Source organism: Ramlibacter sp., assembly GCF_036383835.1.
Classification (GTDB): Bacteria; Pseudomonadota; Gammaproteobacteria; order Burkholderiales; family Burkholderiaceae_C; genus Ramlibacter.
The window spans coordinates 57,672-100,000 of sequence record NZ_DASVNN010000069.1 but is presented as its reverse complement, the minus strand read 5'-3'; the positions used below and the strand labels follow the sequence as shown (position 1 = coordinate 100,000).

Here is a 42,329-nt window from a genome sequence, read left to right as displayed (position 1 = left end):
CGTAGGTCGGCGGTGAGCGCGAAGCCGAACCCCGACGATCGGCGCCAAACTACCCCGTTCGGCTGAACGCGGGCACGGCCGCCGGCCGTTGTACCGGCACCATGCCGAACTACATCCGCACGCACACTGCCGGCGCGACGTACTTTTTCACCGTCACGCTTCGGGATCGCGGCGCGCGGTACCTGGTAGACCACGTGGCGGATCTCCGGGCTTGCATGGCCGACGTGAAGAAACGGCATCCGTTCGAGATCGACGCAATGGTGGTGCTTCCGGAGCACATCCATGCGCTGTGGACGCTTCCGACTGAAGACGGCGACTTTTCCAGACGCTGGATGTTGCTCAAGCAAGCCTTCACGCGGCGGCTGCAGGCTGGCGGCGTCCTGGATCGTGATGCGGCCGAAGAGCGTCGCAAAGGCCAACGCTCCCTCTGGCAAGACCGCTTCTGGGAACACCAGATCCGCGACGACGACGATTTCGCCCGCCACGTCGACTACATCCACTTCAACCCGGTGAAGCATGGCTGGGTGATGCGCGCGCGGGACTGGCCGTACTCGAGCCTGCACCGGTACGTGCGTGAGAAGCGGCTACCGGCGGATTGGGGGATCAGCGCGGCGATCGAAGAACACTTCGGGGAGTGAAGCGTCCTTCGCCGCTATTGCCTCCCTAGCGGCAGCCCGGCTCCGCCTTCTGCTGCTCGGAGAAGCAACGCGGCAGGCGGATTGACAGCGTGCGGAACGACAGCGGCGCCGCGACCGCAGACGGCGTCAGCCGGCCGAAGAACACCAGCCGTTCCGTGTGCAGGAGGCCCGCGGCATTGCGCACGTCGGTGGCAATCAGCGCGTCGACTTGCGCTTCCAGAGTCCCGGCCACGTCCTCCGCCTGGCGCAGCAGGGCGTCCGAAGCCGTCGTGACCGCAGGCGCCGGCGCAGGCGCAGGCACCGGCCGCAGCCACTGCGTGTAGGCCGGCGCTGCCGCGATGTTCACCACTGGCGTGCCGGCATTGATGACCATCGGATCGGCCGCCGAATTCAGCGCGCCGCCCGTGACGTTCAGGGTCAGCGCCGTGGTGGCCAGCACTCCGGGCGAGCCGGCCTGCGCCGTGCCCGAGTTCAGGAACACCAGGTTGCCGTTCTGCGTCGTGGCACTGAGGTTGGCCACCGGCGACAGCGCCGCGGCATCGACCTGCATCGCACCGGCGCCCACCAGCGTGACGTCGGCCGTCGGCGCCGCGGACAGGCCGCTGACCACCAGCTGCGTGGCAGCACTGCGGTCGTCCAGGCTGACGCTGGTCGCGTTGCCGCTGACTTGCACCGCGCCGGTGAAGTCGCCCGCCACGGCCAGCGTGCCCGTGCCGCCGCCGTCCTGCGTGACGGCGAACTGCGTGCCGGAGCCGATCACGTTGCCGACGTCGGTGGCCACCAGGCTGCCGGTGGCCGTGAGCGTCGTGCCGGCCGCCGTCTGCAGCGGACCCGTGTAGCTCTGGCTGCCGGTGGTCGTCACGTTCCCCGCGAGGTTGCCGCCCGCGGCCGCCACGCTGGTGGCGGCGAGGTTGGTGCCGCTGCCCAGGGTCAGCACGCCGACGCCGGCGATGGTGCCCGCGCTGGCGCCGCCAGTGGAAGTGAAGCCCAGGTCGTTGCCGCCCCCGGTCACGTTGCCGACGGTGATGGCCTGGTTGCCCGTGCTGGTCAAGGCGACGTTGCCGCCCAGGACCACATCCTCCATGGACTGGACGCCCGTCGTCCGAACGGAGCCGGACAGCTGGGTCGTCCCGCCGCCGTTCGTGGTCAGCGAGGCGAGCGCCGTGCCGCCACCGACCGCGCCGGCGAAGCTGGTCGTGCCGGAGGCCGTGGCGCTCAGCGCGAAGGCGCCGTTCACCGTGCCGCCGAAGGCGATGGTTCCGGTCCCCGCGTTGAGGGCCGTGTTCGCGGTCAGGACCACCGCGTCGTTGTACGTTTGCGCTCCGGTGGTGGTGACGTTGGTGCCGATGCGGCTGCTGCCGCCGGCGTCCGTGGTCAGCGAGGCCAGCGCAGTGCCGCCTCCCACCGTGCCGAACAGGCGCGTGATGCCGGCGGTGTTGATCGCCAGGTCGGTGTTGCCGTCCACGGTGGTGCTGAAGCCGATGTTGCCGCCGCCGGTGCTGGTGACCGTGATCGCAGGCGCGGCCAGCGTGATCGCATCGGAGTAGTTCTGCCCGCCGGTGGTCGTGACGTCGGCGGCGATGCTCGTGGTACCTCCGCCGTTCACGCTCAGCGAGGCCAGCGCCGTGCCGGAGCCCACCGCGGCATTGAAGCTGGTGGCGCCGGAGGTCGTGGCGGTCATCGCGAAGGCGCCGTCCACCGTGCCGTTGAAGGCGATCGCCCCGGTTCCGGCGCTGAAGTTCGTGTTGGCGCCCAGGACCACCGCCTCGTTGAAGGTCTGCGCGCCGGAGGTGGCGACGGAGCCGCCGTTGACCACCGTGCTGCCGGCCGCGTCCGTGACGAGCGAGCCGATGTTGACGATGCCACCGAAGGTGGTCAGGCCGCTGGCGTTCAGGGTCAGCGCCTGGGAGCCGTCGATCCTGGCGAAAGTCACGTCGGTGCCGGTCAGCGTGGCATCCCTCAACAACACCACGGCGTCGTTGTAGGCCTGCGTTCCGGAGGTCGTGACGTTGGCCTCGATGAAGGTGAAGCCGCCGCCATTCGTGGTCAGCGAGGTCAGCGGCGTGACGGAACCCACCGCGGTGTTGATCCGGGTGATACCCGAGCCCGTGGCCGTCAGCGCGAACGCGCCATCGACCCCTCCGTTGAAGGCCAGCTCCGAGGCGCCGGCGTCGAAGGTGGTGTTGCCGCCCAGGACGACAGCGTCGTAGAAGTTCTGCAGCCCCGTGGTGGTGACCGACCCGCCGTTGACGACCGTGCTGCCGTCCGCATCGGTCGTCAGGGCCGCGACGTTCACCGCTCCGTTGAATGTCGTCGCGGTGCCGCCGGTGGTACTCACGATGAGCGCCTGCGCGCCGGTCACCGTGCTGCCGAAGGTGACACCGGCGCCGGTGATCGTCACGTCGGCTGTGAGTGCCACAGGACCGCCGTAAGCCTGGCTGCCCGAAGTGTGGACGTTGCCGCCCAGGCTCGCGCTGCCGGGACCGGAAATGGAGCCGGCGAAAAGGGTGCCGCCGGTCACGAGGGTTCCGCTGTTGGCGATCGGCGCAGTACCGAACGATTGCAACGCCGTTCCCGTGTTCAGGGTCGCTCCAGCCGCGATGGTCAGGGTCGAGACCGCGTTGAGCCGGTAGTCCGTCGGGCCCAGCACGAGCGTGCCGCCGTCGACGTTCACGGTGCCCGCGAGCGCAGTGCCGTTCAACGTGCTGGTGCCCCCGGCTTGCGTGAGCGTTCCGGTCCCCAGGTTGGCGTCCACGGTGGCGCCGTCCAGGGTGTAGCTGCCGGCCGCGAGCGTGCCGGTGCCGGCCAGCGTGCCGTTCAGTGTCAGGCTGCCGACGGTGTCCGAGTTGGCGCCGAGGTCCAGCGAGGCGCCCGTCGCGACGCTCACCGCCGTGCTGTCGGACAGCGTGGCGCTCGGGTGTCCCAGGGCCAGCGTGCCGGCCGCCACCGTCGTCGCCCCGCCGTAGGTGTTCGCTCCGGACAGCGTCAGGCTGCCCGTCCCCGCCTTGGTCAGGCCGCCACCCCCGCTGATCGTGCCGGAGAAGGTGGTGCTGCTGTTGGTGCCGCCGACGGTCAGCGTGTTCCAGTTCAGGTTGATGCTGCCGGCACCGGCGATGGAGCCCACCGTCCCGCTGCCGTTGACCCACCACTCCGCGCCGGCGCCCACGGTGACCGCGCTCGCGTCCGCGATCTGGTCGCCGCTTGCCTGCAGGGCGCCGCCGAGCACCGTCGTCGGGCCGGAGTAGGTATTGACGGCCGCCAGGGTCAGCACGCCCGCGCCGATCTTGGTGAGGCCGCCCGTGCCGCTGATCACGCCCGTGGGGTTGGAATGCAGGTCGCCGCCGCCGACGGTGAGCGTGTGGGAGCCCAGCGAGATGTTGCCGCCACCATTGACCGATCCGATGGTTTCCGAGCCGGTCAGGGCCAGGTCTCCGCCGTTGAGGTTCACGGTGCCGGTGTCGAGGATGGCCGTCCCGCCCAGGGCCAGCGTTCCGCCGTTGACGCTGGTCGCGCCGCTGTAGTTGTTGTTGCCCGTCAGGGTGGTGGTGCCGGTGCCGGCCTGCGTCAGCCCGCCGGTGCCGGTGATCGTGTTCGCGATCGTGACCGCATCGCTGCGGTTGATGGCCAGGGTGCCGCCGTTGACGGTGACCGTGTTCGTGCCCAGCGTGCCCGTCGTGCCGCCATTGCCGATCTGCAGCGTCCCGCCCGTGATGTTGGTGGTTCCGGTGTAGGTGCTGGTGCCGGCCAGGATCTGCGTTCCGCTGCCCGTCTTGCCGAGCGAGAGCACCCCGCCGCTGGTGTTGTTCGACAGCGTGCCGGTGAACGTGCCCGAGCCGTTGTCCACTCCGACGGTCACGCTGCCACGGCCGGGCCACCCGCCCTGCAGCGAGCCGGCGCCGTTCAGGGCGTTCACGCGGATGGTGCCTTCGACGCCGTCGAAGATGGCACCCGAGGCAATGTTCAGGTTCGCCAGGTTGCCGATCCAGAAGCCCTGGTCGGTGGAACTGCCCGCCACGCGCCCGCTCACCACGTCGACGAGGCCGCCGCTGCCCAACGAAATGTTGACGTTGCCGCCACCTCCGCCGAGGGCCGTGTTGGACCCGGCGTTCCCGGAGAAGCGCAGGGTGCCGGTCCCGGTGTAGGTACCCGGCTTCACGGCCAGAAGGCCACCCGTCTGGTTGTCGAACTGGAGCACCGCGCCGCTGGCGATGGAGACGTTGCCGCTGGGAAGGACGGAGTTGCTCGAGACCAGCCTGCCGCCGCCAACGGTCGTGCCGCCGGTGTACGTGTTGGCGCCGGAAAGCGTGACGGTCCCGGCCGTCGACTTGGTCAGTCCACCGGTGCCGGCCAGGTTGGCGCTGATCGAGCCGCTCTGCACGTCGAAGTTGGAGGCCGTCAGCGAACCGCCGGTGCCTGTGATGGAGCCACCGGTCAGCGAAACCGCGCCGACCGTGTCGCTGGAGACGCCGATGGCGAGCGTGCCGCTGGCCACCGTCAGGTTGGTCGAGTCACCGATGCGGTTCGACGCGCCCAGGGTCACCGTCTTGCCGGACTGAACATTGACATTCAGCGTGGGAGCGCTGACGAAACTGCCCGCGTTGATGCTGGCGTTGCCGCCGAAGAAATTGACGGCATTCGTGGCAACGATGGTGCCGTTGATGACGTTGGTCCCCGCACTGAATCCGCTCGACACGCTGACGACCGAGCCGGACAGCGTCACGCCCGCGCCGACGGTGACTTTCCCGGTGCCTGTCGGACTCAAGGGGAACGGCAGGGAGCTGTAGTTCGCGTCCAGGAAGAGCGCGTTGGCGCCGGTGCCGATGTTCGCGTTGACATTGATGTCATTCCCGGCCATCGCCGTCAGGCCACCGTTGCCCTTGTTGATGGCTTCGTTGAACGTGATGTCGTTGGTGGCCTGCAGCGTCACGGAGCCGGCGACGGCTTCGATCGTTTGCGCATCGATCGTCTGGGTGGTTCCGGCATTCGCCGCGAACGTCGTGTTCGTGGGGAAGGCCGCACCACCGCCGTTCGCAACAATGATGTTGTCGGGGTCGAGCAGCAGCGTGCCAGCCGTGCCCTTCGGCGCAGACAGATTTGCCGTGCCCGCAAAGCCCAGGCTCTTCTTGCCGGAGACTTCCGCGAAGCCACCGTTGCCGCCCACGCTGCCGCCGGTGGCCTTGATGTCGCCGGCGTAGGTCGTGGTGTCATCCGCCCACACGATGACCTTGCCGCCATGGCCGCTCGTGCCGGCGCTCGCATCGACGGACGCGCCCTGCTGGACGACGGTGACGGTGGCGTTCTGCTCCGCGCCCTTGCCCTGGAAGTTCCCGCCAACGAGCACCGTGCCACCACCCGCGTCACCGCTGGCATCGACCTTCGCGCCGGCCATCAGGCCCACGCGATCGCCCAGCACCCTCACCGTGCCGCCGCTTTCACCCGCATTCGCGCCCTTGGCCTCCAGCGTCCCCGACACCTGCACGATGCCGGTACTGCCGCCACTCAGCACGATCGTGCCGTTCTGGTCCGCGATGCTGTTCGCGCGGATGACGCCGCTCTGGTTGATCACCGTCGGCAGCGTGTCCGACAGCGCGCTCGCCAACAGGGCCACCTGGCCACCATCGGCAGTGATCGTTCCGCTGTTGACGATCGCCGCGTTCACCGCCGCCGTATCCACCGAGAACTTCACCAGCCCTGCCCCGGACGGATCCACCGTCACGCGCGAGCCCGCCAGCAGGCCCACGGAACCGCGCTGGGCGTCGATGGTGCCGGCGTTGTTCACGGACGCGCCCGCGAGCACCACGTAGCGGCCGGCGAGGCTGCCCTGGTTCGTCACGCTGGCCGTGCTGCTGCCGCTGAAGGTGTACTTGCCGTTGAGGAAGTCGTTGTTGCTCAGGTCCAGCGTCGTTGCCACGAGGCCGCCCACGTTCACCTGCGCGCCCGGTGCGAACAGCACGCCGGCCGGGTTCACCAGGAACACCTGGCCGTTCGCGGAGAGCGCGCCGTAGATCGACGTCGCCCCGCCGCTGATGCGGTTCAGCGCCACCGAGGACGTCCCCGGCTGCACGAACCGCACCGACTCGCCGGTGCCGATGTTGAAGCTGCGCCAGTCCAGGATCGCCTTGTTCGTCCCCTGGTTCAGCACGAGGCTGTTCGAGGTGGACTTCGGGTCGACCGTGACCTGTCCCGCGGCGACGTTCATCGTCGCCGTGTCCGGCAGCGCGCGCGCCAGCGGCGAGAACACGGTCAACATCGCGACCAGCAGGTCGGAGAACAGGCGCCCGCGGCGCACGCGGTAGGTCGCCTTCAGCTTGCGCGAGATGCGGACGATGACGGTGCGAACCTGCAGACGGTGGGTGGCTTGCGGCTTCATGTTGTGATTCCTTTTTTTCTGGAGCGCGGCCTTACAGCCACTTCTGCACGGACAACCAGATGCGCGGGCGGCGGTCCGGGTCGCTCACCGGCTTGTCGCCCGTGGTGCGCCAGGCGAGCTGCAGGTTCGCGAGCCAGTTGCCCCAGCTGCCGGCCGTCACGCCGAAGCCGGCGGAAGCCAGCGTCTGCGACGAAGCGCCCGGGAACGGCGCGCCGTCCTCGTGGAATTTCACGTGGCCCCAGTCGTAGAACACGCCCGCGGACAGCGGCACGGAGCCGAGCGGCGCGAACTGGTGGCGATACTCCAGTTGCACGAGGCCGCCGGTGTCGCCGACGCCCTCGCCCACCGGATAGCCACGCACACCGGCCGGGCCGCCGAGCGACATCTGCTCGGCCGAGGTGAGGTTGCGCGAAGCCACCTGCCCCTGCACGTTGAACAGCACGCGATCCGATGCGCTGAAGTAAGTGGTGCGCTGGAACTCCAGGTTCAGCTTGCGGAACGAGCCGGCCGTCTTGAGGCCGGACGCGCCCTGGTCCAGCGCCAGGTCTTCCGCGTCCATCTTCAGCCGCCCTTGCGTGAACGAGAGCGCGTAGCTGCTGAAGGAATTGCCGCCGACGCCGTCGACGAAGTTGCCCAGCGTGCTCAGGCGAACGGAATCGACTTGCCGGTCCGTGCGGCTCACGGGCGTGGCGGTGCGATCCGTCAGGTCCTTGCGCTCCAGCGCAATGGAGCCGAACAGGTTGTACGCACGCGAGCGGATGAAGGGTTGCGTCGCGTTGAGCGCGTAGACCTCGGCCTCGCCCGTCGCGCCCAGCGGCGCGAACTGCTTGCCCAGGCGGTACTCGGTGCGCGCCACCTGCGCGCCCAGGCGCGTGGCCCAGGGACCGACGACGCTGGTGTACCCGAGCCGGAACAGGTTGCTGTCCGAGCGATCCGCCAGCTGCGCACGCGCCGACAGCACGTCGCCGTGTCCCGCGAGGTTCAGCGCCTCCGCTTCGACGTAGCCGCGGATCTCGCCCGCGGCGCGCGGTCCGTAGTTGTCGACACCCAGCAATGCGCCGAAGCGAGGGCCGGTCGGCTTCACCACGACCACCACGTCCGCCTCACCGGGGTGCGCGCCAGGCTGCACGTCCGCCACCGCGGCGAACCCAGCCAGGTCACGCAGCAGCAGGATCGGCTTTTCCAGCAGGTACTCGTTGATCAGCGCGCCGGCCGGCAGGCTGTTCTGCACGATGCCGTCGGCCAGCGCCAGCGAGGGCCCCGCGCCTTCGACACGCACGCTGGCCTTGCCCACGCGCGCCTCGAGCACCTGGATCGTCACCGTGCCCCCGCTCGCCGCGAACTGCTGCTGCGGCAGGTAGGCCTCGGTGAGGACGTAGCCACGGTCGCGGTAGTACTGGCGTACGGCCGCTGCCGCCTGCAGCAATCCGCCCATGTCTACGCGGTTGCCAACGAAGGGCGCGAGCACCGCCTGCAACTGCGCCTCGCTGAAGACCGTGTTGCCCTGCACGCGGAAGGCGGCGGGCGTCAGCGAGACGGAGCGGTCGAAGGTCGCGGCCGCCGCCGGATCCGGCACCACGACGGCCGGTGCGCCACCGGCTCGCGGCAGCGCGGGGATCTGGCGGGGTGTTTCGAGCACCGTGCCCGCATCGGGACGGGTGGACTGCGCGAAAACGGGAGACACGATGAAACCCAGGGCGGCCATTGCGGCCGCCCACGTCGTTGTTCTTTGCACTGCCACTCCGTTGTTGTCTTTTAGCCGGCTGTACTTTTACAGTCAGAAACAGTTGTGTCAATCACCTTAGGAGTGGACTGTTACATTCGGCCTACGGATTCAGTACGAATAAGGTTTGCGCGTACCCCGGGGGACCGGAACGCGCGCCCGCCCAGGATCGACCACCGATCGGCCCACGCTTTGCTAGAGTGGCCCTTTGGGCTGGACGAAACACGATGGCCGCTGATCCTTCCGCTCCCCGCCACATCCGGCTGACCTCCCATGCCGGCGGGCAGGGCGCGCTGCCGATCCAGTGGGGCGCGCGGACGCCCGACGCACGCGGGCCGATCGTGGGCACGACCCTCCAGCGCGGCCACCGCAACGTGATCGGCACGCACAGCGGCTCGTATAGCGTCTACCGCGCGCTGGCCGTCGCGGCCGGGGCGCTGGCCCGCGACCACAAGGCGGACCTCACCAACACCGCACCCACCGACGAGATCGGGCCGTATCCGCAGTGGAGCGACCCGGAGAAGATCGTCAGCCTCGATCCGTGGGGCGCCACCGTTGCCTCCGTGTTCGCCGACGAGCTTGCCGAGGGCTACGACATCCGTCCGACCATCGCGGTGACCAAGGCGCACGTGATCCTGCCGGAGGTGATCGAGGGCCTGCAAAAGGGCCGCCTGAAACCGGACGGCCAATTCCTGCTCGAAGGCGGTGCTGCCTGCGTTACCAAGGCCGCGATCGAGCCGGTGTGGTGGCTGCCCGGCGTGGCGAAGCGCTTCGGCTGTTCCGAATCGGACCTGCGCCGCGTGCTGTTCGAGGAAACCGGCGGCATGTACCCCGAACTCGTCACGCGCAGCGACCTCGAAGTGTTCCTGCCCCCGATCGGCGGGCAGACGGTCTACATCTTCGGCAACCCGCGCGACCTCGCCAATCCAGACGTCGAACTCACCGCCCGCGTGCACGACGAGTGCAATGGCTCCGACGTGTTCGGCTCCGACATCTGCACCTGCCGCCCTTACCTCACGCACGCGATCGAGGAATGCATCCAGGGCGCGCAGCGCGGCGGCGTCGGGCTCGTCGCCTATTCGCGCAAGGAAGGCCGCGCGCTCGGCGAGGTGACCAAGTTCCTGGTCTACAACGCGCGCAAGCGCCAGATCGGCGGCGACACCGCCGACCAATATTTCGCCCGCACCGAATGCGTGGCCGGCGTGCAGGACATGCGCTTCCAGGAACTGATGCCCGACGTGCTGCACTGGCTGGGCGTCAGGAAGATCCACCGCCTCGTCTCCATGAGCAACATGAAGTACGACGCCATCACCGGCTCGGGCATCGAGGTCGTCGAGCGTGTCGACATCCCGGCGGGCCTGATTCCCGCGGATGCGCAAGTCGAGATGGAAGCCAAGAAAGCCGCGGGCTACTTCACGCCGGACGCGGTGCCGGACGCCCAGGCACTCAAGCAAACCAAGGGCAGAGGCCTATGACCGAAGCGCACAACGTCCTCGGCAACGTGGAGGCCGAGGAAGCGGCAGCCATCCTGCGTTCCACCCGCGCGGTGCGCGACCGCAGCCGGCAACTGCTGGATCGCGCCCGCGCCGGCGACTCGAAATGGTTCGAAGTCGACGACGGCGCACTCGACACCGCGGCGCGCACCGTCGCCGACGTCACGAAGAAACGCTATCCCAAGGGCCACATCCCGCTGCACAGCCGCTGGCGCCACCTGGAAGCCGGCGGCGTCGACCGCAAGGCCGAACTCGAGCGCCTGCTCGGCAAGGTGCCCAGGGCGGTGCTCGGCGAAGTGCTGTTCGACCTGACCTTCGTGAGCGTGCTGCTCGACGCGGGTGCCGGCCCCGACTGGAGCTACGTCGAACCCGCGACCGGCCAGACCTTCACGCGTTCCGAAGGATTGGGTGTCGCGAGCTTCCACGCCTTCACCGCCGGCCTGTTCTCGAGCAACAAGAACCATCCCTGCCAGGTGGACGCCGACGGCCTGCGGGGCCTCGCCACCGACCACCTTGCCTCGGCCTTCCAGGTGCGCGACAACAATCCGCTGGTGGGCATCGAAGGCCGCGCCATCCTGCTGCGGCGCCTGGGCGAAGCGATGCAGGAGCAGCCCGAGGTGTTCGGCTACGAGGTGCCGAGGCCGTCGGGCATCTATGCGCAGATCATGTCGCCGGCGCCGGACGTGCCGCCCACCGCGGACGTGTCGGCGCACGACATCCTGTCGCAGATCCTGATCTCCTGCTCCGGCATCTGGCCGGCCGGCAACGCCATCGGCGGTATCCCGCTGGGCGACTGCTGGCGCCACGAAGCGGTGCGCGGCGAAGGCCTCACCGACGGCTGGGTGCCCTTCCACAAGCTCTCGCAGTGGCTCACCTATTCGCTGCTGGAGCCCTTCGCCTGGTCGGGCGTGCAGGTGCGCGGGCTCGATGCGCTGACCGCCCTGCCCGAATACCGCAACGGCGGCCTGCTGATCGACAGCGGCGTGCTGCGCCTGCGCGACGAATCGTCCGTGCGCCAGACCTGGAAGCCGGGCGACGAGATCATCGTGGAGTGGCGCGCGATGACGGTCGCGCTGATGGACGAAGTGGCCGAGCGGGTGCGGCACCTGCTGCACCTCGACGCGCAGCGCATGCCGCTCGCCTGCGTGCTGGAAGGCGGCACCTGGGCCGCCGGCCGCGAGCTGGCGCAGCAGCGCCGCAAGGGTCTTCCCCCCCTGCAAGTGGCCAGCGACGGCACCGTCTTCTAGGACAATCCTTTCATGGCAAGCAACAACAACGTCCACGTCATCGACCATCCGCTAGTGCAGCACAAGCTGTCGCTGATGCGGAACAAGGAGGCCAGCACCAACAGCTTCCGCCGCCTGCTCAACGAGCTCGCCATGCTCATGACCTACGAGGTCACGCGCGACGTGCCGATGCACGAGGTCGAGGTGCACACGCCGCTGGAGACCACCAGGACCAAGGTCATCGACGGCAAGAAGCTGGTGTTCGTGTCGATCCTGCGCGCGGGCACCGGCATCCTGGACGGCATGCTGAACGTGGTGCCGGGCGCGCGCGTGGGCCACATCGGCCTGTACCGCGACCCGAAGACGCTGATGGCCGTGGAGTACTACTTCAAGATGCCGCAGAACATGGAGGAGCGCGACATCATCGTCGTCGACCCCATGCTCGCCACCGGCAACTCCGCGATCGCCGCGGTGGAGCGCCTGAAGGAGCTCAGTCCCAAGTCGATCAAGTTCGTGTGCCTGCTCACCTGCCCCGAAGGCGTGGCCGCGATGCAGAAGGCCCACCCGGACGTGCCGATCTACACGGCGGCGATCGACCGGCAGCTGAACGATCATGGGTACATCCTGCCCGGCCTCGGCGACGCGGGCGACCGGATGTTCGGGACGAAGTAGGTCCCACCTCGTCATTCCCGCGAAGGCGGGAACCCAGGGCATCCAATGCACTCGCGACGCCCTGGATCTCCGCCTACGCGGGGATGACGACAAGAGGGACGCCACGCCCCGTGGCTAGGGCCGCGCCGCCGGCTGCGCGCCGAAGAATCCGACGACGCGCGCAATGCGCCCATCCACGTCGAGATCGACCAGGTCCACCCCTTCCAGCACCGCGGCTCCCTTCCCATCCAGCAACCGCCAGCCGTAACGCAGCGACTGGTGGTGCGCATCGATCGCCGTGCTGCGCTCGAAGCGGTGCCCCGGGAACTGCGACTGCAGCGTCGCCGCCAGATCGCTGATGCCCTGGTGGCCGCGGGCCTCCATCGGCGGATCGACGAGGCGGCCTTCCGGGTGCCATCCTTCCCGGATCGCGGCCAGGCGCCGGCCGGCATCGGCGTCGCAGTAGGCGGCCAGCCAGGTGTCGACGAGGGTTTCGAGGGCGGGGACGTTCATCGCTAGCTCCTTTCGTGGGTCGGTGGAGTCATTCTTCGCGGCGACGCACGCACTGGCGATTACGTGGCACGTCATGGCGCCACCACAGCGCTATCCTCCGCAAATGCTCGACCTCCTCGTCACCAACGCCAGCCTGCCCGATGGCCGCACCGGCATGTCCGTCGCCGTGCAGGACGGCCGCATCGCCGAAGTCACGCCCGGTCTCGTCGCGCCCGCGCGCGAAACCGTGGACGCCGGCGGCTACCTGCTCTCGCCGCCCTTCTGCGATCCGCACTTCCACATGGACGCGACGCTCAGCTACGGCCTGCCGCGCGTCAACGAGAGCGGCACGCTGCTGGAAGGCATCGCGCTGTGGGGCGAGCTCAAGCCGCTGCTGAACGCGGAGGACATGATCGAGCGCGCCCTGACCTACTGCGACTGGGCGGTCGCGCGCGGCCTGCTCGCCATCCGCAGCCACGTGGACACCAGCGACCCGAGCATGCTGCCGGTGGAAGCGATGCTGGAGGTGAAGAAGCGCGTGGCGTCGTACATCGACCTGCAGCTGGTCGCCTTCCCGCAGGACGGCGTGCTGCGCACCCAGGGCGGCGTGGACAACCTGAAACGCGCGCTGGACCTCGGCGTCGACATCGTCGGCGGCATCCCGCACTTCGAGCGCACCATGGGCGAAGGCGCGGCCAGCGTGAAGCTGCTGTGCGAGCTCGCCGCCGAGCGCGGCAAGCTGGTGGACATGCACTGCGACGAAACCGACGACCCGCTGTCACGCCACATCGAGACGCTCGCCTTCGAGACGCAGCGCCTGGGCCTGCAGGGCCGCGTGAACGGCTCGCACTGCACCTCCATGCACAGCATGGACAACTACTACGTGAGCAAGCTGCTGCCGCTGATCGCGGAAAGCGGCGTGAGCGTGGTGGCCAATCCGCTGATCAACATCACGCTGCAGGGACGGCACGACACCTATCCCAAGCGGCGCGGCATGACGCGCGTGCCGGAGCTGATGGCAGCGGGCGTGAACGTCGCCTTCGGGCATGACTGCGTGATGGATCCCTGGTACGGGATGGGGTCAGCGGACATGCTGGAGGTGGCGCACATGGGACTGCATGTGGCGCAGATGACCAGCCAGAAGGGGATCAGGGCCTGCTTCGATGCGGTGACGGTGAATGCGGCGAAGGTGATGCACCTGGAGGGCTATGGAATCGAGCCGGGGTGCGATGCGAGTTTTGTGTTGTTGCAGGCTCGGGATGTGGTGGAAGCGATTCGGTTGAGGGCGAATAGGTTGCGCGTATGGCGGAAGGGGCGGCAACTTGCAGAGTCGCCTAAGGCGATGGCGAAGCTTGCGCTCGGCAATGACCGGCCGCAAGAAGTTTCGCCCGGTCTATTTGCTGAGAAGCCATCGGGCTGACCATCGGCCTGCGCTCAGTCATGGCTGCCTTTGGCCGGGGAGCGGACTTCCGCTCGGTTGCAACTGGGGCAGCAACGCCCCTGGCTACCGCTTCTAACGGCCGGCAAGAGCGACTGCTTTGCAGCGGAAGCGGTCTTCCAGTTACGCAGATGCGAATGTCGCCAACTGCGCCCTCTTCGGCCATTCGGTGACCTACGCGCGGCCAGTACTCATCTAGTCGCGACCTTCGGGCGTTCGCCCAATACTGGGCTCGGCGATGCAACCGCACGATTCTTCGGCGGCTGTATCCCAGCAGTTCTCGATCAAAAACTAGCTTTCCCTTGACGGAGGCCGTTCTGAGGGGCATTCCTCTCGTGCCTCTCCTCGCCCCTCCGTCAATGGCCGATTTGGACACGGCTCCGGGCGCGAACTCGCCGCGCTCGCGGGCGCAGGGAGCCTGCGGCGGCAGGCCTACGACGTGCTCAGAGCCGCGCGGAGGACGGCGGGAGCCTCGGGTAAGGGCCGTGGCTTGTACACCCAGCACACGACCAGCCGCACAGAATCCGCCAGGACCACAACCTGCGATCCGGAGCAACGTGGAGCATATCGCCAAGGAGCGGCGGCGGCACCGTCCTCCTACAGGTGGATTTCGCCCGCCCAGCCGTACGGCAGAATGCGGACACGTTCTGCAACGCCTCGACAAGGCCAAGACCGACTATGAATGAAGAGTGGATTCTTCAAAAGAAAGAAACGCGCCGCCCCTTTTCTACCGCAACGTGGGTTCCGTTGAGGGCATCCGTCACTGACGAGAAGGGTGACGTTGAAGAAGTAGGCTTCGTCGGCGACGTTTTTGCCTGTGGATCGGTCGCGTTCCCACCCGAGCACCGGGAGTTGGTTGAGGAGCGCTTAGGCTGGAGTGATATCGGAACAGGCCATGACGTGGCGCCGTACGCTTACAAGGACGGCTACTACGCAACCATCGATCAATATCAGTACAACGATAAACAACCAATTGGCGTCAACCTCGTTTTCGAGCACCCTCAGCCGGTTGTTGGCGGAAGACTATGGATATTGCATCCTGATTTGGTTGTTGCCCTCCGCCTGATAAAGGAAGGAACGGAATGGGTAAGACCAGAAGAAAATTTCGTTGTGGTGGCACGCGAGATTCTTGATGCGAGAGGTCGCCACCGCCTGATCGAGATCAAACGGGAATTTCTTCTTGACTACCTAGCCGCAAGGAATCTTTCGCTGCGTCTCTCTTCTTACCGTCAAAGAGTGGAGAACGTATCTTCACTTGAAGGTAGCGAGTACGGAAATCTGAAAGAGCATGAAGAGGAGCGCGATGGCGGGCGATATCAACTCCTGGTTCGAAGTCTGAACGATGTTTTTGGTGGAGGCTGGGCAATGATGCGAGTCTCTCGGACGGACGTTGACGAAGACCAAGACGCTCCAGTGATGGGCCCGGAAACCGATGCCAACACCGAGTTGGAAAGCTCGCAAGGCCATCGCAGTGGCTACGAAGGTGTTCGGGTCGAGGGCGAATTTTGGCGAGACGAGTGGATTGACCATCAGTCGCAAAGCATCCGGGTCCGTGGAGATGCAGACACGAACTTGCCCCAATTCATCGTGGAGACTGACGGGAAGCGCATGGCATCCGCCGATTTGACCGATGAGGACATTGGGCGATGGCTGTGGTTCCGCTCAAGCGTGGTGAATGAACTCCTAGGCAATCGAGGCTTTTCGCTCGATTGGTACTCAGCACAGACTGGCGGCATTCTCTCAACATCGGGTCTCAAGACCCATTTCGGAATCAATTCATCCGACTTGATTACCGTCTATGCCTCCGATATCGCCCGCCTCGAACCCTGGGAACAGCGCATTTGGGCAGCCCACAATGTTGTACCGGAAGGCGGCGTTTCGAGTGAGTTGCTGGCTTCCCAAGTCAAGGCCCAGCCGGCGTCCACCCATTCCGTTGAATCTAAGCTGTTCGATTCCATGCGGATGCTAGAAGCGGGCTTCAGGAAGACGCACGGAATCTCGCTGTTCACTCACGATATCGATGATGAGGCCGTCATGCAGCATGTCACAAGATTTGTCAGTAGGGATCAAGCTTCGTTGCTACGGCTGGCGAAAGAACTTGTCCGGGCGTTCTCCGACCGGCTCAATGTTCGCGAGCTTCGCAAGCTGGCGGTGCATGACGACAAAGAAAAGCTTGGGTCGAATAAGCTGCTGCAGGACGTCTTAGCGCAAAAGGTGGGGGCCGAGAAGGCTCGCCGCGTGTTTGCGGAAATTGCTGGCACCTACGATATGCGCCTCGGCGATGCTCATCCGACTGGATCAAAAGTTACCGACGCCATTAAGCTGGCTGGAATTGACCAAAACCTTTCATACATGAAGCAAGGCGAGCAACTAATTCACAACTTTGGGCGCGCCGTCTGGTTCACAGGCAAATTTCTGTTTGAGCAGCCGGCAGGCCCAAAACCCTAGGCCAATCCATCAAGAACTAGATTTTCAGCGGCAATGCACTATGAGCCTAGAGTTTCTTCGCACCCCTTTTGAGAAAGCCAACTACTTGGCCACGCTGCTTGGCTCTCAAGCGAGCGGCGGCGCGGCGGACCCGAAGGAGTACGACCTGCTCAGGAAGGAGCTTCTATCCATGCCTGAGATTGAGCACCTTGTGCCTTCATTCGTCCGAACCTGCCGCGACTTGAATTCCTTCTGGAGCTTTATCCAGCCCAAATTCAAGACGTACAAGGAACGCCGCACCTACATCTCTGAGCAGTTCACGGGGCTGCTGGACTTCTTGGAGTTCGGGAAGTCGCCGAGCGCTCCTGTTGCCGCTCCGCCCAGATTCGTCGCGATGTCCCTTTCTGCTGCTGCGTCCGCGCCGGTCGTCGCGCCTCCGGTCATCCGAAACAAACGCAAAGTCTTCATCGTGCATGGACGCGACAACGAAGCAAAGCAGGAAGTGGCGCGCTTTGTTTCGGACCTTGGACTTGTGCCGATCATCCTGCACGAGCAGGCCAGTTCAGGCATGACCATCATTGAGAAGATCGAGCGCTACGCCAACGATGCGGATTTCGCCCTCGTCCTTTACACCGCATGCGACCATGGGCGCGGCGCGCATGAGAGGAATGTTCACCCGAAGAACCGTGCGCGGCAGAACGTGGTGTTCGAACACGGCTATTTGATGGCGAAGCTCAGCCGCAAGAACGTGTGCGCGCTTGTAAAGGGCGAGATAGAAACACCGAACGACATCAGCGGCGTCGTGTACGTTGCGCTCGATGGCTTCGGCGGCTGGAAGACCGAAGTGGCGAAGGAATTGAAGGCCTGCGGCTACGTCGTTCGGGATTGATCTAGCCGCGCGGCCAATCAGCGTACGTTGCGCTCGTCGCAACGGCTGGATTTCCATCCGCAACGGTGGGGATGTCCGAATTTTTGTGTGAGGACCACTGAGACTTGTCCACGGCGGCGGGCGTCGCTTGCGACGAACGCACGACGCGGTGGGCAAGTCGGCGCCACATCTTAAGTGGCCGCCCTGATGAAGCGATCTTCGTACAGGATCGCAAACTGGTTCATCGCCTCCTTCCATTCCTTGGCCGCCCGGCCCCAGTCGGCCGTGATGTTCTGCAGCGCCAGCCAGATCAGCTTGGTGGCCGCATCGTCGCTGGGGAAGTGCCCGCGGCTCTTGATGATCTTGCGCAGCTTGGCATGGATGCTCTCGATGGCGTTGGTCGTGTAGATCACGCGGCGGATCGACGGCGGGAAGGCGAAGAACGGAATGACGTGGCTCCAGGCGCGCCGCCAGGCTGCGGCGACGGTCGGGAACTTCTGGCCCCAAGGGCCCTGTTCGAACGCATCGAGCTCGGCCTGCGCGGCTTCGGTAGTGGCTGCCGTGTAGATCGGCCGCAGGGCCGCTGCCAGGGCCTTGCGGTCCTTCCAGCTGGCAAAGTCCAGACTGTTGCGGATCAGGTGCACGATGCACGTCTGCAGCGTCGTGGCAGGGAACACCGCCCCCAACGCTTCCGGCATGCCCTTGAGGCCATCGGTGACGGCAATCAGGATGTCGCCCACCCCGCGCGTCTTCAGGTCGTTGAACACCTTCATCCAGAACTTGGCGCCTTCGGTGGCTCCCTCAACGCAGTCGGTCCGGTCGATGAGACGGCGAGTCTCGTTAAGACAGAGTCGTTCCGTTTTTTGTCACTGCAACTGGCTTTCCATATGGGAGTTCTGCAAACCTATCGAACTGCTGAAAACCGGCAAGCCAAACTGAAATGAGCGTTCCGTTTCGCACTATCTCGCCGTCATCTACAGGGGTAGGTAACTTCAATTCATGGAGCAGCGTCTGACCCTGTTCAATCCGTCGCGACGCTCCGACCGTTGTCTTCGTCACACAGTTCTCGATCGCGAGTGCGAACGTGAAATTGCTGGATCTATCTATGTGAATCCTCGATTGTGTGATCAGAACACCAATGTCAAACTCGATGCGAGGCAAGAACAGTACTCCTCCATGAAGGTGGAGTTCCATCGGCTGCTCGGGTGAGACGTTGACTTTCATTCGAATCAATAGCTCCCCTTCGAGCGTCCCGTCCGGGAACCTAATCGTTTGAGGAGAGAAGACGCGCCTACTGGACTCAGCTGCAATTCGCGAGATGTAAGTTTCAAGCGTTCGCTCGGGTTCGCCTACCTTCACGAACGGTGTCTGAGAGTCGGTTTTCGGATCTCCAAGCCTCAATGAAAGGTTCATGTTGTCCGGCTGAATTCCAGGAAAACTGAAAGCGCCGGGTAGGGTTGGCATTGAAAGAGCAACTGTTCCTATCTGGAGGGTGAGATCAACGACTCTTCCAGGCATGCCCCATTCTTCATCTGAAAGTTCTCGGACCTTGAACAGTTCGATTGACTCGTGGCTTGCTTGGGAAACCGCACCTGTTTGGAATCCCTTGGTTGTGAAGATGACGCCTTTAGCTGCACCGAGTTCACGAACGGTCGTCGCGAGAGCATCGACGTGAAGCCTCTCCACCGGCTTTTTCCAGTACTTGCACTCGACTATCACCAGATGCTCGTAAAGTCCTTGGCGATGTCTCAGTAGAACATCGACTTGTCGAGTCGCTCCCGAGCGACCTTCCAACGTCACGTTGCGCTCGACCGTCACGTCTCCAGTTTCATGGAGAGCAGCGATCAATTTCTCGAATCCGCCCCAGTCCTTTACAAGATCTTCGATATCCATTGCTTCAAAATCTCACCTCGAAGGCATGATGATCTGTGAAGTCTCCTCAGACCGCTAGCAATCTTCCTGAGACTCTCCGGACTCATCTACCCGGCTGACTGCGTTGAAATGGCAGGACCTGAGCCGCCCAAGCTCACTAGGAACTCTCTACTTTCCAGGTGCAAGCGCGCTCCCAAATTCCCCCTCCCCACTCACCGTCACCACCAACCTCTGCGTCGCCCTCGTCGCCGCCACAGAAAACAACCTCGCCTCATCCCCCACCTCCGCCCAAACCGCCGGCCTCTGCCCCACCCCCGGCACCGCCACCACGGGAAACTCCAGCCCCTTGCTCGCATGCATCGTCATCACCTTGACGCTGTTCGCGAGCGGCTTGAAGTCCCCCGACTTCTCTCGCACCTGGTACGGCAGCCCGCGCGCATCTAGCGCCTTGGCGCACTCGAACATCACCGCGTAGCGGCGGCAGATGATCGCCATGTCGCCCCACGCATGCCCTTCCTGGTGCGCCGCAGCCAGCAGATCAGCGATCTTGAAAGCCTCCTCCCGCAGGCTCGGAAGCCGCACGATCATCGGCGCCGGCCCTTCCCGCCCGCAGCTCACCGGCTGCACGAGCGGCGTCCCGTCCTCGTCCTGCGCATCCGGCTGCAGGAACTCCGCTGCCACGAGGTTCGCCGTCTGCAGGATCTGGCGCGTGTTGCGGTAGTTGATCTTCAGGATGGTCGTGCGGCCCGCGGCCTGGATGCCCACGCTCTTGAAGCTGAACTTGCGGGCGCGGGTCTTGCCGTAGATGTTCTGCGCGCTGTCGTACAGCACCAGCAGGCTGTCGGTCTCCGGGTCCACCATCTGCGTGACCAGCTTGAACCACTCCGGCTTGAAGTCGTGGCCCTCGTCGATCAGGATGGACTGGTATTGGCCGGCGGGGATCTGCTGACGCTCGACGCCGCGGATCACGTTGTCCACCATGCGCTCGAAGACGTCGCCGCCCTGCCCCTGCGGAATCGGCTGGCCGAAGGCCTTGAGCTGCTGGCGGCACCACTTGTGGAAGTTGCGGGCATGCACGCGGTCGGCGATGCCCTTGGCCTGGAACATCGCATCGAGCTTCACCGCCAGCGGCTCGTTGTAGCAAAGCACGAGGATCGGCTTGGCGGACGGCAGCTTCGCCAGGTGTTCGGCGCGGTAGCCGAGGATCATCGTCTTGCCCGAGCCGGCCACGCCGTGGATCACGCGATGGCCGTCGCCCAGGCTGCGCGCCAGCTGCTCCTGCTGAAGGTCCATCACCCGCATGAGGTCCGGCAGGTCGTCGCTGGCGTCGTCGAACAGGCCGCTTTGCTCCGGCACGCGCACTTCGGGGAACAGGATCCAGCGCACGCGATCGAGCTGCGGCAGCGACATCGCCTGGCTGCCGAAGGCATGCGGGAACATCTCCCACAGCCGCTGCTGGAAAGCCTCGGCGTCCACGCTTTCCAGCATTTCGTCCTTGCAGATCACGAGGTGCGGCGCGATGGCCTCGCCCAGGCCGGCCTGCTCGAACTGCAAGCGCGTGATGTTGGTGAAGACGACGCCGTGGCCCCACGGGAAGGCCAGCTTGCCCTTGTGCGGGCCGTCGGCCTGCACCAGTTGCGGGTCGCGCTGCAGGGCATCGACCACCTGGATCGCGCAGTGCCTCGCCTGCGCGATCGGGCTCATGACAACCTTCGTCTTATCCCTATCCAGGATTTCCCAGTATTCGCGCGTTGCCTTGCGAACGGTGTCCAGTCGCCAATCCTTGGTCTCGAGGATCAGCGCGCCGCGGCGCGGATGGAGGATGACGAAGTCCGGATGCGTCTGCTTCGGCCCGACGGGCACGTCGTACCAGAGCAGGTAATCGTCATCGAGCTTCTGCTCCAGGCGCTCGACCAGGCGGCGTTCGCCGGAGGTCATGCGCGCGACGCAGCTGCCCAGCGCGGGTATGAGAGTTGCCACTGCTTGTTCTCGTCCGTTGTCTCCCCGCGCGGATCATCGACGAACACACGACTGGTGACAAGCCTCCGACCGGACGATGCGTGGCCCGCGCCTTCACTGGTGACGAATCGACTGCGACACCAACTCCGTCTCCCTCACCCCCGGCCCCGCCGCATGCTTGTCGGTCCGCGTGAGCTTCTGCTTGATGAAGACGGTGAGGTCCGAGCTGAACCACTGCACATCCTCGTTCCCGAGGTTGTCCACGGTCCGCACCCGCCACGCCTTGAAAGTACCGGCCGGCATGGTCACGTCCTCGTAGGCTTCCACGGTGATTTGCGTTTCCACGGGGATGACCTGATCGGTGGCGTGCACGGTCATCGTCACGTTGCGCGTCCAGCTCTTTCCGACCTTCAACGGCCACTGCCAGCTGGCCGCCGGCTCGAAGGTGACGACCGGCTTGTCGCCATTCACGAACGCATGGAAGGCGCCGTGCACCGGGTGGATCAGCACCGTAGGCCCGACGGTCGAATGCCATGCGCCCACGGTCTGCCCCTTCCAGTCGCGGTTCGCCTGGCGGGTCACCGTGGCTATGGAAGCGCCATTGCCGTAACTTCCGGTGTCCTGGATGGAGCGGACGAACGAGGAACCGATCACGACGGTGCTCGCCCGGTTGTTGCCCTCGGCCTCGTCGGCGAGGGCGCAAGTGGAAGCCGCGAGCGCGGCGGCGATGCAGAGAAACGGTAACGTGCGTGCCATGGGACCTCCTGTGGTCCATTCGGAAGGGCGGTGCGCTCCCTCGCGTGGCGGTCCTCTCGCCTCCTCCGTCGCCCGGGGAGGTATGGTTCAGGGTAGGTCGCGCCTGCCACGAAACAAGGTGGCGAATCGGCGCAGATGCCGCGAGGTGTTACCGCAACGGCCGAGGTGCGTCGAGGTCCCGACGGACACCTTGCACGCGCGAAACGCGGCCCCGACCGACGCGCCGCGCCTTCCCGCGCTCCTATGCTCGGCCGCATGGCCCTGGAACTCGCCCGCATCCGCGCCCTCTGCTTCGACGTCGACGGCACCATCGCCGACACCGACGACCACCTGGTCGCGCAACTCGCCGCGCTGATCGACAAGGTGCCCGGCGTGAGCGGTCGGCGCAGCGAGAAACTCGCGCGGCAGGTCGTGATGGGCATGGAGACGCCGGTGCACGGCGCCTACGCGCTGCTGGACCGCTTCGGCCTGGACACGCCGATCGACCGCCTGCGCTCGCGCATCAGGCAGGTCAGGAAGCAAGGCGCCGATCCCGAGCACACGCGCAACCCGGAGGCGATCGACGAGGTGCCGCACGAGATGATGGCGGGCGTGCAGGAGATGCTGAAGAAGCTCGCCAAGCTCTATCCGATGTGCACCATCTCCACCGGCGGCGCGCCGCGCGTGGAGCGCTTCCTGGAGCAGTACGGGGTGCGGGAGCTGTTCACGGAGGTGGTGGGGGCGCAGACCACGCGCAGGATGAAGCCGCATCCCGAGCCGCTGTTGTATGCGGCGAAGAAGATGGGGGTCGATCCGGCGGAGTGTTTGATGATCGGGGATACGACGATCGATATCCGCACCGGCGTGGCGGCGGGGGCGCAGACGGTGGGGGTGCTGTGCGGGTTCGGGATGGAGAACGAACTGGTTGCGGCGGGCGCGGGGATGATCTTGCGGACGACGTCGGATCTGCTGGCGGTGTTGAATCCGCAGGAGGACAAGTTGAAGGAGACGGCGAGTCCGGAGCCGAAGGCTTAGCTGAGTGCGGGAGCGCCCCCACCCCGGCCCTCCCCCGGAGGGGGAGGGAGGAAAACCTCAGTGGACCTGCTTTGATTCCAGCAGCTTCACCAACGCCCACAGCACACGATTCGCCGGCGTGTGGACGCCCAGCGCTTCGCCGCGGCGCACGACGTAGCCGTTCAGGTAGTCGATTTCGGTGGGCTTGCCGCGCGCGAGATCCTGGGCGGTCGACGAGTATTGGGACGGCATCGTTTCCACCAGCTTGCGGTTGGCGACGTGCGCGTCGGCCGGCATGTGGATGCCGTCGGCCTTGGCGACGGCGAGGCATTCGTCCACCACGTCGCGCATCACGTCCCAGATGCCTTCGCTTTCCACGTTCTCGCCGTACGGCCGCTGCGCGATCGCCGAGACGGCGTTGTACGCGCAGTTGAGGATCAGCTTGAGCCACAGCGCGCCGCTCACGTTCGAGGAGATCTCCGTCGGCACGCCGGCGGCGATCAGCGCCTGCGCCACGCGCTCGCTGGCTTTGGAAGGCTCGATCACCAGTTCGCCGCGGCCGTGGTGCTTCAGGTGGCCGGGGCCGGCCATCTCGGTGGCGACGTAGACGACGGCGGCGGCGACTTCGTGATCGGGCAGGACGGCACGCAGGCGGTCGGCGTTGTCGACGCCGTTCTGCAGGCACAGGAGCAGCGTATCGGATCGCAGGTAGGGCTCGAGCTGGCGGCCGGCGGACTCGGTGTCCATCGACTTGACGCAGAACAGCACGAGGTCGGCACCGCGGGCGCCCGATGCATCCGTCACGGCTTTCACGCGCACCTGTTCGTCGAAGGCCTTCGTCTCCATGCGCAGGCCCTCGCGCGTGATCGCCTCCACGTGCTGCGGCCGGGCGATGAAGGTGACTTCGTGGCCGGCGCGCGCCAGCATGCCGCCGAAATAGCAACCCACCGCCCCGGCGCCCATCACCGCCACCTTCAACCGCGCATCCGTTCCGTCCAGCTTCGCCATCGCCTGTCTCCTCGGGAACGCGTCATGCTAAACGAAGGTGCTGCAGAGCCAGCAGGTCCCTCCCATTCGGGTGAGGGACATAATGCCCGGCCATGCCCAACGTGGATCTCTCGCAGGACCCCGCCGGCTTGCGCCGCATCTTCCTGGCGCTCGGCCTGGCAAAGCCCGCCGAGGACGTGCATGCGCAGCCGCTCACGGGCGGTGTGTCCTCCGGCATCTACCGCGTGGACCTGCGCTCGGGCAGCTACTGCGTGAAGCAGGCCCTGCCGCGGCTGAAGGTCGCCAAGGAATGGCTCGTGCCGGTGGAACGCGTGTTCGCGGAGATCGGCTACCTGCGCACCGTGGAGCCCATCGTGCCGGGTCACGTCCCCCGCGTGCTCGGCGAGGACGACGCGACCAGGAGTTTCGTCATGCCGTTCCTGGGAGCGGAATACCGAAACTGGAAGTCCGACCTGCTCGCCGGCCGCGTCGACACGACCTTGGCATCGACGGTGGGCGACATTCTCGGCCGCATCCACGCCGGCACCGCGGACGACACCGCGCTCGCGGCGCGCTTCGCCAACGACGCGAACTTCCATGCGCTGCGGCTCGAACCCTACCTGGTGGAGACGGCGCGCGAGCATCCGGAGCTCGCCGGCCGCCTGCACGCCCTGGTGGACCGCACGGCCCACACCCGCCGCGTGCTGGTGCACGGCGACGTGAGCCCGAAGAACATCCTGGCCGGTCCGGCCGGCCCGGTGCTGCTCGATGCGGAATGCGCCTGGTTCGGCGATCCGGCCTTCGACGTCGCTTTCTGCCTCAACCACTTCCTGCTGAAGGCGGCGCACCTGCCGCCGCACGCTCACGCCCTGCTCGCGGCTTACCGTGGCTTCGCCGACGCTTACTGGCCGCACGTGCACTGGGAGAGCCGCGCGGCCCTGGAAGCGCGCGTCGCCACGCTGCTGCCCGGCCTGGCGCTGGCGCGCGTCGACGGCAAGTCACCGGTGGAGTACCTGTCGGAGGCCAGCCGCATCGCGGTGCGCCGCGCCGCCATCCCGCTGCTGCAGGATCCGCCCGCCACCCTGGAAGACATCGCCCGCCGCTGGGCACTGGAATTCGCCGCATGACCATCCACAGCCTCACCGCCCGCCGCATCTGGGATTCGCGCGGCCGCCCGACCGTCGAAGTGGAAGTGACGAACGAGGACGGCAGCTCCGGGATCGGCATCGCGCCCGCCGGTGCCTCGCGCGGCACACGTGAAGCCGTGGAACTGCGCGACGGCGATGCGCGCTTCGGCGGGCTCGACGTGCAGCAGGCGCTGCGCGGCATCGAGCGCGAGATCGCGCCGGCGCTGCTGGGTCGCGATGCTGCCGATCAGGCCGGCATCGATGCGACTCTCATCGCACTCGACGGCACCCCGAACAAGTCGCGCCTGGGCGGCAACGCGCTGGTCGCCACTTCGCTGGCCGTGCTGCATGCGGCGGCGGCGCAAGCCCACCAGCCGCTGTGGCGCCATCTGGCCCAGGGCCGGCCAGTTCGACTGCCGCTGCCGCAGGTGCAGATCTTCGGCGGCGGCGCGCATGCCGGACGCCGCGTCGACATCCAGGACTTCATGGTGATCGCCACCGGCGCGCGCTCCTTCGCCGAAGCCATGGAGATGACGGCCGAGGTGTATCGCGCGGCCGGCGCGCTGATGCAGGAACGCGGCGCGCTGTCCGGCGTGGCCGACGAAGGCGGCTGGTGGCCCAACTTCGCGCGCAACGAGGACGCGCTCGACACACTGGTCGCGGCCATCGAGAAAGCCGGCTACGTGCCGGGCGAGCAGGTCGCGATCGCACTCGACATCGCCGCCTCCGAATTCGGCCACGGCGGCCGCTACCGGCTCGCGCTGGAGAACCAGGAGATGGACTCCAACGCCTTCGCCGAACGGCTGCTGCGCTGGGTCGATCGCTACCCCATCGTGTCGATCGAGGACCCGCTGGCGGAAGACGACGAAGCGGGCCTCGTGGCGTTCACGCGCGCGGTGGGCCACAGGTTGCAGGTCGTGGGCGACGACTACCTCGTGACGAACGCGACGCGAGTGCGCGAAGCCGCGCGCCTGGGCGCCTGCAACTGCGTGCTCATCAAGCCCAACCAGGCCGGCACGGTGACCGAGACACTCGCCGCCTTGCGTGCCGCCCAAGAGCTCGGCTACGGCACCATCGTGTCGGCGCGTTCGGGCGAGACGGAGGACGTGGCCATCGTTCACCTCGCCACGGGCTGGAATGCCGGTCAGCTGAAAGTCGGCTCCTTTGCCCGCTCCGAGCGCATGGCCAAGTGGAACGAAGGCATCCGCCTGGAGACCCGGCCGGAAGCGCCTTCGGGTTTCGCGGGCCGCACCGCCCTCGCCCGCGGCCGCTGAGCTCTACCGTTCGGGAGAGACGGGCGAGCGGTGCTGGCGCGCAGCGCGGCACGAACGTATGCTGCGCCGTCATGCAAGCCGCGACAGCTGCGCCCCTGCGCATTTCCGACCTGCCGGGCCCGCAAGGGCTGCCGGTGCTCGGCAGCGCGCACCGCATCCAGCTGCCGCACTTCCACGAGCAGCTGGAACGGTGGCAGCAGGAATTCGGCAACATCTACCGGGTGCGCGTGTGGACGCGCGAGTTCATCGTCTTCGCCGACCCGCAGGTGGCGGCCGAAGCGCTGCGCGACCGGCCCGCCACCTTCAACCGCACCGAGCGCGTGTCCACCGCGGCCACGGAGATGGGCTTCGGCGGCCTGTTCGCTTCCAACGGCGAGAAGTGGCGGCAGCAGCGTCCGATGGTGATGGCCGCCTTCGACCCCGGCCACATCAAGCGCTACTTCCCGGCGCTGGTGCAGGTGGCGCAGCGCCTGTCGCAGCGCTGGCAGGACACGACGGAGTCCGGCCAGGACATCGAGGTGCAGCACGACCTGATGCGCTACACCGTGGACGTGATCGCCGGGCTCGCCCTGGGCACCGACATCAACACGCTGCAGGGCGACCAGGACGTGATCCAGAAGCACATGGACCAGATCCTGCCGATGCTGTTCCGGCGCACGCTGGCGCCCTTCCCCTACTGGCGCTGGTTCAAGCTGCCGGCGGATCGCCGGCTCGACGTGCACCTGGAGGCGTTCCGGTCGGCGGTGCGGGACTTCATCGCGGCGGCGCGCGAGCGCATGGCGCGCGATCCCGCGCTGCGCACCGCGCCCACCAACCTGATCGAAGCCATGATCGCCGCGCGCGACCAGCCGGGCCAGGCGCTGAACGACCAGGACGTGGCGGCCAACGTCGCGACCATGCTGCTGGCCGGCGAGGACACCACGGCGAACACGATCGCCTGGATGCTGTACCTGCTGTCGCGCCATCGCTGGGCGCTGGAGCGCGCCACCGCGGAAGTGCGCCGCGCGCTGGGCGACGACCGCGTGCCCACGCGCCTGGACCAGCTCGATGCCCTGCCCTTCCTGGAGGCTTGCGCGCACGAGACGATGCGGCTGAAGCCGGTCGCGCCGATCCTTCCGCACCAGGCCGCGCGCGACACGGTGGTGGGCGGAGTCCAGATCCCGCAGGGCACGCTGTGCATCTTCATGATGCGCACCGGCGCCACCGACCCCCGCCACTTCCCGCAGCCGGAAGCCTTCGATCCCGACCGCTGGCTGCGCGACGACGCGGCGCCCGGCAAGCGCATCTCGATGCCCTTCGGCGCCGGCCCGCGCATGTGTCCCGGCCGCTACCTCGCGTTGCTGGAGATCAAGATGGCGGCCGCCACCCTGCTCGGCGGCTTCGACCTGGCGCACGTCGCCTCGGCGGACGGCGAGCCCGTCACCGAACGGCTGGCCTTCACGATGACGCCGACGCCGCTGCGCATGCGGCTCTCACCCCGCCGCTCGGGTTGAGATCGGCGATCATCCACCCATGAACTACTGGCTGATGAAGTCCGAACCCGAAGAGGTGTCGGTGGACGACGCTCTGGCCGCGCCGAAATCGACGGTGCCCTGGACCGGCGTGCGCAACTACCAGGCGCGCAACTTCATGCGCGACCAGATGCGCGTGGGCGACGGCGTGCTGTTCTATCACTCGAGCTGCGCCGAGCCGGGCATCGTGGGCGTGGCCCGCGTGGCGTCGACGCCCTATCCGGATCCGACGCAGTTCGAAAAGAAGTCGCCTTACTACGACGCCGCGTCGAAGCCCGAGTCGCCGCGCTGGCTGCTGGTGGACGTGCAGGTGGAGAAGAAGACGCGCAACCTCACGCTACCCGAGCTGCGCGCCGATCCCGAGCTCGAGGACCTCGTCGTGCTGCGCAAGGGCAACCGGCTGTCGATCACGCCGGTGGAGCCCAGGCACTGGAAGCGGATCCTGAAGCTGCTCGATGCCGGTTGAGGGCCTGACGGCCTGGCAGGCCGCGGGCTTCCTGGTGTGCGTGGCGATCGCCACCGCGGCCCAGAGCATCACGGGCTTCGCACTGGCGCTGATCCTGCTGGGACTCACGGGCCTGTTCGAACTCGCGCCGCTGCCGGACGTGGCGAACGTCGCCACCGTGCTGTCGCTGGCCAGTGCCGCGGTGGCGCTGCGGGCGGGTGCGGTGCGTTCGCTGGACAGGAAGATGGTGCAGGCCACGGTGAGCGGCAGCGTGTTCGGGGTCGGTTCCGGCGTGATCCTGCTGGCGTGGTTGAGCGCGAACGTGCTGATGGTGCTGCGGCTGCTGCTGGGGATCGTGATCGTCGCCTGCGCGGTGATCGTGCTGGTGCGGACGAAGCCGCTTGCGCAGCGCTCGTCGAATGCGAGCTTCCACGGCTTCGGGTTCCTTTCGGGTTTGCTCGGGGGACTGTTCTCCGCGTCGGGACCGCCGCTCGTGTACCAGTTCTACCGGCAGCCGCTGTCGATCGAGCAGGTGCGCGACACGCTGGTGGCGACGCTCGCGGCGGGGTCGCTGATCCGGCTGGCGATGGTCGTGCCGAGCGGCCAGTTCAGCGTACGCGCGCTGGGGCTGGCGGTGGCCGCGGTGCCGCTCGCGATCGGCGTGACGTGGTGGATGAAGAGGCACCCACCGGCGTGGGACCGCAAGGCGGTGCTGAAGATCGTTTGCGTGCTGCTGGTGATCACGGGGGTCGGCCTGGTCGGGCCGGCGGTTCACTCCCTCTTCCCGTAGATCGTCATTCCCGCGCAGGCGGGAATCCAGGGCGCCCTGGATCCCCGCCTGCGCGGGGATGACAAAAGAAAAAGCCGCCCGAAGGCGGCTTTTTCGCAGCGGGCGGCGTTTACTGCCCGTCGGTCGAGATCTCTTCCGGCTCCGCCTTGGACCGGCCTTCCTTCTTGGGCAGCGGCTGGATGTCCAGTTGCACGTCGGCCTTTTCCTCGCCCTTGTCGTCCTTCGTCAGCGCGATGTCCACCGTGAGGCGGCCACCTTCGGTGAGACGGCCGAACAGCAGTTCGTCGGCCAGCGCACGACGGATCGTGTCCTGGATCAGGCGCTGCATCGGGCGGGCGCCCATCAGCGGGTCGAAGCCCTTCTTCGCCAGGTACTTGCGCAGGCTGTCGGTGAACGTGACCTCCACGCGCTTTTCCGACAGCTGCTGCTCCAGCTGGAGCAGGAACTTGTCGACCACGCGCAGGATGATCTGCTCGTCGAGCGCCTTGAAGCTGACGATGGCGTCCAGGCGGTTGCGGAACTCCGGCGTGAACAGGCGCTTGATGTCGGCCATCTCGTCGCCCGCTTCGCGGGCGTTCGTGAAGCCGATCGTGGACTTGTTCAGGCTCTCGGCGCCCGCGTTCGTGGTCATGATGATGATCACGTTGCGGAAGTCCGCCTTGCGCCCGTTGTTGTCCGTCAGCGTGCCGTGGTCCATCACCTGCAGCAGCACGTTGAAGATGTCCGGGTGCGCCTTCTCGATCTCGTCGAGCAGCAGCACGGCGTGCGGCTTCTTCGTGATGGCCTCGGTCAGCAGGCCGCCCTGGTCGAAGCCCACGTAGCCGGGAGGCGCGCCGATCAGGCGCGACACCGCGTGACGCTCCATGTACTCCGACATGTCGAAGCGGATCAGGTCGATGCCCATGATGTAGGCCAGCTGCTTCGCCGCTTCCGTCTTGCCGACGCCCGTGGGGCCGGAGAACAGGAAGGCGCCGATCGGCTTGTCGGCCTTGCCCAGGCCCGAGCGCGCCATCTTCACGGAGGCAGACAGCACCTCGAGGGCCTTGTCCTGGCCGAACACGACGCTCTTGAGGTCGCGCTCCAGGGTCTGCAGCTTGCCGCGGTCGTCGTTCGACACGGACGCAGGCGGAATGCGGGCGATCTTCGCCACGATCTCCTCGACTTCCGCCTTGGAGATGGTCTTCTTGCGCTTGTTCACCGGCAGGATGCGCTGGGCGGCGCCGGCCTCGTCGATCACGTCGATGGCCTTGTCCGGGAGGTGGCGGTCGTTGATGTACTTGGCGCTCAGTTCCGCGGCGGCCTGCAGGGCGGCGGCGGCGTACTTCACGCTGTGGTGCTCCTCGAAGCGGCTCTTGAGCCCCTTGAGGATCTCCACCGTCTGCTCCACGCTCGGCTCGACCACGTCGACCTTCTGGAAGCGGCGGGACAGCGCGGCGTCCTTCTCGAAGATGCCGCGGTACTCGGTGAACGTGGTCGCGCCGATGCACTTCAGCGCGCCGCTCGAGAGCGCCGGCTTCAGCAGGTTGGACGCGTCCAGCGTGCCGCCCGACGCCGCGCCGGCGCCGATCAGGGTGTGGATCTCGTCGATGAAGAGGATCGCGTTGGGCTTGTCCTTCAGCGAACGCAGCACGCCCTTGAGGCGCTGCTCGAAGTCGCCGCGGTACTTGGTGCCCGCCAGCAGCGCGCCCATGTCGAGGGAGTACACGTTGGATTCCGCGAGGATCTCCGGCACTTCCTTCTGCACGATGCGCCACGCGAGGCCTTCGGCGATGGCGGTCTTGCCCACGCCGGCCTCGCCCACCAGCAGCGGGTTGTTCTTGCGGCGGCGGCACAGGATCTGGATCACGCGCTCGACCTCGTACTCGCGGCCGATCAGCGGATCGATCTTGCCGTCCTTGGCGGCCTGGTTCAGGTTGAGCGTGAACTGCTCGAGCGGCGAAGCCTTCTCGTTCTTCTCGCCGCCTTCCTCGCCCTCGCCGCCGCTGTTCTCGCCGCTCTTGGCGGGTTCCGGCGGGTCGCTCTTCTTGATGCCGTGGGCGATGTAGTTCACGACGTCCAGGCGCGTCACGCCCTGCTGGTGCAGGTAGTACACGGCGTGCGAGTCCTTCTCGCCGAAGATCGCCACCAGCACGTTGGCGCCGGTCACTTCCTTCTTGCCGTTGCCCGTGGACTGCACGTGCATGATCGCGCGCTGGATCACGCGCTGGAATCCGAGCGTCGGCTGCGTGTCGACGTCGTCGGTGCCGGCAACCTGGGGCGTGTTGTCCTTGATGAAGTTGGACAGCGACTTGCGCAGGTCGTCGATGTTCGCGCTGCATGCGCGCAGCACTTCGGCCGCGCTGGGATTGTCCAGCAGGGCCAGCAACAGGTGCTCCACGGTGATGAACTCGTGGCGCTGCTGACGCGCTTCCACGAAGGCCATGTGGAGGCTGACTTCCAATTCCTGGGCAATCATGAAAATTCCTTCTGCCTGTCGTTCAAAACGTTCTTGTTCCTCTGAGTCCCGGCTCACTCCACCGGTTCACTCAAACACTGCAGGGGGTGCCCCGCCTGGCGGGCCGCCTCCTGCACCTGCTGGACCTTGGTCGCCGCGACGTCACGGGAATAGACGCCGCAGATCCCCTTTCCGTCCAGATGGATCCTGAGCATGATCTGTGTTGCCGTCTCTCTGTCCTTGCCGAAAAACTCCTGGATCACCACCACTACGAATTCCATGGGCGTGTAGTCGTCGTTCAGCATGACGACCTGGTACATCTGCGGGGGTTTGGTCTTCTGGGTTTTCCGCTCCGCCACCACCGAGCCGCCATCATCATCCGACGGCCGGATGACGGGACCGGCCGGAGGAGGAAGAGGTGTCTGACTGGCCATGAAAATCATTCTATGCGGCGGGAATCGCACCCGCCGACCCAAGGTGAATTGGTGACGGTCCCGTCACATTCAAGCGACATGGGGCAAGGACGGTTCATTCTTGGGGGGCCTCCACCGTCCGGCCGAGCAGAAAGCCTGCGGCGGCGCGCAGTTGCGGCGCAATAAGTGAAAATATTGACAGCTGAGCGCGCTTCAAGGACACTCGCACGCCTCTGACGGAACAAAAATAGGGGCGCGCGATCATGGCGACCGGCACAGTGAAGTGGTTCAACGACGCCAAGGGCTTCGGTTTCATCGAGCCTGACGGCGGCGGCTCGGACGTGTTCGCCCATTTCTCGGCGATCACGATGGAAGGCTTCAAGACGCTGAAGCAGGGGTCGCGCGTCAGCTTCGACATCCAGGAAGGGCCCAAGGGCCAGCTCGCCCAGAACATCCAGGCGCAGCCCGGCCCGATCCAGACGCAGCCCGCCGCTCCCGCGGCCGAACGCCCCCCGCGCCAGCCCAAGGTGCGCGCGCCGCAGTTCCACGCGAGCGGCAACCACGGCAACGACCACATCCAGAAATGATTTGACCGTCATCCCCGCGCAGGGGACCCAGGAAAGCAAAAGCCGCCCTCGGGCGGCTTTCTTGCACCTGGCTTACGCAGCCACCCAGACCCCGTCTCCGCGCCGGCACGCCGTGGCGTTGCTGCGCTGGACACCGTAGGGCCCGCGCACTTCCACCGTGTACGGGCGGCAGTAGGTGCCCTGGCGCATCACGGCGCGGGCGGGCACCACGACATAGGTCGAGGGGCCTTCCACCCATTGCACGCGATGGTTCACGGGGGCCACTTCCAGCACCTGGCCCACGCAGGCCTGGTTGCCGGCGTCCATCTTGCGGCCGACGTCGCCGCCCACCAGCACGCCGGCGATCGCGCCGCCGATGGTGGCCACGGTGCGGCCGTTGCCCTTGCCGATCTGGCTGCCCAGCGCGCCGCCGACGACGCCCCCGAGCACCTGGCCCACGGTCTCGCTATGGCAGTAGGTCGCGCCGCTCACCACGCGCTGCGGCGGCTGGTACTGCGGCACGTATGCCACCTCGTTCTGCTGGCGGTGCATCCACGGCGGGTACACGTACACCACCTGCGGTTGCGGCTGCACCACCACCACGCGCTCGGGCGCCTTGCACTTGCGCTTTTCCTCGTACTCGCCGTGCTTCCACTTGCGTTCCACCTTGCAGTTGCCGTCCCAGTACTCTTCCTTGTGCTTGTTCTTGTGCTTGCCGTGGCCATGGTGGTCATCGTCGTCGTCGCGGTCGGCCCAGGCCGGCCCGGCGAGCACGGCGACGGCGGCCAGGAGGATCAAGCTGCGCATGCGTTCCCAACTTTCTGAAGTCATTTCAGTGCAACGGTAGCTCCGCCGGCCGCATTGACGCGCAGCTGCAACCAAATGCACGCCCGGCGGCCGTGCAGGAACGCACAGGCGGCAGTGCGCACGTTGTACGCGAGCAAAAGAAAACCGCCCGAAGGCGGTTTTCCGAAGTGTCTCGCGGCGGTCAGGCCTGCGCGGACTCCAGCGCCGCATTGAACGTGGCGCTCGGACGCATGATCGAGGCGACCTTCTTGCGGTCCGGGAAGTAGTAGCCGCCGATGTCCACGGCCTTGCCCTGCACCGCATTGAGTTCGTCGACGATCTTCTTCTCGTTCTCGGCGAGCGCCTTGGCCAGCGGTGCGAAGCGTTTCGCCAGTTCGGCGTCGTCCTTCTGCTCCGCCAGCGCCTGCGCCCAGTACAGCGTCAGGTAGAACTGGCTGCCGCGGTTATCGAGCTGGCCGGTCTTGGGCGAAGGGCTCTTGTTGTTGTCCAGGAGCTTGCCGGTGGCGGCGTCGAGCGCGTCGGCCACGATCTTCGCCTTCTTGTTGCCGGTCTTGAGGCCCTCGTCTTCGAGGCTGACCGCCAGAGCGAGGAACTCGCCCAGCGAATCCCAGCGCAGGTGGTTCTCCTCCACCAGCTGCTGCACGTGCTTCGGCGCCGAGCCGCCCGCGCCGGTCTCGTACATGCCGCCGCCCGCCATCAGCGGGACGATCGACAGCATCTTGGCGCTGGTGCCCAGCTCCATGATCGGGAACAGGTCGGTCAGATAGTCGCGCAGGATGTTGCCGGTGACGCTGATGGTGTCCTTGCCGCGCATCACGCGTTCCAGCGTGAAGCGCATGGCGCGCGTCTGGCTCATGACCTGGATGTCGAGGCCCGAGGTGTCGTGCTCCTTGAGGTACTTCGCGACCTTCTTGCGCAGCTCCGACTCGTGCGGGCGATAGTTGTCCAGCCAGAACACCGCGGTCATGCCGGAGTTGCGGGCCCGCGTGACGGCCAGCTTCACCCAGTCGCGGATCGCGGCGTCCTTCACCTGGCACATGCGCCAGATGTCGCCCTGCTCCACGTCCTGCGTGAGCAGCACTTCGCCGGTGGCGAGGTCGGTGATGTTGGCGACGCCGTCCTCGGCGATCTCGAAGGTCTTGTCGTGCGAGCCGTATTCCTCGGCCTGCTGCGCCATCAGGCCCACGTTGGGCACCGTGCCCATGGTCTTGGGGTCGAAGGCGCCGTGCCACTTGCAGAAGTTGATGATCTCCTGGTAGATGCGGGCGAAGGTCGACTCGGGGATCACGGCCTTGGCTTCCTGCAGGCGGCCGTCGGCGCCGTACATCTTGCCGCCCTGGCGGATCATGGCGGGCATCGAAGCGTCCACGATCACGTCGTTCGGCGAATGGAAGTTGGTGATGCCGCGGGCGGAATCGACCATCGCCAGCGCCGGGCGGTTCTCCAGGCACTTGTGCAGGTCCAGCTTGATCTCGTCCTGCTTGGATTCGGGCAGCGTGGCGATCTTCTCGTACAGGTTCGCCATGCCGTTGTTCACGTTCACGCCGATCTCGTCGAACAGCTTGCCGTGCTTGGCGAAGGCGTCCTTGTAGAAGGTGCGCACGCAGTGGCCGAACACGATCGGGTGCGACACCTTCATCATGGTGGCCTTCACGTGCAGCGAGAACATCACGCCGGTGTTCTTGGCGTCCTGGATCTGCTTCTCGTAGAAGGCGAGCAGCGCCTTCTTGCTCATGAACATCGAGTCGATGATCTCGCCTTCGAGCAGCGGGACCTTGGCCTTGAGCACCACGGTCTTGCCCGACTTGGTGATCAGCTCCATCTTGACGTCGCGCGCCTTGTCCAGCGTCAGCGACTTCTCGCTGGCGTAGAAGTCGCCGCCGACCATGTGCGACACGTGCGTGCGCGAAGCGGGGCTCCACTCGGCCATGCTGTGCGGGTTCTTGCGGGCGAATTCCTTGACCGCCTTCGGGGCGCGGCGGTCGGAGTTGCCTTCGCGCAGGACCGGGTTCACCGCGGAACCGAGCACCCTGGCGTAGCGCTGGCGGATCGCCTTTTCCTCGTCGTTCTTCGGGCTCTCCGGATACTCGGGAACCATGTAGCCGCGCGAGCGCAGCTCGCGGATCGCGGCCACCAGCTGGTTCTGCGAGGCGCTGATGTTGGGCAGCTTGATGATGTTGGCATCGGGCTGCAGCGTCTTCTTGCCCAGTTCGGCCAGGGTGTTGGGCACCTTCTGGTCGTCCTTCAGGAACTCGGAGAACTCGCCCAGCACGCGGTTGGCCACGGAGATGTCGCTCTCGACGACGTCGATCCCCGCGGCGGCGGCGAAGGTGCGGACGATGGGCAGGAACGAATGCGTCGCCAGGTACGGCGCTTCGTCGGTGAGCGTGTAGATGATCTTCGAACGGTCGGCAGCCAAGGGGTGTTCTCTCAGGAAAGGGGTTGAGTCGGCGATCGCCACGATGCGACGGCCTATTTTACGGTGTGCAACGCGGCAAGGAAAAAGCCGCCCGGAGGCGGCTCTTCTGGAAGCTCCGGGTCCCCGCCTCCGCGGGGATGACGGGTCTTACATCTGCTCGATCATCACCTGGCCGAAGCCGGAACACGACACCTGGGTCGCGCCCTCCATCAGGCGCGCGAAGTCGTAGGTGACCTTCTTCGACAGGATCGCTTTCTCCAGCGACCTGATGATCAGGTCGGCGGCCTGGGTCCAGCCCATGTGGCGGAGCATCATCTCCGCCGAAAGGATTTCGGAACCCGGGTTCACGTAGTCCTTGCCGGCGTACTTCGGCGCGGTGCCGTGGGTGGCTTCGAACATCGCGACCGTGTCGCTCATGTTCGCGCCGGGGGCGATGCCGATGCCGCCGACCTGCGCTGCGAGCGCGTCGGAGATGTAGTCGCCGTTCAGGTTCAGCGTGGCCACCACGCTGTACTCCGCCGGGCGCAGCAGGATCTGCTGCAGGAAGGCGTCGGCGATCGCGTCCTTGACCACGATGTCCCGGCCGGTGCGCGGATTCCTGAACTTCATCCAGGGACCGCCGTCGATCGCCACCGCGCCGAACTCCCGCTGGGCCAGGGCGTAGCCCCAGTCCCGGAAGCCGCCTTCGGTGAACTTCATGATGTTGCCCTTGTGCACCAGCGTCACCGAGGGCTTGTCGTTGTCGATCGCGTACTGGTAGGCCTTGCGCACCAGGCGCTCGGTGCCCTCGACCGACACCGGCTTGATGCCGAGGGCGGAGGTCTCGGGGAAGCGGATCTTCCGGACCCCCATCTCCTTGACCAGGAAGTCGATCACCTTCTTCGACTTGTCGCTCCCGGCTTCGTACTCGATGCCGGCGTAGATGTCTTCCGAGTTCTCGCGGAAGATCACCATGTTCGTCTTCTCGGGTTCCTTCAGCGGCGAAGGCACGCCCTTGAAGTACTGCACCGGGCGCAGGCAGACGTACAGGTCCAGTTCCTGGCGCAGGGCCACGTTCAGCGAGCGGATGCCGCCGCCCACGGGGGTGGTCAGCGGTCCCTTGATGGACACGACGTAATCGCGGGCGGCCTGCAGCGTTTCGTCGGGCAGCCAGACGTCGGGGCCGTACACCCTGGTGGCCTTTTCGCCGGCGTACATCTCCATCCACTGGATCTTCTTCCTGCCGCCGTAGGCCTTCTGCACGGCCGCGTCCACCACCTTCAGCATCACCGGCGTGATGTCCACGCCGGTGCCGTCGCCCTCGATGTACGGGACGATGGGCTGGTCCGGCACGTCCAGCGACATGTCGGCCTTGACGGTGATCTTCTGGCCCTGGGCGGGCACCTGGATGTGCTGGTAAGCCATGGAGGGGAGCGTCTCCGGGAGGGAATCGATTGTGCGTCGCCGGGCGAGGCTCGGGCAAACCCGCGGATTCTAGCGGCCAGCCTGTCGGGCCCCTTGCGCGCGGAACCGCCGTGTCAACCGGCTTCCGCATTGCCGCGTTGCCGGAAGGTCTGACATTCTCGTTAGGCAATTTCCACAAATCGATCTGAAGGAAAAAGCAAATGACCAAGCTCCTCGCCGCCCTCATCGCCGGCCTGTTCTCCGCCGCCGTGTTCGCCCAAGCCACCCCGGCTGCCCCCGCGACCCCCGCCGCGCCGGCCGCCAAGGCCGAAGCCAAGGCTGCCAAGGCTGAAGTGAAGGCCGAGAAGGCCGAGAAGACCGCCGTCAAGGCTGAAGCCAAGGCCGACAAGGCCGAGAAGACCGCCGCCAAGGCCGAGAAGAAGGCCGACAAGAAGGCCGTGGCCAAGAAGGACGCGAAGAAGGCCGAGCCGAAGAAGGAAGAAGCCAAGAAGGAAGAGAAGAAGTCGTAATTCGACGCTTCCCTTCGAGGAAAGGCCCGCTTCGGCGGGCTTTTTCTTTGGCGGTTCCGGTGCCGGGCGGCCCGGGTTAACCCTTTGACCTAGCTCGACCGTCAACCGCCGCCGTCGGGCTGCCGTTACGGGAGTGCCCTCCGGGAGTTCCGGGGGGAACAACCCGGAACTACCTCGAAAGGATCTCCCATGAGCAAGCTCCTCGCCGCCCTCGTCGCCGGCCTGTTCTCCGCCGCCGTGTTCGCCCAGGCCACGCCGGCCGCCCCCGCGACCCCCGCCACGCCGGCTGCGAAGACCGAAGCGAAGGCCGAGAAGAAGGACGCCAAGGCCGACAAGAAGGATGCGAAGGCCACCGCCAAGGGCGACAAGAAGGACCCCAAGGCTGCCAAGAAGTCCACCAAGAAGGACGCCAAGGCCGACAAGAAGGAAGAGAAGAAGTCCTGATCGGACCTTTCCTTCACGAAGATGCCCGCCGCCGGCGGGCATTTTTCATTCCGGCCTTGCCACAATAGCCGTCATGCACAAGTCGTCCGCCCTTGCCCTCGCCCTGGCCTGCTCCATGGCCGCCTGCGCCGCGTTCGCGCAGGAACCCCAGATGAACCTGCCGCGCCTGAGGCTGTCCGCCGGCATGCACCAGATCGACGCCCAGGTCGCCGCCTCGCCGGACCAGCGCATGACCGGCCTGATGCACCGCACCGAGATGCCGCAGCAGGAAGGCATGCTGTTCGTCTTCGAATACCCGGCGCAGCAGTGCTTCTGGATGAAGAACACCTTGCTGCCGCTGTCGGTGGCTTTCATCGAGGAGGACGGCACCATCGCCAACATCGACGAGATGAAGGCGCAGACGCTCGATTCGCACTGCTCCGCCAAGCCGGTGCGCTACGTGCTGGAGATGAACCAGGGCTGGTTCGCACGCAAGGGGATCAAGGCGGGACAGAAGATCGCGGGGCTGACGCCGCGGCAGTGAACACCGCCATTCCCGCGAAGGCGGGAATCCAGCGCTTCCAATGACGAAAGGGCCGCGATGCGGCCCTTTCTGCTTCAATGCCCCGGGCCCCCGCCTGCGCGGGGGTGTCGGTCAGGCGAAGTTCTTCGCCACGAAGTCCCAGTTCACCAGCTTGTCGAGGAAGGTCTCGACGAACTTGGGGCGCAGGTTGCGGTAGTCGATGTAGTACGCGTGCTCCCACACGTCCACCGTCAGCAGCGCCTTGTCGGCGGTGGTGAGCGGCGTGCCGGCGGCGCCGGTGTTGACGATGTCGACGCTGCCGTCCGCCTTCTTCACCAGCCAGGTCCAGCCGGAACCGAAGTTGCCGACGGCGGACTTCACGAAGGATTCGCGGAAGGCCTGGTAGCTGCCCCACTTGGAGTTGATCGCCTGGGCCAGCGCGCCGGTGGGCTCGCCGCCGCCACTGGGCTTCATGCAGTTCCAGAAGAAGGTGTGGTTCCACACCTGGGCCGAGTTGTTGTAGATCGCGCCGGAGGATTTCTTGATGATCTCCTCGAGCGGCATGTTCTCGAACTCGGTGCCCTTCTGCAGGTTGTTCAGGTTCACCACATAGGCGTTGTGGTGCTTGCCGTGGTGATACTCCAGGGTCTCGCGCGAATAGTGCGGCGCCAGCGCGTCGATCGGGTACGGCAGGGGGGGCAGGACGTGTTCCATGGCTCTTCTTTCCTCGTGGGGGTTTGGTTTCGAACGGCCCCGATTCTAGGCACGATGCGTGCCGCCGGGCTCGACGCGCAGATCAACCTCGCCATCGGCAAGGGCGGCGCGCACCGGCTGGCCCGCGTGCGCCTGCGACACGCTGGTGATCGCATGGCCCGATCCGGCATCGGTGAGCAGCGCATAGCCACGCTGCAGGACGAGGCGCGGATCGAGCAGTTCCAGGCGCAGGTCGAGACGCTCGCACTGGCGCCCGGCGCGCTCCAGCCGCGTGGTGATGCTGCCGCGCAGGCGATCGCGCGCAACAGCGAGTTCGTCCTGCGAGCGGCGCGTGCGCGTGGCCAGCGCGAAGCGCAGGCGCTGCGCCTGCCGCTCGATGCGCAGGTGCTGCTGGGCCGTGCGCGACGAAGGACGTCCCAGGTGCGCCGCGGCCTGGTCCAGCCGCTGGCTGGCGCGGTCGAGGCGGCGGAACGCGGCTTCCTGCAGCCGGCCGTGCATCAGGCCGAGCGCGGCCAGCCACGTCTCCTGCGGCTGCGCGGCGAGTTCGGCGGCGGCGGTCGGCGTCGGCGCGCGCACGTCGGCGCAGAAGTCCGCGATGGTGAAGTCGGTCTCGTGGCCCACCCCGCTCACCAGCGGCACGGGGCTGCGCACGATGGTCCGCGCGAGCTGTTCGTCGTTGAAGGCCCAGAGGTCCTCGATGGAGCCGCCGCCGCGCACCAGGAGGATGGCGTCGATCGTGCCTTCCTGCGCGAGGCGGTACAGCGACTGCAGCGCAGCGACCAGCTCGCCGGGCGCCTGGGCACCCTGCACCGCGGCCGGAGCGAGCACCACCGGCACGTGCGGCGCGCGCCGGCGCAGGCAGGTGACGACGTCGTGCAGGGCGGCCGCGCCCAGCGAGGTGGCGATGCCGATGCCGCGCGGCAGCAGCGGCAGCTCGCGCTTGCGCCCGGCCTCGAACAGGCCCTCGGCTTCGAGCTTCGCCTTCAGCCGCAGGAACTGTTCGAACAGCGCGCCCTGCCCCGCGCGGCGCATGCTCTCGACCACGAGCTGCAGGTCGCCGCGCTGTTCGTACACGCCCAGGCGGCCGGTGACTTCCACCAGCTCGCCGTCGCGCGGCGCGAAGTCGAGCAGGCTCGCGGAGCGGCGGAACATCGCGCAGCGGATCTGCCCCTGCGCATCCTTCAGGGAGAAGTAGCAGTGCCCACTGGCCGCGCGCGAGAAACCGGTGATCTCGCCGCGCACGGCCACCGGGTTGAAGCGTGCTTCCAGCGCGTCCGCCACGGCACGGCAAAGCGCGCCCACCGCCCAGACGCGGCGCGAAGCGGCGGGAAGGGGAACGCCGTCCGTCAGCAAGGAGACCCTTCCCGAGGGAAAACCCCATGGAAATTCATCCACAGCGCGCAGAAGCCGGGCGAAACCGCGGGCGTCAGCGTGCGAACGCAGATTCCTCCGAGCAAGTGCTTGATTTCAAAAGGGATTTTCCTGCTCATTGGGTCATCGATCTGTCACGGCGAAGCACTGGCGCGGGCTGGAGGGGTGCGTAGGGGGATTTCTCAACAAAGTTATCCACACGAATTGTGAGTGTCGTCCTACGGCCACGGACTGACCGTCCTACGACTGCGGCGCTGCGTCCTACAGCGACAAACACCGCGATAATTCGTCGCAGGCAGGGTGCGAGAAACGTCCCTGCATGCAGTCCCGAGACCCCCCTGCGGAGTACCCCCTTTTGCTTTCGATCATACAAGCCGCAGGCTGGCCGATCTGGCCCCTGGTTGCCTGCTCCATCGTCGCCCTCGCGCTCGTCATCGAACGCTTCCTGAGCCTCAAATCCGCCAGGATCGCCCCGCCGCGCCTGCTGGATGAAGCCCTGTCCGTGTCCCGCGTCTCGGTGCCCGCGCCCGACGTGGTCCGGCAGCTCGAGCAGAACTCGGCGCTCGGCGAGGTGCTGGCCAGCGGCTTTCGCACGCTCAACTCCGATCCCCGCTGCACCGAGGCCGACCTGCGCGCCAACATGGAAAGCTCCGGCCGGGCCGTCGCCCACCGCCTGGAGCGCTACCTGAACGCGCTGGCGACCATCGCGTCCGCCGCGCCGCTCCTGGGCCTGCTCGGCACCGTGATCGGCATGATCGAGATCTTCGGCTCGCAGGCGCCCACCGGCGGCGCGAGCGGCACCAACCCGGCGCAGCTGGCGCACGGCATCTCGGTCGCGCTGTACAACACCGCCTTCGGCCTGATCGTCGCGATCCCGACCCTGATCTTCTGGCGCTACTTCCGCGGCCGCGTCGACGAATACCTGCTCACGCTGGAACTGGCCGCCGACCGCTTCGCCCGCCACCTGAATACGCTCCGCAGAGCATGAGCCCCCACGCTTGCCGCATTCGCTTCGGCGCTGCCCCCCGAGGGGGCCGCGACCTCCTTGGGGCGGCCCGGCGGAGGTCGACATGAACTTCCGACCGCGCGCCAAGGATGAACCGGAGATCAACCTGATCCCCTTCATCGACGTGCTGCTGGTGGTGCTCATCTTCCTGATGCTCACCACCACCTACAGCAAGTTCACCGAGATGCAACTGAAGTTGCCGGTGGCCGACACCGAGGCCGCGCGCGACTACCCGAAGGAAGTCATCGTCGCGGTCTCGGCCGACGGCCGCTACTCGGTGAACAAGCACCCGGTCACCGGCCGCGGCACCGAAGCGCTCTCCGAATCGCTGGTCGATGCCGCCAAGGCCGGCAAGGACTCCGTGATCATCATCAGCGCAGACGCCGCCGCCACCCACCAGTCCGTGATCACGGTGATGGAAGCGGCCCGCCGCGTGGGCCTGACGCAGATCACCTTCGCCACCCAATCCTCGGCACAGGCCGGGGCCAAGTAAGCGGTGCGGCAGGCGCTGCAGCGCGCCTGGCTGCGCCGCGGACCGCTGGCGCGGCTGCTCTACCCCCTTTCCCTGCTCTACGGCGCGCTCGCCGCCGCGCAGCGCCGGTCGGCCCTGCGCGCGCAGGAGCGGCTGCCCGTGCCGGTGGTCGTCGTCGGCAACGTGGTGGCCGGCGGCGCCGGCACGACCCCCGTGGTGATCGCGGTG

At 66.6% G+C, this 42,329-nt stretch carries 33 protein-coding genes and 2 pseudogenes (1 of these 35 only partly in view); 20 read left to right on the top strand and 15 right to left on the bottom strand.

The features are described from left to right. Positions 1–101 precede the first annotated feature (101 nt). On the top strand, positions 102–638 hold the full coding sequence (locus tag VF522_RS11710; protein ID WP_330908437.1) for an REP-associated tyrosine transposase: 537 nt from the start codon (positions 102–104) through the stop codon (positions 636–638). 25 nt (positions 639–663) lie between these two features. On the opposite strand, the gene VF522_RS11705 is transcribed toward VF522_RS11710, so the two are convergent. Both VF522_RS11705 and VF522_RS11700 read right to left on the bottom strand, forming a co-directional pair. Next, complete coding sequence (locus tag VF522_RS11705) at positions 664–7,008, bottom strand: autotransporter-associated beta strand repeat-containing protein (protein ID WP_330908436.1); 6,345 nt, start codon at positions 7,006–7,008, stop codon at positions 664–666. A 31-nt stretch (positions 7,009–7,039) separates the two neighbouring features. Further along, positions 7,040–8,713: a ShlB/FhaC/HecB family hemolysin secretion/activation protein gene (locus VF522_RS11700; protein WP_330908435.1), complete on the bottom strand. Its 1,674-nt coding sequence runs from the start codon at positions 8,711–8,713 to the stop codon at positions 7,040–7,042. A 245-nt stretch (positions 8,714–8,958) separates the two neighbouring features. On the opposite strand from VF522_RS11700, the gene VF522_RS11695 reads away from it, so the two are divergent. From VF522_RS11695 to upp, 3 genes are read left to right on the top strand one after another with little or no spacing between them, the layout of a single operon-like run. Further along, on the top strand, positions 8,959–10,206 hold the full coding sequence (locus VF522_RS11695) for a GTP cyclohydrolase II (RefSeq protein WP_330908434.1): 1,248 nt from the start codon (positions 8,959–8,961) through the stop codon (positions 10,204–10,206). Then, positions 10,203–11,471: a URC4/urg3 family protein gene (locus tag VF522_RS11690; protein ID WP_330908433.1), complete on the top strand. Its 1,269-nt coding sequence runs from the start codon at positions 10,203–10,205 to the stop codon at positions 11,469–11,471. Before VF522_RS11695 ends, VF522_RS11690 begins: the two co-directional genes overlap by 4 nt. A 12-nt stretch (positions 11,472–11,483) precedes the next feature. Further along, positions 11,484–12,122 carry a uracil phosphoribosyltransferase gene (upp, locus tag VF522_RS11685; RefSeq protein ID WP_330908432.1) on the top strand — a complete coding sequence of 213 codons (639 nt, stop codon included), beginning with the start codon at positions 11,484–11,486 and terminating at the stop codon, positions 12,120–12,122. A 114-nt stretch (positions 12,123–12,236) separates the two neighbouring features. Here upp and VF522_RS11680 read toward each other — a convergent pair whose 3' ends face one another. After that, positions 12,237–12,614: a nuclear transport factor 2 family protein gene (locus tag VF522_RS11680; RefSeq protein ID WP_330908431.1), complete on the bottom strand. Its 378-nt coding sequence runs from the start codon at positions 12,612–12,614 to the stop codon at positions 12,237–12,239. 103 nt (positions 12,615–12,717) lie between these two features. On the opposite strand from VF522_RS11680, the gene VF522_RS11675 reads away from it, so the two are divergent. The 3 genes from VF522_RS11675 (at position 12,718) to VF522_RS11665 (ending at position 17,347) form a co-directional block, all read left to right on the top strand. Further along, positions 12,718–14,013 carry an amidohydrolase family protein gene (locus VF522_RS11675; RefSeq protein ID WP_330908430.1) on the top strand — a complete coding sequence of 432 codons (1,296 nt, stop codon included), beginning with the start codon at positions 12,718–12,720 and terminating at the stop codon, positions 14,011–14,013. Positions 14,014–14,709: 696 nt separating this feature from the next. Continuing rightward, on the top strand, positions 14,710–16,479 hold the full coding sequence (locus tag VF522_RS11670; protein ID WP_330908429.1) for a hypothetical protein: 1,770 nt from the start codon (positions 14,710–14,712) through the stop codon (positions 16,477–16,479). Positions 16,480–16,564: 85 nt separating this feature from the next. Beyond that, a complete protein-coding gene (locus VF522_RS11665) occupies positions 16,565–17,347 on the top strand; it encodes a nucleotide-binding protein (protein ID WP_330908428.1) in 783 nt (260 codons plus the stop codon). 170 nt (positions 17,348–17,517) lie between these two features. Here VF522_RS11665 and VF522_RS11660 read toward each other — a convergent pair. The 4 genes and pseudogenes from VF522_RS11660 to VF522_RS11645 all read right to left on the bottom strand — a co-directional run. Continuing rightward, positions 17,518–18,120, bottom strand: a pseudogene (locus tag VF522_RS11660) (IS256 family transposase); the annotation flags it as partial. Between the two features lie 46 nt (positions 18,121–18,166). Then, a complete protein-coding gene (locus VF522_RS11655; protein WP_330908427.1) occupies positions 18,167–19,219 on the bottom strand; it encodes a restriction endonuclease in 1,053 nt (350 codons plus the stop codon). 147 nt (positions 19,220–19,366) lie between these two features. Next, the gene (locus VF522_RS11650; RefSeq protein WP_330908442.1) at positions 19,367–21,136 is read right to left on the bottom strand and encodes a DEAD/DEAH box helicase; all 1,770 of its coding nucleotides are present in this window, start codon (positions 21,134–21,136) and stop codon (positions 19,367–19,369) included. A 135-nt stretch (positions 21,137–21,271) separates the two neighbouring features. Beyond that, positions 21,272–21,913: a hypothetical protein gene (locus tag VF522_RS11645; RefSeq protein ID WP_330908426.1), complete on the bottom strand. Its 642-nt coding sequence runs from the start codon at positions 21,911–21,913 to the stop codon at positions 21,272–21,274. Between the two features lie 255 nt (positions 21,914–22,168). Here VF522_RS11645 and VF522_RS11640 point away from each other — a divergent pair, with 255 nt between their 5' ends. Further along, positions 22,169–22,927 (top strand): HAD family hydrolase, encoded by a 759-nt coding sequence (locus tag VF522_RS11640; protein WP_330908425.1) that lies wholly within the window; start codon positions 22,169–22,171, stop codon positions 22,925–22,927. A gap of 57 nt (positions 22,928–22,984) precedes the next feature. On the opposite strand, the gene VF522_RS11635 is transcribed toward VF522_RS11640, so the two are convergent. After that, positions 22,985–23,884, bottom strand: coding sequence for a 2-dehydropantoate 2-reductase (locus tag VF522_RS11635; protein ID WP_330908441.1), 900 nt, complete (start codon positions 23,882–23,884; stop codon positions 22,985–22,987). A 122-nt stretch (positions 23,885–24,006) separates the two neighbouring features. Here VF522_RS11635 and VF522_RS11630 point away from each other — a divergent pair, with 122 nt between their 5' ends. The 5 genes from VF522_RS11630 (at position 24,007) to VF522_RS11610 (ending at position 29,040) form a co-directional block, all read left to right on the top strand. After that, the gene (locus VF522_RS11630; protein WP_330908424.1) at positions 24,007–25,020 is read left to right on the top strand and encodes a phosphotransferase family protein; all 1,014 of its coding nucleotides are present in this window, start codon (positions 24,007–24,009) and stop codon (positions 25,018–25,020) included. Further along, positions 25,017–26,294, top strand: coding sequence for a phosphopyruvate hydratase (gene eno / locus VF522_RS11625; protein WP_330908423.1), 1,278 nt, complete (start codon positions 25,017–25,019; stop codon positions 26,292–26,294). Before VF522_RS11630 ends, eno begins: the two co-directional genes overlap by 4 nt. Positions 26,295–26,365: 71 nt before the next feature. Next, a complete protein-coding gene (locus VF522_RS11620) occupies positions 26,366–27,787 on the top strand; it encodes a cytochrome P450 (RefSeq protein ID WP_330908422.1) in 1,422 nt (473 codons plus the stop codon). Positions 27,788–27,806: 19 nt separating this feature from the next. After that, positions 27,807–28,271 carry an EVE domain-containing protein gene (locus VF522_RS11615; protein ID WP_330908421.1) on the top strand — a complete coding sequence of 155 codons (465 nt, stop codon included), beginning with the start codon at positions 27,807–27,809 and terminating at the stop codon, positions 28,269–28,271. Continuing rightward, positions 28,261–29,040, top strand: a complete 780-nt coding sequence (locus VF522_RS11610) for a TSUP family transporter (protein WP_330908420.1) — start codon at positions 28,261–28,263, stop codon at positions 29,038–29,040. The genes VF522_RS11615 and VF522_RS11610 overlap by 11 nt, the downstream gene beginning before the upstream one ends. Before the next feature lie 109 nt (positions 29,041–29,149). Here the strand turns inward: VF522_RS11610 and clpA are convergent, their stop codons facing one another. Both clpA and clpS read right to left on the bottom strand, forming a co-directional pair. After that, positions 29,150–31,495, bottom strand: a complete 2,346-nt coding sequence (gene clpA, locus VF522_RS11605) for an ATP-dependent Clp protease ATP-binding subunit ClpA (protein ID WP_330908419.1) — start codon at positions 31,493–31,495, stop codon at positions 29,150–29,152. A 53-nt stretch (positions 31,496–31,548) separates the two neighbouring features. Continuing rightward, a complete protein-coding gene (gene clpS / locus VF522_RS11600) occupies positions 31,549–31,917 on the bottom strand; it encodes an ATP-dependent Clp protease adapter ClpS (protein WP_330908418.1) in 369 nt (122 codons plus the stop codon). Positions 31,918–32,150: 233 nt separating this feature from the next. Here clpS and VF522_RS11595 point away from each other — a divergent pair. Beyond that, positions 32,151–32,348: pseudogene (locus VF522_RS11595) on the top strand (cold-shock protein); the annotation flags it as partial. A gap of 198 nt (positions 32,349–32,546) precedes the next feature. Here VF522_RS11595 and VF522_RS24535 read toward each other — a convergent pair. From VF522_RS24535 to icd, 3 genes are all read right to left on the bottom strand, one after another. After that, positions 32,547–33,260: a glycine zipper 2TM domain-containing protein gene (locus tag VF522_RS24535; RefSeq protein WP_414709504.1), complete on the bottom strand. Its 714-nt coding sequence runs from the start codon at positions 33,258–33,260 to the stop codon at positions 32,547–32,549. A gap of 181 nt (positions 33,261–33,441) precedes the next feature. Beyond that, positions 33,442–35,679 (bottom strand): NADP-dependent isocitrate dehydrogenase, encoded by a 2,238-nt coding sequence (locus VF522_RS11580; protein WP_330908417.1) that lies wholly within the window; start codon positions 35,677–35,679, stop codon positions 33,442–33,444. Between the two features lie 147 nt (positions 35,680–35,826). Further along, on the bottom strand, positions 35,827–37,083 hold the full coding sequence (icd, locus tag VF522_RS11575; RefSeq protein ID WP_330908416.1) for an NADP-dependent isocitrate dehydrogenase: 1,257 nt from the start codon (positions 37,081–37,083) through the stop codon (positions 35,827–35,829). A gap of 200 nt (positions 37,084–37,283) precedes the next feature. On the opposite strand from icd, the gene VF522_RS11570 reads away from it, so the two are divergent. The 3 genes from VF522_RS11570 (at position 37,284) to VF522_RS11560 (ending at position 38,559) form a co-directional block, all read left to right on the top strand. Then, positions 37,284–37,592 carry a hypothetical protein gene (locus VF522_RS11570; RefSeq protein ID WP_330908415.1) on the top strand — a complete coding sequence of 103 codons (309 nt, stop codon included), beginning with the start codon at positions 37,284–37,286 and terminating at the stop codon, positions 37,590–37,592. A 189-nt stretch (positions 37,593–37,781) separates the two neighbouring features. Continuing rightward, positions 37,782–38,036: a hypothetical protein gene (locus tag VF522_RS11565; protein ID WP_330908414.1), complete on the top strand. Its 255-nt coding sequence runs from the start codon at positions 37,782–37,784 to the stop codon at positions 38,034–38,036. Between the two features lie 73 nt (positions 38,037–38,109). Continuing rightward, positions 38,110–38,559 carry a DUF192 domain-containing protein gene (locus VF522_RS11560; protein WP_414709503.1) on the top strand — a complete coding sequence of 150 codons (450 nt, stop codon included), beginning with the start codon at positions 38,110–38,112 and terminating at the stop codon, positions 38,557–38,559. A 111-nt stretch (positions 38,560–38,670) separates the two neighbouring features. Here VF522_RS11560 and VF522_RS11555 read toward each other — a convergent pair whose 3' ends face one another. Further along, a complete protein-coding gene (locus VF522_RS11555; protein WP_330908413.1) occupies positions 38,671–39,252 on the bottom strand; it encodes a superoxide dismutase in 582 nt (193 codons plus the stop codon). Positions 39,253–39,297: 45 nt separating this feature from the next. Beyond that, positions 39,298–40,500 carry an exodeoxyribonuclease VII large subunit gene (gene xseA, locus VF522_RS11550; RefSeq protein WP_414709506.1) on the bottom strand — a complete coding sequence of 401 codons (1,203 nt, stop codon included), beginning with the start codon at positions 40,498–40,500 and terminating at the stop codon, positions 39,298–39,300. A 478-nt stretch (positions 40,501–40,978) separates the two neighbouring features. Here xseA and VF522_RS11545 point away from each other — a divergent pair, with 478 nt between their 5' ends. From VF522_RS11545 to lpxK, 3 genes are all read left to right on the top strand, one after another. Then, positions 40,979–41,611, top strand: a complete 633-nt coding sequence (locus VF522_RS11545) for a MotA/TolQ/ExbB proton channel family protein (RefSeq protein ID WP_330908411.1) — start codon at positions 40,979–40,981, stop codon at positions 41,609–41,611. Between the two features lie 82 nt (positions 41,612–41,693). Then, on the top strand, positions 41,694–42,122 hold the full coding sequence (locus VF522_RS11540) for a biopolymer transporter ExbD (protein ID WP_330908410.1): 429 nt from the start codon (positions 41,694–41,696) through the stop codon (positions 42,120–42,122). 3 nt (positions 42,123–42,125) lie between these two features. Next, on the top strand, positions 42,126–42,329 hold the 5' portion of the coding sequence (gene lpxK / locus VF522_RS11535; protein WP_330908409.1) for a tetraacyldisaccharide 4'-kinase. Its footprint extends 786 nt past the window's final position; the window shows 204 of its 990 coding nt (coding positions 1–204); it begins with the start codon at positions 42,126–42,128; its stop codon lies off the right edge, out of view.

Coding starts and splice junctions, on each gene's coding strand:
- VF522_RS11655 (WP_330908427.1), bottom strand. CDS start 19,219: ATGGATATCGAAGATCTTGTAAAGGACTGGGGCGGATTCGAGAAATTG.
- clpS (WP_330908418.1), bottom strand. CDS start 31,917: ATGATTTTCATGGCCAGTCAGACACCTCTTCCTCCTCCGGCCGGTCCC.
- VF522_RS11560 (WP_414709503.1), top strand. CDS start 38,110: ATGCACAAGTCGTCCGCCCTTGCCCTCGCCCTGGCCTGCTCCATGGCC.
- VF522_RS11565 (WP_330908414.1), top strand. CDS start 37,782: ATGAGCAAGCTCCTCGCCGCCCTCGTCGCCGGCCTGTTCTCCGCCGCC.
- VF522_RS11640 (WP_330908425.1), top strand. CDS start 22,169: ATGGCCCTGGAACTCGCCCGCATCCGCGCCCTCTGCTTCGACGTCGAC.
- VF522_RS11670 (WP_330908429.1), top strand. CDS start 14,710: ATGAATGAAGAGTGGATTCTTCAAAAGAAAGAAACGCGCCGCCCCTTT.
- VF522_RS11620 (WP_330908422.1), top strand. CDS start 26,366: ATGCAAGCCGCGACAGCTGCGCCCCTGCGCATTTCCGACCTGCCGGGC.
- VF522_RS11615 (WP_330908421.1), top strand. CDS start 27,807: ATGAACTACTGGCTGATGAAGTCCGAACCCGAAGAGGTGTCGGTGGAC.
- eno (WP_330908423.1), top strand. CDS start 25,017: ATGACCATCCACAGCCTCACCGCCCGCCGCATCTGGGATTCGCGCGGC.
- upp (WP_330908432.1), top strand. CDS start 11,484: ATGGCAAGCAACAACAACGTCCACGTCATCGACCATCCGCTAGTGCAG.
- VF522_RS11650 (WP_330908442.1), bottom strand. CDS start 21,136: ATGACCTCCGGCGAACGCCGCCTGGTCGAGCGCCTGGAGCAGAAGCTC.
- VF522_RS11645 (WP_330908426.1), bottom strand. CDS start 21,913: ATGGCACGCACGTTACCGTTTCTCTGCATCGCCGCCGCGCTCGCGGCT.
- VF522_RS11680 (WP_330908431.1), bottom strand. CDS start 12,614: ATGAACGTCCCCGCCCTCGAAACCCTCGTCGACACCTGGCTGGCCGCC.
- VF522_RS11690 (WP_330908433.1), top strand. CDS start 10,203: ATGACCGAAGCGCACAACGTCCTCGGCAACGTGGAGGCCGAGGAAGCG.
- VF522_RS11570 (WP_330908415.1), top strand. CDS start 37,284: ATGACCAAGCTCCTCGCCGCCCTCATCGCCGGCCTGTTCTCCGCCGCC.
- VF522_RS11675 (WP_330908430.1), top strand. CDS start 12,718: ATGCTCGACCTCCTCGTCACCAACGCCAGCCTGCCCGATGGCCGCACC.
- VF522_RS11705 (WP_330908436.1), bottom strand. CDS start 7,008: ATGAAGCCGCAAGCCACCCACCGTCTGCAGGTTCGCACCGTCATCGTC.
- VF522_RS11630 (WP_330908424.1), top strand. CDS start 24,007: ATGCCCAACGTGGATCTCTCGCAGGACCCCGCCGGCTTGCGCCGCATC.
- VF522_RS11540 (WP_330908410.1), top strand. CDS start 41,694: ATGAACTTCCGACCGCGCGCCAAGGATGAACCGGAGATCAACCTGATC.
- icd (WP_330908416.1), bottom strand. CDS start 37,083: ATGGCTTACCAGCACATCCAGGTGCCCGCCCAGGGCCAGAAGATCACC.
- VF522_RS11700 (WP_330908435.1), bottom strand. CDS start 8,713: ATGGCCGCCCTGGGTTTCATCGTGTCTCCCGTTTTCGCGCAGTCCACC.
- VF522_RS11710 (WP_330908437.1), top strand. CDS start 102: ATGCCGAACTACATCCGCACGCACACTGCCGGCGCGACGTACTTTTTC.
- VF522_RS11610 (WP_330908420.1), top strand. CDS start 28,261: ATGCCGGTTGAGGGCCTGACGGCCTGGCAGGCCGCGGGCTTCCTGGTG.
- VF522_RS11555 (WP_330908413.1), bottom strand. CDS start 39,252: ATGGAACACGTCCTGCCCCCCCTGCCGTACCCGATCGACGCGCTGGCG.
- clpA (WP_330908419.1), bottom strand. CDS start 31,495: ATGATTGCCCAGGAATTGGAAGTCAGCCTCCACATGGCCTTCGTGGAA.
- VF522_RS11695 (WP_330908434.1), top strand. CDS start 8,959: ATGGCCGCTGATCCTTCCGCTCCCCGCCACATCCGGCTGACCTCCCAT.
- VF522_RS24535 (WP_414709504.1), bottom strand. CDS start 33,260: ATGCGCAGCTTGATCCTCCTGGCCGCCGTCGCCGTGCTCGCCGGGCCG.